This window comes from Paenibacillus nanchangensis (assembly GCF_046543445.1).
Classification (GTDB): Bacteria; Bacillota; Bacilli; order Paenibacillales; family Paenibacillaceae; genus Paenibacillus_AQ; species Paenibacillus_AQ nanchangensis.
Genome location: NZ_JBHOFD010000026.1, coordinates 1 through 57671, shown reverse-complemented (window position 1 = coordinate 57671; position 57671 = coordinate 1). Strand labels below are relative to the sequence as shown.

45 protein-coding genes (1 of these 45 running past the window's edge) are annotated in these 57671 nt (G+C 56.0%); 35 read left to right on the top strand and 10 right to left on the bottom strand.

Annotated features, from left to right (window positions below):
• Nucleotides 1-155, top strand: the 3' portion of a protein-coding gene (locus tag ACE6ED_RS20035; RefSeq protein ID WP_410829102.1) for an aspartyl-phosphate phosphatase Spo0E family protein. Its footprint begins 130 nt before the window's first position; the window shows 155 of its 285 coding nt (coding positions 131-285); the start codon falls outside the window, past its left edge; its stop codon occupies nt 153-155.
• A 272-nt stretch (nt 156-427) separates the two neighbouring features.
• Here ACE6ED_RS20035 and ACE6ED_RS20030 read toward each other — a convergent pair whose 3' ends face one another.
• Complete coding sequence (locus tag ACE6ED_RS20030; protein WP_410829100.1) at nt 428-2500, bottom strand: serine hydrolase; 2073 nt, start codon at nt 2498-2500, stop codon at nt 428-430.
• 277 nt (nt 2501-2777) lie between these two features.
• On the opposite strand from ACE6ED_RS20030, the gene ACE6ED_RS20025 reads away from it, so the two are divergent.
• The 4 genes from ACE6ED_RS20025 (at nt 2778) to ACE6ED_RS20010 (ending at nt 9373) form a co-directional block, all read left to right on the top strand.
• The gene (locus ACE6ED_RS20025) at nt 2778-3287 is read left to right on the top strand and encodes a MarR family winged helix-turn-helix transcriptional regulator (protein WP_410829098.1); all 510 of its coding nucleotides are present in this window, start codon (nt 2778-2780) and stop codon (nt 3285-3287) included.
• The gene (locus ACE6ED_RS20020) at nt 3280-5028 is read left to right on the top strand and encodes an ABC transporter ATP-binding protein (protein ID WP_410829096.1); all 1749 of its coding nucleotides are present in this window, start codon (nt 3280-3282) and stop codon (nt 5026-5028) included. Before ACE6ED_RS20025 ends, ACE6ED_RS20020 begins: the two co-directional genes overlap by 8 nt.
• Entirely contained in the window at nt 5025-6908 is a 1884-nt protein-coding gene (locus ACE6ED_RS20015) for an ABC transporter ATP-binding protein (RefSeq protein WP_410829094.1), read from the top strand. Before ACE6ED_RS20020 ends, ACE6ED_RS20015 begins: the two co-directional genes overlap by 4 nt.
• Before the next feature lie 233 nt (nt 6909-7141).
• Nucleotides 7142-9373, top strand: coding sequence for an MMPL family transporter (locus ACE6ED_RS20010; RefSeq protein WP_410829092.1), 2232 nt, complete (start codon nt 7142-7144; stop codon nt 9371-9373).
• Nucleotides 9374-9485: 112 nt separating this feature from the next.
• Here ACE6ED_RS20010 and ACE6ED_RS20005 read toward each other — a convergent pair whose 3' ends face one another.
• Together ACE6ED_RS20005 and ACE6ED_RS20000 are read right to left on the bottom strand one after the other, a co-directional pair.
• Complete coding sequence (locus tag ACE6ED_RS20005; protein ID WP_410829090.1) at nt 9486-10205, bottom strand: 3-ketoacyl-ACP reductase; 720 nt, start codon at nt 10203-10205, stop codon at nt 9486-9488.
• Between the two features lie 99 nt (nt 10206-10304).
• Nucleotides 10305-11849, bottom strand: coding sequence for an FAD-dependent oxidoreductase (locus tag ACE6ED_RS20000; RefSeq protein WP_410829088.1), 1545 nt, complete (start codon nt 11847-11849; stop codon nt 10305-10307).
• Nucleotides 11850-12043: 194 nt separating this feature from the next.
• Here ACE6ED_RS20000 and ACE6ED_RS19995 point away from each other — a divergent pair, with 194 nt between their 5' ends.
• The 3 genes from ACE6ED_RS19995 to ACE6ED_RS19985 are packed head-to-tail and all read left to right on the top strand — an operon-like array spanning nt 12044 to nt 15634.
• Nucleotides 12044-13453 carry a spore germination protein gene (locus ACE6ED_RS19995; protein ID WP_410829086.1) on the top strand — a complete coding sequence of 470 codons (1410 nt, stop codon included), beginning with the start codon at nt 12044-12046 and terminating at the stop codon, nt 13451-13453.
• Nucleotides 13410-14546 carry a GerAB/ArcD/ProY family transporter gene (locus tag ACE6ED_RS19990; protein WP_410829084.1) on the top strand — a complete coding sequence of 379 codons (1137 nt, stop codon included), beginning with the start codon at nt 13410-13412 and terminating at the stop codon, nt 14544-14546. Before ACE6ED_RS19995 ends, ACE6ED_RS19990 begins: the two co-directional genes overlap by 44 nt.
• Nucleotides 14543-15634, top strand: coding sequence for a Ger(x)C family spore germination protein (locus tag ACE6ED_RS19985; protein WP_410829083.1), 1092 nt, complete (start codon nt 14543-14545; stop codon nt 15632-15634). The genes ACE6ED_RS19990 and ACE6ED_RS19985 overlap by 4 nt, the downstream gene beginning before the upstream one ends.
• On the opposite strand, the gene ACE6ED_RS19980 is transcribed toward ACE6ED_RS19985, so the two are convergent.
• The gene (locus ACE6ED_RS19980) at nt 15627-16766 is read right to left on the bottom strand and encodes a GGDEF domain-containing protein (protein ID WP_410829081.1); all 1140 of its coding nucleotides are present in this window, start codon (nt 16764-16766) and stop codon (nt 15627-15629) included. The genes ACE6ED_RS19985 and ACE6ED_RS19980 overlap by 8 nt on opposite strands.
• 221 nt (nt 16767-16987) lie before the next feature.
• On the opposite strand from ACE6ED_RS19980, the gene ACE6ED_RS19975 reads away from it, so the two are divergent.
• The 12 genes from ACE6ED_RS19975 to ACE6ED_RS19920 all read left to right on the top strand — a co-directional run bounded on the left by ACE6ED_RS19975 (nt 16988) and on the right by ACE6ED_RS19920 (nt 27947).
• A complete protein-coding gene (locus tag ACE6ED_RS19975) occupies nt 16988-17380 on the top strand; it encodes a Fur family transcriptional regulator (RefSeq protein ID WP_410829079.1) in 393 nt (130 codons plus the stop codon).
• Between the two features lie 224 nt (nt 17381-17604).
• The gene (locus tag ACE6ED_RS19970) at nt 17605-18417 is read left to right on the top strand and encodes a uroporphyrinogen-III synthase (protein WP_410829077.1); all 813 of its coding nucleotides are present in this window, start codon (nt 17605-17607) and stop codon (nt 18415-18417) included.
• Between the two features lie 87 nt (nt 18418-18504).
• The gene (locus ACE6ED_RS19965) at nt 18505-19164 is read left to right on the top strand and encodes a ThuA domain-containing protein (protein ID WP_410829075.1); all 660 of its coding nucleotides are present in this window, start codon (nt 18505-18507) and stop codon (nt 19162-19164) included.
• A 63-nt stretch (nt 19165-19227) separates the two neighbouring features.
• Nucleotides 19228-19575: a phasin family protein gene (locus ACE6ED_RS19960; protein ID WP_410829073.1), complete on the top strand. Its 348-nt coding sequence runs from the start codon at nt 19228-19230 to the stop codon at nt 19573-19575.
• Nucleotide 19576: 1 nt separating this feature from the next.
• Complete coding sequence (locus ACE6ED_RS19955; RefSeq protein ID WP_410829071.1) at nt 19577-21247, top strand: ABC1 kinase family protein; 1671 nt, start codon at nt 19577-19579, stop codon at nt 21245-21247.
• A gap of 439 nt (nt 21248-21686) precedes the next feature.
• On the top strand, nt 21687-23216 hold the full coding sequence (locus tag ACE6ED_RS19950) for a DEAD/DEAH box helicase (protein ID WP_410829069.1): 1530 nt from the start codon (nt 21687-21689) through the stop codon (nt 23214-23216).
• Nucleotides 23217-23363: 147 nt separating this feature from the next.
• Nucleotides 23364-24170: a M15 family metallopeptidase gene (locus ACE6ED_RS19945; RefSeq protein ID WP_410829067.1), complete on the top strand. Its 807-nt coding sequence runs from the start codon at nt 23364-23366 to the stop codon at nt 24168-24170.
• Between the two features lie 387 nt (nt 24171-24557).
• Nucleotides 24558-24896, top strand: a complete 339-nt coding sequence (locus tag ACE6ED_RS19940; protein ID WP_410829065.1) for a DUF3243 domain-containing protein — start codon at nt 24558-24560, stop codon at nt 24894-24896.
• 212 nt (nt 24897-25108) lie between these two features.
• Nucleotides 25109-25519, top strand: coding sequence for a YjdF family protein (locus ACE6ED_RS19935; protein WP_410829064.1), 411 nt, complete (start codon nt 25109-25111; stop codon nt 25517-25519).
• A gap of 33 nt (nt 25520-25552) precedes the next feature.
• The gene (locus tag ACE6ED_RS19930) at nt 25553-26029 is read left to right on the top strand and encodes a glutathione peroxidase (RefSeq protein WP_410829062.1); all 477 of its coding nucleotides are present in this window, start codon (nt 25553-25555) and stop codon (nt 26027-26029) included.
• A gap of 41 nt (nt 26030-26070) precedes the next feature.
• Entirely contained in the window at nt 26071-26313 is a 243-nt protein-coding gene (locus ACE6ED_RS19925) for a hypothetical protein (RefSeq protein WP_410829060.1), read from the top strand.
• Nucleotides 26310-27947: a formate--tetrahydrofolate ligase gene (locus tag ACE6ED_RS19920; RefSeq protein ID WP_410829058.1), complete on the top strand. Its 1638-nt coding sequence runs from the start codon at nt 26310-26312 to the stop codon at nt 27945-27947. Before ACE6ED_RS19925 ends, ACE6ED_RS19920 begins: the two co-directional genes overlap by 4 nt.
• Nucleotides 27948-28103: 156 nt before the next feature.
• Here the strand turns inward: ACE6ED_RS19920 and ACE6ED_RS19915 are convergent, their stop codons facing one another.
• Nucleotides 28104-28955 (bottom strand): manganese catalase, encoded by an 852-nt coding sequence (locus ACE6ED_RS19915; protein WP_410829056.1) that lies wholly within the window; start codon nt 28953-28955, stop codon nt 28104-28106.
• A gap of 351 nt (nt 28956-29306) precedes the next feature.
• On the opposite strand from ACE6ED_RS19915, the gene ACE6ED_RS19910 reads away from it, so the two are divergent.
• The 9 genes from ACE6ED_RS19910 (at nt 29307) to ACE6ED_RS19870 (ending at nt 40356) form a co-directional block, all read left to right on the top strand.
• Entirely contained in the window at nt 29307-30671 is a 1365-nt protein-coding gene (locus ACE6ED_RS19910) for an FAD-dependent oxidoreductase (protein WP_410829054.1), read from the top strand.
• Nucleotides 30672-30833: 162 nt separating this feature from the next.
• The gene (locus tag ACE6ED_RS19905; protein WP_410829052.1) at nt 30834-31835 is read left to right on the top strand and encodes an iron-hydroxamate ABC transporter substrate-binding protein; all 1002 of its coding nucleotides are present in this window, start codon (nt 30834-30836) and stop codon (nt 31833-31835) included.
• A 13-nt stretch (nt 31836-31848) separates the two neighbouring features.
• Entirely contained in the window at nt 31849-32874 is a 1026-nt protein-coding gene (locus tag ACE6ED_RS19900) for a FecCD family ABC transporter permease (RefSeq protein ID WP_410829051.1), read from the top strand.
• A 17-nt stretch (nt 32875-32891) separates the two neighbouring features.
• Nucleotides 32892-33902, top strand: coding sequence for a FecCD family ABC transporter permease (locus ACE6ED_RS19895; RefSeq protein ID WP_410829049.1), 1011 nt, complete (start codon nt 32892-32894; stop codon nt 33900-33902).
• A gap of 366 nt (nt 33903-34268) precedes the next feature.
• Entirely contained in the window at nt 34269-35093 is an 825-nt protein-coding gene (locus tag ACE6ED_RS19890) for a formate/nitrite transporter family protein (protein WP_410829047.1), read from the top strand.
• A 375-nt stretch (nt 35094-35468) separates the two neighbouring features.
• Complete coding sequence (locus tag ACE6ED_RS19885) at nt 35469-37553, top strand: molybdopterin-containing oxidoreductase family protein (protein WP_410829045.1); 2085 nt, start codon at nt 35469-35471, stop codon at nt 37551-37553.
• Nucleotides 37554-37723: 170 nt separating this feature from the next.
• Nucleotides 37724-38956, top strand: coding sequence for an MFS transporter (locus ACE6ED_RS19880; RefSeq protein WP_410829043.1), 1233 nt, complete (start codon nt 37724-37726; stop codon nt 38954-38956).
• Nucleotides 38957-39108: 152 nt separating this feature from the next.
• Complete coding sequence (locus ACE6ED_RS19875; protein WP_410829041.1) at nt 39109-39648, top strand: GNAT family N-acetyltransferase; 540 nt, start codon at nt 39109-39111, stop codon at nt 39646-39648.
• A gap of 51 nt (nt 39649-39699) precedes the next feature.
• Nucleotides 39700-40356: an MOSC domain-containing protein gene (locus ACE6ED_RS19870; protein ID WP_410829039.1), complete on the top strand. Its 657-nt coding sequence runs from the start codon at nt 39700-39702 to the stop codon at nt 40354-40356.
• Between the two features lie 186 nt (nt 40357-40542).
• Here ACE6ED_RS19870 and ACE6ED_RS19865 read toward each other — a convergent pair whose 3' ends face one another.
• Nucleotides 40543-41091, bottom strand: a complete 549-nt coding sequence (locus ACE6ED_RS19865) for a GNAT family N-acetyltransferase (protein ID WP_410829037.1) — start codon at nt 41089-41091, stop codon at nt 40543-40545.
• A 170-nt stretch (nt 41092-41261) separates the two neighbouring features.
• Here ACE6ED_RS19865 and ACE6ED_RS19860 point away from each other — a divergent pair, with 170 nt between their 5' ends.
• On the top strand, nt 41262-42986 hold the full coding sequence (locus ACE6ED_RS19860; RefSeq protein ID WP_410829035.1) for a glutamine--tRNA ligase/YqeY domain fusion protein: 1725 nt from the start codon (nt 41262-41264) through the stop codon (nt 42984-42986).
• A gap of 91 nt (nt 42987-43077) precedes the next feature.
• Here the strand turns inward: ACE6ED_RS19860 and ACE6ED_RS19855 are convergent, their stop codons facing one another.
• On the bottom strand, nt 43078-44298 hold the full coding sequence (locus tag ACE6ED_RS19855; protein WP_410829033.1) for an MFS transporter: 1221 nt from the start codon (nt 44296-44298) through the stop codon (nt 43078-43080).
• Between the two features lie 132 nt (nt 44299-44430).
• On the opposite strand from ACE6ED_RS19855, the gene mobA reads away from it, so the two are divergent.
• The gene (gene mobA, locus ACE6ED_RS19850) at nt 44431-45168 is read left to right on the top strand and encodes a molybdenum cofactor guanylyltransferase (protein WP_410829031.1); all 738 of its coding nucleotides are present in this window, start codon (nt 44431-44433) and stop codon (nt 45166-45168) included.
• Between the two features lie 50 nt (nt 45169-45218).
• On the opposite strand, the gene ACE6ED_RS19845 is transcribed toward mobA, so the two are convergent.
• Nucleotides 45219-46754, bottom strand: coding sequence for an aminotransferase-like domain-containing protein (locus tag ACE6ED_RS19845; protein ID WP_410829029.1), 1536 nt, complete (start codon nt 46752-46754; stop codon nt 45219-45221).
• Nucleotides 46755-46948: 194 nt separating this feature from the next.
• Here ACE6ED_RS19845 and ACE6ED_RS19840 point away from each other — a divergent pair, with 194 nt between their 5' ends.
• From ACE6ED_RS19840 to ACE6ED_RS19830, 3 genes are all read left to right on the top strand, one after another.
• The gene (locus tag ACE6ED_RS19840; RefSeq protein ID WP_410829028.1) at nt 46949-47563 is read left to right on the top strand and encodes a LysE/ArgO family amino acid transporter; all 615 of its coding nucleotides are present in this window, start codon (nt 46949-46951) and stop codon (nt 47561-47563) included.
• A 411-nt stretch (nt 47564-47974) separates the two neighbouring features.
• A complete protein-coding gene (locus tag ACE6ED_RS19835) occupies nt 47975-48670 on the top strand; it encodes a TorD/DmsD family molecular chaperone (protein WP_410829026.1) in 696 nt (231 codons plus the stop codon).
• A 377-nt stretch (nt 48671-49047) separates the two neighbouring features.
• Nucleotides 49048-50679 carry a gluconokinase gene (locus tag ACE6ED_RS19830; protein WP_410829024.1) on the top strand — a complete coding sequence of 544 codons (1632 nt, stop codon included), beginning with the start codon at nt 49048-49050 and terminating at the stop codon, nt 50677-50679.
• 234 nt (nt 50680-50913) lie between these two features.
• On the opposite strand, the gene ACE6ED_RS19825 is transcribed toward ACE6ED_RS19830, so the two are convergent.
• Nucleotides 50914-54237 carry an efflux RND transporter permease subunit gene (locus ACE6ED_RS19825; RefSeq protein WP_410829022.1) on the bottom strand — a complete coding sequence of 1108 codons (3324 nt, stop codon included), beginning with the start codon at nt 54235-54237 and terminating at the stop codon, nt 50914-50916.
• 93 nt (nt 54238-54330) lie between these two features.
• Nucleotides 54331-55221, bottom strand: a complete 891-nt coding sequence (locus ACE6ED_RS19820) for a TetR/AcrR family transcriptional regulator (RefSeq protein ID WP_410829020.1) — start codon at nt 55219-55221, stop codon at nt 54331-54333.
• 229 nt (nt 55222-55450) lie between these two features.
• On the opposite strand from ACE6ED_RS19820, the gene cls reads away from it, so the two are divergent.
• Entirely contained in the window at nt 55451-56959 is a 1509-nt protein-coding gene (gene cls, locus ACE6ED_RS19815; protein ID WP_410829019.1) for a cardiolipin synthase, read from the top strand.
• The last annotated feature ends 712 nt before the right edge of the window (nt 56960-57671 follow it).

The following is a 57671-nucleotide window of genomic DNA, read 5'->3' as shown; positions in this document are numbered from 1 at the left end:
ACCGCGCCGTGGTTGAGCTCAGCGAGCGTCTGGATGAGTATATCCTGCTTGCGCAGCACCGGATGATGGGGGATCTGCGCAGCCGGAGAGAGGATCTCTCGTCTGTGGCATCCGCTTCCGGAATGAAGCCGGGCAAGGGCCCATTTACACAATAGAAGGGCGCCCTGCGCTCCGATCCTTACCTAACCGGCCCCTGATTTCCGGCAAGCCCTGCGGCGGCAGCGACAGTAGGGTTATTTTTGTGTGCACATTTGTTGTTACTAACAGGCTCAGGCCGGATCAGCTGTATTTAAATGCCTGTATTGAAATACGAAAAATTGAAATGCACGTTAATAAACACCTTTAGGCCTGTGTGATTGACACGGACATAAAGGTGTTTTGTTTGTGTATTGAAACATGGACTATTAACTAGCGCCCTTTGCAAAATCTAATTTTTTGCTCCCAAAAGTATTACGGGGATCTTTTCGCAAAAAGATGCGATCATTGCGGCGGCTTCCTGGCGAAGCATTGGGCGGGCAGGCTCATAATCAACAGCGTCATCCGCGGCTGCCTTTACTTCAGGACCAAAAAGCTGCATGGCCGCCACAAACTGTACGGCTTCCGAAGCCCAAGGCGCCGGCGGTGTTCCCGTCAACTTAGCCTGTGGCGCCGGGACTGACGTATTGAACTGAATGAATCTCCATAAAATGGCGGCGGCTTCTTGTCTGGTAATGGCGCGGTCTGGCTCAAATCGGCCCCCTGGAACCCCTTTTAGTCCGGCATAGACGACCGCCGATTGAATTTCCCGGGCCAGCTTATGTCCGGCCGCATCTTTGAACGTCACGGGATCATTAGATAGCTGAAACCCGGTGACTTTCATCAGCAGCTGTACAAATTCTCCGCGTGTCATGGCTGCTTCAGGCCTAAAGGCAATTGTATCCGTGTTGCTCAAAAACTGCATGGTGTGCAGCTTTTCAATTGCAGAGGCGTATGGACTATTGGCGGGTACGTCGGAGAAGGGTTGCGGCACAGGCAGCTTTTTCAGGAAACTGTCCGGATAGTTGTAATACATATATTCAATATGACCCTGCTCATCTGCTTTAAAGCCTGCTTTCACCCCCTGTTCATCCTGAAACAACAGCTCTTCCAGCTGATGAAGCTTGTGGGTTCCTTTGGCATCTTTAATAACAAGGGTTCCGTCATCGCCTGCTTTCACTTCCGCGCTAAGCAATGGGACTCTTAAATCCTGGAATTGCCCTTCGAACCTGGCCAAGCTGTTCCTGGATGATTTCATTGGCGCGGCTGTTTTGTGTTGTTCAGGGAAAAACCGATCCATAAATGAGCCGAAAATCTCCATGCGAGGATCGAGTGCTTCACCATTAACAATGACCATCGCACCTACTTTCTGCTCCGGAACCATCCACAGCCAGGAGTGAAAGCCGGGCAGATCACCGCCTTTTCCGATGCCGTTATAACCGTTGTAAAGATTGTTATACATGGCTTCAAAACCATAGGACATCACAGGCAGGTTCTCGTTAATGCCATACTGATAGGCTTCCATCGTGGCTGCTGTTTCTTCCTTCAGAATTCGGGCATCGCCAAGCTTCCCGCCGTTTAACATAGCCAGCATATATTTGGCCATATCACTGCCAGTAGAGAACATGCTGCCGCTGGGGTCGATGTCCGGATAGTTAGGATACACGGCTATTTCTTTACCCGCCGCATCATAGGTTTTTGCAAGATTTTCTTTAACATGCGGCGATAATGCAAAGTCGCTATGTATCATGCCAAGCGGCTTAAATATGTTTTCTTTTACATAAATATTGAAGTCGGTGTTAGCCGTGTTTTCTACGATATACCCTTGGTGCACAAAAGCCAGATTGTCATACCGGTAGGCCTCGCCAGGTTTTAATTTTACGGACGGCAGGTTCTTTTTTACATAAGCTTGGAGAGTGACACCAGGGGTATTACCGGAAAAATCAGTGTAATCATAACCAGTTGTATGGGTCATCAAATTTTTCGCAGTGAGGGGGACGCCAGTTTGATTGGGGATCGCAACACCGTCCATATAAGCGGAAATATCGCGATCTAAATCGATTTTACCCTGCTCGGCAAGCTGCATCATGGCTGTAGTCGTAAACAGCTTGGAGATGGATGCCATTCTAAAAACGGTCGTATCCGGATCGATGGGTGTCTTGGAAGCCATGTCCGAGTAACCATATCCTTTGTTAAGCAGGACTTTTCCATCCTTTACAACCACAAACAATGCGCCCGTCAGTTTCTCTTTAACATCCGCACGGGTAAAATAAGCATCCGCAAAGGCCTCTACGGATTTAGCGGTAATTGGTACAGCGGAGGAGCCTGCTGTCCCTTTCCCGGCAGGGCTTTGGCTTACGGCCTGATTGCTGGCAGGAGCAGCCGCGGCATGTGCGGGCACGCCTGTAGAAGACAAGATCAAACTTGCAATTAAGACACCAGCTGGAATGACCTGACCAGGCCATTTTCTATTTAGTGGTTTCATGTTATTTCCCCTCACCTCACTTATTTGGGTGCATCTTCCATTAGAATTGTATTATGCAGACACTTCCATTAACAACCAACCTTAGACTGGTAGTAGCGGGGACTTAAGTTTGTTTCGCACACTGGGCGGAGGTCCAGGTGGTAACCCAACCTTGGCCTTATCTGTTTCGAATCCGTCATATTTGTAACCGGATACAGCATTTGACAAGGGGATTGGTGCGGAAATATAATTAGGTATCCTAATTAATATAGTGTTTAAATATTAGTGAGTCTAATAAATGAGGAGGCGCCGCATTGGGATAAATAAGGAGAACATTACGGCCAACAAGCTGTATATGGCCCTGCGCCAGCTGCATAAAACGCAGTGGAAGCAGTCAATTGAGGGCAATAAGCCCAGCGAGATGACGCTGATGCTCTGTATCGCCAAACGGACCGAGCAGGGCAAGGAAGGACTCAAGGTGTCGGAAATCAGCCGCTTTCTCAGCTTAACTCCGCCGACGGTCACCCAGCATATCAACAGTCTGGAAGGAAAGGGAATGGTGGAACGCACTTCCGACCCTACCGACCGGCGAGTGGTCAGGGTCAGACTAACGGATAAAGGTGTGGCACTGACGGAGCGGGCCAAGGCGTATATGGATTCGGTTTTTGCCGAGCTGATCCAGTATCTTGGCGAAGAAGAGAGCGAACAACTTGCAGAGCTGATCCTGAAGGTCAAACGGTTTGTTCAGGAACATCCGCCGCTGGAGCTCGACAGGTTAGAAATGAACGGAGATGAGAAGCTTGATTAAATTATTTAAACAGCTGAAGCCATACAGTATGGCGATCATAGCGGTTCTTATCCTTGTATTTTTTCAGTCGATGGGGGATCTTTATCTGCCGACGCTGATGTCGGATATCGTGGACAAAGGCATTGTACAAGGAGATCAGAATTATATCTGGAAGATTGGCGGCTTCATGCTGCTCGTGGCCGGGCTTGGCGCTTTGTGTTCTGTGGGCGCGAGCTATTTGTCCTCCAAGGTCGCTGCAGGCTTCGGCAAAAACCTGCGTTCCCGCATGTTCAATCATGTGGAGAATTTTACGCTGAACGAATTTGACCGGGTAGGCACGGCTTCACTGATTACCCGGACGACAAATGATATTACACAGGTTCAGGTGGTTCTGACGATGATGCTGCGCATGATGGTCGGCGCGCCGATGATGATGATCGGCGGGATTATTATGGCCGTATCCGAGAACGCCAAGCTGTCTCTGATTCTTGTGGTGGTCATTCCGGTGCTGGTTGCCGTGATTGCAATCATCGGGGCCAAAGGGCTGCCGCTGTTCAAGGCGATTCAGGTTAAGCTCGACAAACTGAATCTCGTGCTGCGCGAGCACCTGACCGGCATTCGCGTTATCCGGTCCTTTAACCGGACCGAACATGAGACGAAGCGTTTCAATGCTGCGAACCGGGATTTGACCGATACGGCGATCCGCGTGAATAAAATTATGGCGTCGCTTATGCCGCTGATGATGCTTGTGATGAACTTTTCCATGATCGCAATCCTCTATTTCGGCTCCATCCGGATCGACAACAACGAGCTTGAGGTCGGGTCGCTGATGGCATTTATTCAATACGCGATGCAGATTATGTTTTCGCTTATCATGGTGTCGATGATGTTTGTACTTATCCCCCGCGCCTCCGCTTCAGCCGTACGGATTAATGAAGTGCTGGATATGCAGCCGGAGATCAAGGATCCGGAAAATCTGGCAGATGAACGCTCCAAGCGCGGCAGCAAGGATGGAATGCGCGGTTATATCGAGTTCGATAACGTCTCGTTCTCCTATCCAGGTGCTGAGAATCCCGCATTGTCGGATATTTCGTTCAGCGCGAAGCCCGGCGAGGTCACGGCGATTATCGGCGGCACCGGGTCGGGCAAATCGACGCTGCTCAGCCTGATTACGCGCTTTTATGAGGCCGATGGGGGCAGCATCCGGGTCGACGGTGTCGACATCCGGGAGATGACTCAGGAAACGCTGCGGTCCAAGATCGGCTACGTTCCGCAAAAAGCGGTGTTGTTCTCGGGAACGATCAACGAAAATATCCGCTATGGCAAAGAAGACGCGACTGACGAAGAGATCCGCCATGCGGCCGAGGTAGCCCAGGCGGCGGACTTTATATCAAAGATGGAGAACGGTTATGAGGCCCGGATTGCTCAGGGCGGCAGCAACGTTTCCGGCGGCCAGAAGCAGCGCCTGTCCATTGCACGCGCGCTTGTCCGCAGACCGGAGATTTATTTGTTCGACGACAGCTTTTCTGCACTGGATTTCAAAACCGACGCCAAGCTGCGTGCCGCTTTGAAGAAAGAAACGACCGAATCGACCGTCTTGATTGTAGCCCAGCGGGTAAGCACCGTTATGGATGCGGATCGCATCATTGTGCTGGACGACGGCGCTGTCGCCGGCATGGGCACGCACCGCGAGCTGCTGGAGCACAGTGAGGTTTACCGTGAAATTGTGTCTTCGCAGCTGTCAGAGGAGGAAATTGCATGAGCCAGGAAACCAACAAACCGGCTCCGGGCCGGAAAGGACATGGACCGGGAATGGGACCGGGCGCCGGAATGATGCCGGTGCAGAAAGCCAAGGACTTCAAAGGCACACTGCGCCGCCTGATCCGGTACCTGCGTCCGCAGATGCCCAAGCTGATCATCGTTTTGGCAACGGCGATCCTGAGCACGGTCTTTAATATTTTCAGCCCGAAGGTAATGGGTAAAGCAACAACCAAGCTGTTTGAAGGCATCGTTGCAAAAATGCAGGGCGTTCCGGACGCCGCCATTGATTTTGGCTATATCAACGACATACTGCTGCTTCTGGGCGGGTTATACCTGTTCAGCTCGCTGTTCGCTTACATCCAACAGTATGTGATGTCGGGTGTGGCCCAAAATGTGGTTTACAATATGCGTGAGCAGATCAACGGGAAGCTGGAGCGTCTGCCGCTGAAATATTTTGATTCCCGGACGCACGGAGAAATCCTCAGCCGGGCGACCAATGATGTGGACAATATCAGCACGACGCTACAGCAGAGCTTGACGCAGCTGATAACGTCGATCGTGACGATCGTCGGTGTCGTCGTGATGATGCTTACGATCAGCCCGTGGCTGACGCTGATTACGATCATTACGCTGCCGCTCAGCTTTATCGTGATTATGGGGATTACCAAGCGGTCGCAAAAACATTTTATCGGGCAGCAGGCATCGCTGGGACAGCTGAACGGCCACGTCGAGGAAATGTACACCGGACACCGGATTATCAAGGCGTTTGGCCGGGAACGGAAATCCCTTGAGGCGTTTGACGAGGTAAACGAGAAGCTGTACGATTCGGGCTGGCGCGCGCAGTTCCTGTCCGGCACGATCATGCCGCTGATGATGTTTATCGGGAACCTGGGTTATGTGCTTGTCTGTGTGGTCGGCGGGATTTTCGTCACCAAAGGAAGAATCGATGTCGGGGACATTCAGGCGTTTATCCAGTATTCGCGCCAGTTCACGATGCCAATCACGCAAACGGCCAACATTGCGAACATTATCCAGTCGACGATCGCTTCGGCCGAGCGGGTCTTCGAGCTGCTTGACGAAGAAGAGGAAGTGCCGGAGACGGAACGTTCCGCCGCTGGCGGGCTGGCGCGCAAAGGCGAAGTGGAGTTCAGCCATGTGAAGTTTGGCTACAGCGAAGATGCGATCCTGATTCAGGATATGAATATCCAGGCCAAGCCGGGTCAGACCGTAGCTATCGTTGGACCAACCGGAGCTGGCAAAACGACACTCATCAACCTGCTTATGCGCTTCTACGAGCTGAACGGCGGCGAAATCCGCATCGACGGCGTCAATATCGCAGATATGAAACGCAGTGAACTCCGCAGCCTGTTCGGCATGGTGCTGCAGGACACCTGGTTGTTCAACGGCACCATTCGTGAAAATATCGCTTACGGACGCGAAGGAGCGACGGAAACGGACGTTGTCCGGGCCGCCAAAGCGGCGCATGCCGATCATTTTATCCGGACACTGCCGCAGGGATACGATACCATCCTGAATGAGGAAGCCTCCAATATTTCGCAGGGGCAAAAGCAGCTGCTTACCATCGCCCGGGCCATCTTGGCCGATCCGGCCATTCTTATTCTAGACGAGGCTACAAGCAGCGTCGATACCCGGACGGAGGTTCAGATCCAGAAAGCGATGAACACCTTGATGGAAGGACGAACCAGCTTTGTGATCGCCCACCGCTTGTCGACCATCCGCGATGCGGACCTGATTCTCGTAATGAATCAAGGCAGTGTCATCGAGCAGGGGACGCATGCCGAGCTGCTGGAGCGGGGCGGCTTCTACGCCGACCTCTACAACAGCCAGTTTGCCGAAGAAGGACTGGAGCCGGTCAGCTGATTTTATCGTTTTGATGGCGAAATCCGATTGCGTGAAATGGTTAGATAAGTTTCGGCGTTTGCCAACAGCGGCCGGCCAAGGAGGATTCCTTGCGCCGGCCTGTTTTTTGCGGCGGGATTACGAAATTTGCGGCAGTGCTGGCCGCTTGCGTTCCCGCAAACGTGAGAGTAAGATGAATATACAAAAAATGACCCGTCGTTCATTTTGGGTCCGAGGAGGCAGAGAACAATACGATGAAGGGTTTCGGGAAAGGAATTACAGGGCCAAAAGGCAGATGGGTCACCCTGCTCGTCTGGATAGCGGTGGCCGCTGTCCTGAGTATGGTATGGCCTCAAGTGAATTCCCGGGTGATCAACAATGCCGCCAATTTACCGGATGATGCTTTGTCGGTGCAGGCGGCCAAAATGGCGGAGCAGGAGTTTCCGGGCGGCAGCGGCGTGCCCGCACTGCTTGTCTGGCATCGTGAAGGCGGGTTGACGGACGCCGATCTTCAAAGTGTGGTCAAGGCTTACGGCTCATTTGAGGAGAAGCCGCTGCCGCATCAGGTCTTTGTGCCTCCTTTCGGCAAAATGGGGCCCGGAGCGCTTCCCGCGCTGAAGCAGTCGCTGTCGGAGGACGGCAGCACCCTGGTCACGCCGGTGCTGTTCGATAAAGCGGCCGACAGCAGCAAACTGAAGGAGGCGGCGGACAAGCTGAAGGAAGAGGTGCAGACCGTTACGGGCAGCGACCCTTCCGCCGAAGCGGTTGACGGCGGCAGCCTCAGCCTGCGTCTGACCGGTCCGGTCGGCATCTCGATTGACGCAAGCGGCCTGTTCAAGAATGCGGATGTATCGCTGCTGATCGCAACCGTTATTCTCGTGCTCGCCTTCCTGCTTGCGATTTACCGGTCACCGATATTGGCGCTGATTCCGCTGGTAGCCGTAGGCTTCGCGTACGGGGTAACCAGCCCGATTTTGGGCAGGATGGCCGAAACCGGCTGGATTACGGTCGACTCGCAGGCCGTCTCCATCATGACGGTGCTGCTGTTCGGTGCGGGAACCGACTACTGTCTGTTCCTGATCTCGCGGTTCCGTCAGGTGCTGAGGGTAGAGGAGCATAAAGGCAAGGCGCTGCTGAAAGCGATCAGCGATGCGTCGGGCGCCATTGCGATGAGCGGCTTCACCGTAGTTCTGGCGCTGTTCGCGCTGCTGCTCGCCCGCTACGGGGCCTATCACCGCTTTGCGGTACCCTTCAGCCTGTCGATTTTCATCATGGGAATCGCCAGCCTGACCTTGGTGCCCGCGCTGCTGGCTATCCTGGGAAGAACCTCCTTTTTCCCCTTTATTCCGCGGACACCGGAGATGGAAGCGCAGCGGGCCGCAGCCAAAGGCAAGCCGGTACCCCGGCGGAAAAAGGCCGCAGGGCAGGGAAAAATCGGACGGCTGGTTGTTTCCCGTCCCTGGCTGGTCGTCTGCGTAACCCTGGTGCTCCTGGGAACGGCGGCTTCCTTTACGCCGCAAATCAAGTTCACGTATGATCTGCTTTCCTCCTTCCCGGAGAAGATGGAATCCCGGCAGGGCTTTGCGCTGATCGGAGAGCAGTTTTCGCCCGGCGAGCTGGCTCCGGCCAAGCTGATGATCGACACGGAAGGCAAGGCGGACGGCGCGGATCTGAAATCGGTGCTGGGCAGCCTCTCCTATGTGGATGCCGTATCGGACGCGCAGGCTGGAGCGCAGAACCCGAATATTTTGGGTTTTGATATTGAATTTAATACCAATCCTTACGGACGGGAAGCCATGAGTCATATTCCGGCACTGCGGGCGACGGCCGGGCAGGCCTTGACCGATGTGGGAGTGGGCTCGCCGGAAGGCAAGGTGTGGATCAGCGGACAGACCGCGACTCAGTACGATACAAAAGAGATTCAGGAGCAGGACGACAAACTGATCATGCCGGTTGTCATCGGGATGATTACGCTGCTGCTGCTGATCTATCTCCGTTCGATAACGGCCACGGTTTATCTGGTCGGAACGGTGATTTTGTCCTACTTTTCGGCGCTTGGCATCGGTTGGCTTGTGATTCATCATATCCTCGGCGCGGACGCGATACAGGGCGCAATTCCGCTGTATTCCTTTGTATTCCTGGTTGCGCTTGGCGAGGACTACAATATCTTTATGATTTCGAGCATTTGGAAAAAAAGCAAAACAAAGCCGCTGAAGGAGGCCATCGCCGAAGGGGTATCCGAAACGGGGTCAGTCATCACTTCGGCCGGTCTGATCCTGGCCGGAACGTTCGCGGTACTGGCGACGCTGCCGATTCAGGTGCTGGTGCAGTTTGGCCTGATTACGGCGCTTGGCGTGCTGATCGATACATTTGTCGTCCGGCCGTTCCTCGTTCCGGCCATCACGGCGCTGTTTGGCCAGCATGCCTTCTGGCCGGGACGGAAACCCCAGCCGCAGGCGGATAAGGCGCTGGAATCAAACGGATAACACGTTTCATCTTTGAATAGCATGCAAAAACGCCGGCCGCTCCCGGGAGGGAGCAGCCGGCGTTTTTGTCATACCCATCTAGGATACTCAGCTACGATGGGCGAAGGGCAGTTTACTGCGGATTGGTGGTCCAAATGCCTGCCGTCTTCAGGAACACGCGGTCCGGCAGCTTCAAAGCGGCCAGCGTCAGCTCGGCAACGTCCTCCGGCTGCATCATCCGGTCTTCGTCGCCGATCGGCAGTCCGGCTTTTTCGGCCAGTCCGGTTGCAACTGTGCTTGGCGTCAGCGCAACGACGCGGATGTTGCTCTTGCGCACCTCCTGCGCCAGCGCTTCGGTCAGCCCCATTAGAGCAAACTTGGATGCGCAGTAGGCCGAGCCGGTGGCGAAGCCGCGTTCTCCCGCCGTGGACGAGATGTTCACGATGTTGCCGCTCTGGCGTTCCACCATGGCTGGCAATGCTGCGCGGGTCACGTAATAGGTGCCAAACAGATTGATCTGCATATGGCGTTCCCAATCCGCCGGGTCCATCTCCAGCAGGGTGCCAAACTGGGCAATGCCCGCATTGTTGATCAGCGCGTCAAAGGCTCCCAGCTCGTTCTGGATCGCTGCCACCGCCCGTTCCGCCTCCTCGCGTACGGAGATGTCCGCCGCGGCAACGCTGACTTTCACGCCGTAAGCTTCTTCAAGTCCCGCTTTCAGTGCTTCCAGATCAGCCGCCGTCCGGGAGATCAGTCCCAGGTTGGCCCCTTCCTTTGCCAGCGCAAACGCCAGCGCCTTGCCGATCCCTTTACCTGCGCCTGTGATGACCGCCGTTTTGCCTTTCAAATCCATGAAAATTACCCTCCCAAAGGTTAATTGCCACCATCCTGGCTAATGTCATTCGTCCATATTATACCTTATGGCATGGCGGATTGGCTAAGCGTCCGGCGTTCAGGGATTGAGACGGGAAAGCGGACGGGTAGCCGGTCCTTCGATCACATCGCCATCATAGGAAAAACGCGACCCGTGGCACGGGCAGTCCCAGGTGCGTTCGCCCGCATTCCATTCGCATTCACAGCCCATATGGGTGCAGGTCCGGTCGACCAGATGCAGGCCGCCTTCCGTGTCCCGGTAAGCGCCGACACGTTTGCCGTCGTGGCGGATTACGGCGCCTTCATCCGGCCCGAGCTCATCCGCCTTTTTATGCACGATTTCCACTTTGCCGGCAATCAGCTCTTTGGCGACATTTGCGTTTTCGGACACGATATTCTTAAGTCCGGGGTTGGCTTTAAAGCGCGAAGGACGATACAGCTCCGAATAAGGGTTATCCCGGCGCAGAATCTGATCGGTGATCATACGCGCCGCCAGCGTTGAGTTTGTCATGCCCCATTTTGCAAAGCCTGTGGCGATGTAGATTTCTTCGTCTTCGCTGCGGCGGCCAATGTAAGGAAGCATGTCCATCGTAATGAGGTCCTGGGCGGACCAGCGGTAGGGGATCGAACGAATTCCCAGCAGTTCACCGGCGAACAGTTCGAGGTTCTCATAGTGCTTGATCGTACAAATGCCTTGTCCGGTCTTGTGGCCTTCGCCGCCGACGAGGACAAGACGCCGGCCTTTCCAATCCACCGCCCGCAGTGACCGGCCCGGGCTGCCGGCGCTGTAATACATGCCGCCTTCGTAGACGGTCTCCGGTTCAACAGCCAGCACGTAAGAACGGTCCGCATGGAGACGCGCAAAGAACATGGAGCCTCCATCGTAAAAAGGAAAATGCGATGCCGAAACGGCGTGTTTGCAGCGGATCTTGTGTCCGCCGCTCTCTGTCGAGAGCACCAGACCGCCGTCTTTTTCGACGTCTTCGCCGATCATCGTATGCTCGTAAACCGTCCCGCCCATCTCCAAAAATGCGGAGAGCATCCCCTGAAGATACTGCAGCGGATGGAAGCGGGCCTGGTCCGGAAGCGTAATAGCGCCCTGCGCGCCCAGCGGCAGCGGGACGGAATCATGCCACACGCCGCCAATGCCAAGCTTCTCATACGCTTTGAATTCTTTTTCCAACTGGCGAAGCGTCTTATCGTCGCCTTTATCCGCATACAGGATCGCATCGTCGCGGACCATACCGCTTGATTCGGTAACCCCAAGCCGCTCCGCCGTCTCCACCATCCACTCTAACGCTTCATGGTTAGACCGATAATACAGCCCTGCATTTTCTTCCCCAAAATGGCTGATAAAGTCGTCATAGATCATGCCGTGCTGCGCTGTGATTTTGGCGGTGGTGAAGCCGGTGGTTCCGTTCAGAATTTCACCTGCTTCCAGAATAACGACCTTGAAGCCTTCTTTGGCGAGCAAATAAGCTGCGGTAATTCCCGTAATGCCTCCGCCCACTACTGCAACATCGGTAACCAGGTCCCCGGACAGCTTGGGAAATGAAGGCAGCTTGGTTGTGTCCTGCCACATCGAAACGGGAAACTGCGGCAGATGCTGCGATAATGTCTCCATACACGATCCCTCCACATTAGTGTAGTCATTTCATTTATTACCACTGCGCCCCAATTAGAAACTAGGCAATCTGATTCCTGGTTAGGGACCGCTCTCGGGAAGTGACGGCAAAGAGTTTGCCGGAATGTATCAAATGCATGAAAAAACGCCAAAATAAGCCAGCATCGCATAACGGAACGGCAGGAGGTACATCTGTGGCGGATAAAGCGGATAAAGCTGGCAAAGCGGACAAAGCGGACAAAGCGCAAAAAGAGGAAAGTAAAGGAGTATCCCTGGACTGGCTGAAACACCAGCTTGAGGGGTTTTCGGATAAAGTCGCAAAGACGCTGAAAGCTCCGGCGGGCGATTGCGAGCTCCTGTTCGTCAGAAGCCTTTGCGACTCCGTGGTTATCAGCCGTGATGTTGTCGTGCCATTTTATGAAGTTAAGGATCTGAGCGAGTATCAGGATTATATCGCTTCATTTCCCGGCTCCAGCCAGCCCAAATCGGACCAAGATGCATTGAGCGGCCTGTTGGACGGATATGTTTTTCTAAACATTCTGGGAGAATCCTACTTATTCGAAGCCTATAAGGCGCAGAACAGCAGCGTGAAGGAGACGCTGACGGAGAGTGTTGTCCAGGGACCCTCTGATGCGTTGACAGAAAACCTTCAGGTCAATCTGAATCTGGTCCGAAGACGTTATCCTACTCCCAAGCTCAAAATTGAGATGGTCACTATCGGCAAAACTTCAAAAACGAAGTCGGCGATCATTTATGATGAAGAACGCGTGAATCCTGATGTTCTGGACGAGTTGAAGAAAAAAGTGGACAAAATTGAAGCCGATATGATGCAGTCGATGGGGCAGCTGGAAAAAGAGGTGAGCGATGAGCATTTCCGCATCTTCCCGAAAACAGTGGTTACGGAGCGGCCTGACCGCGTTGTCTACAATTTAGCGCGGGGCAAAGTCGCTGTTCTGATGGATACGACAGGGTTTGCCCTGGTGCTGCCGACGGTGTTCACCGACTTTTTTGCAGCGATGGACGACCGCTACCAGCTTCCGCTGGTCGGCCGTTTCCTGAAGCTGATGCGCTACCTGGGGCTGGTGATGACACTGCTGATTCCCGCGCTGTATGTGGCGTTCACCTCGTATAACCCCGAGATTATGCGCATCCAAATCGCACTTCTGGTCGCGGGGAGCAGGGCTACGGTTCCGTATCCCTCGTTTGTGGAGGTGCTGCTGATGCTGCTGATGATGGAGTTCCTGACGGAGGCGAGTCTTCGGCTGCCCAAAGCGATCGGCCCGACGGCCACGACGGTAGGCGGCCTGATTCTTGGACAAGCCGCAACCCAGGCGGGACTGGTAGGTAACATTATGATCATTTTGGTTTCGGCGGTAGCCATTTCCAACTTTTTGATTCCGCTGAATATGATGAGCTTCGCCGTGCGTGTCGTGAAATACGCGTTCATTTTCCTTGCGGCGCTGTTTGGGCTTTTTGGAGTGGCGATTGGAGTGGTGGGGCTGATTATGTATTTATGCAATCTGCGCAGCTTTGGCCAGCCCTATATGAAGGTATTCCCGCTTGACCAGTTGGGACCTGCCAAGCGGGGTGGCGGCAATGGTTAAAAGCCGGTATTTCTATTACCTTTTTCTCATGAACAATCTGATTAATGTGATCAACTTTGTTCCCCGGGAGCTGATTCAGCGCCGTTTCGACGGAGCGCTGATGTCCATCGTCATAGCGGTGCCGGTGGGCTGTCTTACCGTGTATTTTTTCTCCCTGATGATGAGCAAATTTCCGGAGAAGACGATTCCTGATATTTTCCATGCGGGGCTGCCGAAGCCGGTGTCTGTGCCGCTGCTGTTTTTTCTGCTGTCCCTCTGGTATATCGTCGGTCTGATCACGCTCATTTCCTTTGTCGACATCACGCTGCGTTACATCAGTCCCGATGTTAATCCCTATATGGTAATGGGCGGCTTTCTTGTGGTTGTGCTCTTCTGCTGTCTGTTTGACAGCGTATCGCTGCTCTACGGTATTGAAGTGATTCTGTGGATGACTGTCCCTATGATCGTATATATGATCAGCAAAACTTTGGCCAGCCCGAATTTCAGCTGGGACGCTGTGCTTCAGACGTTCACCCACTTGTGGAAGGTTCCTCATCTCCAGGCATTATCGGCGGCCACGTTTGCCTTCAGCGGTTATGCTAATCTAGCTGTCTATAATAAAGTGCTGCAGGGCTTTCGGCCAAGACGAATCTGGATTTTAGCGATAGAGGGACTGATTGCGCTGCTGCTGACACTGCTGGTGCCGATCGGCATTCATGGTACCGTGGCGGTGGATCGCCATGCCTATCCCTGGTTTTCCGTCGCCGATAGTATCCGGATCGAAACCTTCCTGATCGAACGGATGCTGTATGTGTTTTATTTGGCCTACCTGGTTCTCTCAATGGGGAGCGTCATTATTCACTGGCATGTATGCCAGCAGCTGCTGAAGCAGGTCCATCCGTCGATGCCGCGCCTGTCGGAGACCAAACCCCGGATGGTCAACGGCGTCATTACAGGCGTATTTGCAGTGCTCGCGCTGATCAGTATGAGACTGGACCCCTATGACGCCAACCGGCTGGCGGAATGGTTTTTGAATGCCCGCTGGCTGGGAGAGCTGTTCCTGCTTGTGTTTTTATATTACTGTGTCAGAAAGCTGCGGAGGCGGGAAGGATGAAAAAATTACTGCTGCTGCTTACGCTGTGCCTTGCGGTTACAGGCTGCAATTTAAAAGATATCGACCGGCGTATGTTCGTCGTAGCCATCGGAGTGGATGCCGGAGAGAAGCCGGGCAGCTTTAAAATCAGTCTGAAGGCGGCGATCCCGCAGGGCGAGGCAAGTAAGGCGGATGAAAAAATGCAGATTTTGACGGAGGAGTCCGAAACGATCTCGGAAGCGCTGAGACGGATGAAGTCCAGGGTGGATAAGGAACTGGATTATGTCCACTGCAAGACGATTATTATCGGGGAAAAGCTGGCACGCACAGGCATCCGTCAGGTGGTCGACTGGGCGGTCCGGCGCCGGGACATTCAGTTGATCCTGAACTATGCTGTAGGCAGGCCTAACGCCTTAAAGGCGCTGGAACTGAAACCTGTTTCCGAACGCATTCCATCCAACGCCTTGATTATGGCCATGAGCCGCCAGGGGACGGAATCGCCGTTTATCGTCAGTGTGTATTCTTATCAGGTGATGCGGGATATGCATGAACAGGGTGAGGATCCGATTATGCCGATTATCGAGGCGGAGAGCGAAACCGACTTCCGGATCGAAAAGGCGGCGGTGTTTGATAAAGATAAAATGAAGCTGGAGCTTTCTCCCGAGGAGACCCGTCTCTATAATATGCTGCATATGAAGAATATCAAAACAAACCTCTCCGCTCCCTACGAAGGGGGGAAATACGAGTATTACACGGAAAACTCCTCCGTCAGCTATAAAATTCATACGCCGGCAGGGAGTAAACCTTATATCCGGTATAAAATAAAAATCACGGGTATTCTGGAGGAAGTCAGCACCGACGAAAAAATAACGCACGCTTTTCTCAGCGAACTGTCCAAAGCCGGCAAAAAAGACCTGGAAGAGAAAATCAACAAGCTGTTAGTGAAGGTCCGTGACTCCGGCCTGGACCCTTTCGGGTGGGGGCTGCGTTACGGTTCGCGCCACTGGAACAATGCTGATGAGATGAAAATATGGGAGGAGCTGTACCCCCGGCTTGAATTTAAGCCGGAGCCCCGGGTTGATATCAAATACTCGGGGATGATCAATTAACTGCCCGGGTACTGCGGACCCGGGGAATTGGCGGAGTGCCAGAGACCCGGTTCCGGCCGGCATGCTTGGCCTCGTACAGCGCCTGGTCAGCCAACTGGACAAGCTGCAGCCCGTCCGGCTCGTCCAGGCATTCAGGATAAGCTGCCGCGCCGATGGAGAGCGTTAACTGGATTTTTTGTCCTCCCGGAAGGGTAAACCGCTCCCGTTCAACCGCGGCGCGGATCCGCTCGGCCGCCTTTAGCGCAGCCTCCAGCCTGCAATCAGGGAGCAGAACCGTAAATTCCTCTCCTCCGTTGCGCGACACGGTGTCGTAAGACCGGGCCAGTGCGCGCAGCCGCCGGGCGAGCTGTTTCAGAACGGCGTCGCCGCCAGGATGTCCATACGTATCGTTAATCCGCTTGAAATGATCGATATCCAGAACAAGCAGAGAGACGCTGCGGCCAAGCCGACCGGCGCGGTTCATCTCCTTATCCAGGTGGCGGTGGAATTGGCGCAGATTGTTTAGTCCGGTTAGATAGTCGGTGGAAGCCCCCTCCTCCAGTTGAACGAACAGCTCGTTTGAACGCTGGATATGCTCGGCCAAATAATACACGGACAAACCGGCGGCGATAGAGATGGCGAACTGCAGCGGGAAGAAGGCCATGACCTCCCTGACACCGCCGAGGTTAAAGACCAGAACGGCAAAAGTCAGCGCCATACTCGCCAGGTTCATAAACGTCACTTTTCGCAGACGGGACCAAGGCGCGATGGATAGAAGGCTGCTGCATACCCCGCACAGCAGCAGTCCGCTTGCGGCCGCCAAGGAGGAAGAGTCCATACCATACAGAATCAATCTCCCGATGGAGATCAGCAGTGCCGAAATCAGCCCGGGCAGCCAGCCGATGTAGGCAGAGACCGTGACGATCGTTAAATGCCGCAGATTGGCGTATGACCCGTGGCCGACCGGGAAGGAATAATACATCAAAATCAGTCCAAACAGCCCGAACAGCAGACCGCTGTTGATGCTCACCGCTGCGGTGACCGGACGGTTGTGGAGGGCCAGCCGGCGGGACAAGATTCCGGAGAAGAAGATAAACGTCACCAATATACAAAAGTTAGCAAATAAGCTGTGCAGCATTGCTGGCGTATTCATTCCAGTGTCTCATAACCCTTCAAACGAAAATGGCGCCCCGGAGGCCGCTTTATAATTATAATTGTTATATCGGTAAAGTTGCCGAAAAAGAAAGAATTTTATCGAATTTTATAAAGAAAACCAGCAAAAGCTGCGGCTGGATTTCCCAGGCGTTGACTAGACTTGACCAATAACTCCAGAAGATTTATACTTGATCTAATAATAAAAAAGGGATGAGCGATATGAGAAACTTAAATTTGACCGCTCAGCGCCAGGCCGTTTACGAGATCGTCCGCCAGTCCCACGACCACCCGACCGCGGCGGACGTGATGAACCGTTTGGTGGAGCAAGGCCAGAATCTTGCTTATGGAACCGTATATAATTCGCTCCGTTACCTGACGGAAAAAGAGTTGATCCGGGAACTGAAGCTTGGCGAGGCCGCCAGCCGTTATGATGCACGCATGGACGATCACCAGCATATTCTGTGCGAGGTGTGCGGAGCTGTCGACGAAGTGATGACCCAGGTGCCGGAGGATTGGATGGAAAGTGTCGGGAAAGAAACCGGATACCGCATTAATCACGCCCATGTCGTGTTTGGAGGCGTCTGCCCGGCTTGTCAAAATGCTCGTAAATAACCGCAGCCATCACGGCTCGACCAGGAACAATATGAATGGCCGTATTAACCGGTAACCGCTCTTTAGATAGGGCGGTTTTTTTGCTGTTCAGGAACAGTGCTATCAGGGAAGATAAGCGCAGGGCCCTGCATTTCCCGGACGGGGTTTTCTTTCTCTACCGCAGCAAGTATACTGAGAGGCAACAAAAGCTCCCTTCGAAATAGGGAAGTAAGGAGTGGACGCATATGGCGGATCGATTGAAAGGCCTCAGAATTGCTTTAGCCGGCCCGCGCAAGGCCGAGGAAATGGCCGGTATGGTGACAAAAATGGGCGGAGTTCCGGTCCTTCGGCCGGCACAGGGGACAGTGTTCCTTGACGATGATGAGCTGCGCAGAGGGCTGCTGGATTGGCTGGATGCGCCGCCGGATTGGGCAATTCTGACAACAGGCATGGGTCTTGATGCGCTGTTTGCGATGGCGGAAACGCTGGATGGCGAGGAACGGCTGAAGGACGCTTTGTCCCGCTCGAAGATCGCCGCCCGCGGTTACAAGACAGTTAATGCGCTGAAAAAACGGGGGCTCACCCCGGATGTCCGCGATGACGACGGCAGCACGTCAGGCCTGATCCGCCGGCTGGAGCCTTACGATTTCGAGGGGAAATCTGTCGTGCTGCAGCTGCATGGCGACCCTGCCCCGCGCCTGACGGAATGGCTGGGCAAAGCTGGGGCACAGACACGGCAGATTTTGCCGTACCGGCATGTTCCGCCCGCCGACGAAGATCTTGACGCGCTGCTGACGGATATCACGGAAGGCGGAGTGGACGCCGTAGCGTTTACCAGTGCGCCGCAGTTCCGCTTCCTGATTGGCCGCGCGCGTGCAGCAGGACGGCTTGAGCAGCTGCTGGCAGCGCTAGAAGGGCCGGTGCTGGCGGTTGCGGTCGGACGGATCACGGCGGATGCGCTTGTGGAGGAAGGCGTCAAGCGGATCATTGTGCCTGAACAGGAACGGATGGGCGGAATGTTTCTGGAGCTTGGACGTTACCTGGAATCCCGCGGCTGAGGCAGTCCCAAACGGAATGGACATTGCCCGGGCTTTTCCTTAGAATATAGAAAAGTGCGCTGCGGACAAAATGATGAAGGAGGACTTATGGAGAAGAGAAAATGCCTGCTGCTGGGTGAATACACCCATCCCCGGTTTCATCCGCTTCAGGGTGTGGACCAGAAAATCGGCAGCATTCTAAATGATTTGATGACCGTTCAATGCTCCGAGAATAAAAAGCTGCTGCTCAGCGAACACATCGGCGGCTACGATCTGTGCATCGCTTATAACGAAATGTGGAACGAAAGTGTTTCTCCGCAGCAGACGGCGGGTCTGCTCAGCTATGTCAGCGGAGGCGGCGGATTGATCATCTTGCATATCGGTATTTCGCTCGGCAACCGGTATGAGCTGAGCCAGCTGATCGGCGCGAAGTTCAAGGGGCATCCCCCTTACGGACCGCTCAACTTCCGTGTCAATGAGCATGATATAACGGAAGGGATCGAGCCGTTTGTACTGGATGAAGAACCTTACCGGTTCGAATTTGACCCTTTTACCGAAAAGACGGTGCTGCTGGAATACGAAGCCGACGGGGAATGGCTGCCCGCAGCCTGGTGTCACAGCTATGGGCTCGGGCGTGTCGTGTACCTGATGCCGGGTCATCATGAACCGACCTTTACGCATCCGGTGTTCCGGACGCTGCTGCTGCAGGCCGCCAAGTGGGCATCCCGCATTCCGGAGGAACAGACCGGGCTGGGGCTTTCTTTTTGAATTATCCCGGCGATCCTGTATACTTTAACCATCCGTTACGATGAACCTTGGGAGGAAATGACCATGAGCGATTTGTTTAAAAAAGCAATCTCTTTAGGATTAGGCCTCACCATTGTCAGCAAGGAGAAGGTGGAGAAGGCGGTCGACGAGCTGGTGAAGCGCGGGGAACTGGCGCCATCCGAATCAAGAGCGCTGGTGGACCGGCTGATTGAGCGCGGGGAAGAGGAACGCGGGGTATTCAAGAATGCGGTCCAAGAACAGGTGCAGCGTGTCCTGAAGGAGCTGCAGGTTCCGTCCAAGCAGGATGTTGAAGCACTGGAGGCGCGAATCGCCGTACTGGAGCGCCGTCTGGCCGAGCTGGAGGGAATTTCCGAGCTCGAAGGCACGCAGCCGGACACGCGTACGGATTAAGATGGCTGTTCGGATCAGGCACGCCGGACGTTACCGGGCAATCGCCATGGCGCTTATGCGTCATGGCTTCGGGTTTATGGTGGAAGAATTGGGTCTTTCCAAGCTGCTGTCGCTCCCGCGCCGGCTGATGACCCAGGAGCCGCATGGAAGTCTGACGACCGGGGAGCGGCTTCGCCGGGTAATTGAGGACCTGGGCCCGACCTTTGTGAAGCTCGGGCAGCTTGCAAGCACCCGGTCCGACCTGATCCCGGAAGCTATTATCCGGGAGCTCATCAAGCTTCAGGACCATGTGCCGCCGTTTCCGTCCGAGACGGCGAAAACGATTGTAGAGCAGGAAATGGACCGCCCGATCAAGGCGGTATTCTCTTTTTTCGAGGACCAGCCGATGGCTGCCGCCTCAATCGGACAGGTGCACCGGGGCAAGCTGACCGACGGCACATTGGTTGCGGTGAAGATCCAGCGCCCGGGCGTGGTCCGGATGATGACCCGGGACCTGGAGATTCTGCGCGATCTCTGCGCGCTGGCCGAGAAACGGCTGGAGTGGGCGCGGCAATACGGGTTGGTGCGGGTGGCCGAGGAGGTCTCCCGGGCGCTTTTGGACGAGCTGGACTATAGCCATGAGGCCCGAAGCGCTGAGAAAATCGCCCAGCAGTTCACGAAGGACGATAATATCCAAATCCCGGCAATTTTTTGGGAGTGCACCTCCACAAAGGTGCTGACGATGGAATACGTAGAGGGAACGACGCTCAACCGGACGGATCAGCTGGCAAAAGAGGGGCATGACCTGAAGCAGATTGCCCAGCGGTTTGTCGACGCGATGCTGCAGCAGGTGTTTATCGACGGTTTCTTTCACGCCGATCCGCATCCGGGCAACGTGCTGCTGACCCCGGACGGGAAGCTTGCCCTCATCGACTTCGGTATGGTGGGCCGGCTCAGCGAGGAGATGAAAGACGGGCTGGCGGCGCTGGTCATCGCGCTGATGCGGAAGAATACCGATTCCATGGTCCGCGCCATCCTGCGCCTCGGCATCGTGCCGGAGGATGTGGACCGCGGGGCGCTGCATGCCGACATGGACCGCCTCCGGGATGAATACTACAACGTGCCGTTCAGCCAGGTCAGCATCGGCAAAGCGCTAAACGATCTGTTCGCCGTCGCGCGGCGCCACCGGCTGCTTGTACCGCCGGATCTGGCGATGCTGGGGAAAACGATGCTTACGCTGGAAGGCGTCGTCAGCGCGCTGGATCCCGGAATCAGCATCGTCCAGCTGGCCGAGCCTTTTGGCCGCCGCCTGCTTAAAGAACGCTTCAGTCCGGACCGTGTCCGGCGCAAGCTCTGGAGCGGAGCGGCCGATTTGGCCGAAAGTCTGGTGGAGCTTCCCGGACAGGCCAGACAGCTGTCTTCGGTCATCAGCAAAGGCAAGCTGAAGGTGGAGGTTGGCCTGCCGGAGCTGCAAAATCTGGTCGGCAAGCTGAACCGGATCGGCAACCGTCTGTCTTTTAGTATCGTGCTGCTCGCCTTTAGCATTATTATGGTCGGGCTAATTATCGGTTCGGCGCTGCGCGGCGATTCCTCCGTGCTGTGGAACTTCCCCGCCGTGGAGATCGGCGGCGTGCTGGCAGTGCTGATGTTCTTATGGCTGTTGTATTCGATTTTCAAATCCGGACGCTTTTAGCGCTATATTCCTTTATGCAGTGCGAAAACCGCCGTGCCTGCTCCGTACATAACAGGCTTTATAAGCCGGGAGCTCCTGCTGGAGGCGGCCGCTAGCCGTTGCGGGCGGCCTGTAACGGGCGTTTGTTCCAGGTGCGGCAGTCCGGGCGCTTGGCCGCTGATTGGCCGCCGGCTGCCCGCCGATGGGCGGCGGATCCATTTATTGATAGGAACGAGTAGGGGCGGAGGGACTCCCGGCATGAGTTCCCTCCGCCCTTGTTCCGCTCACCGCCCAGCGTACAAGGACCGCAAAGGGAAACCGCGGTTTTCAGACTGCACAAAGGTCATAAAGGGCGCACTGCTATAACGGCGGTCATCGGGCGCTAGTTTTACGCAGGAACGGGTAAAATGAAAGAAACCACACTAATGAACCAAACTACAGGAAATGAGAGGTGAGGAAGTTGCCGGGATTTAGAGAACTGGGAGTTTCCGAATTATTGACAGGCGCGCTGCGCCAGCAAGGGATTGTGACACCCACTCCGGTGCAGACGGAAGCCATTCCGCCGTTGACCGAAGGGAGAGACGTGATCGCTAGAGCGAAGACGGGAACCGGTAAAACGCTGGCGTTTTTGCTTCCCATATTGGATAAAATCAGGCCTGACCGGCCGTTCCCCCAAGCTTTGATTATGGCGCCGACGCGCGAGCTGGCGCTGCAGATCACCGAAGAAGCCCGCAAGCTGGCGGGCGCTACCGGCGCCAAAATCCTGGCGGTTTACGGAGGCCAGGACGTGGAGAAGCAGCTGCGCAAGCTCGAAGGCGGCCGGCAGCTGATTATCGGGACGCCGGGGCGGCTGCTCGACCATCTGAGACGCGGGACGCTGGAACTTGGCGGCGTAACGACGCTGGTGCTGGACGAAGCGGACCAGATGCTGCATATGGGCTTCCTGGAGGAAGTGGAGTCGCTTATTTTGGCGGTGCCGACCCGGCGGCAGACGATGCTTTTTTCGGCGACGATGCCGGATCCGATCAAACGGCTTGCGGCCAACTACATGAAGCAGCCGCTTGACATCGTGATCCGCAGCAGCTCTCCGATTCCGCTGGACAATATCCGGCAGCAGGTGATCGAATGCACCGACCGGCACAAGGAGCAGGCGCTGAAAGCGCTGCTCGACCGGGACCGGCCTTACCTGGCGATTATTTTCTGCCGGACCAAGCGGCGGGTGTCGAAGCTGAACGAAGCGCTGCGCGAAGCGGGTTATGACTGCGACGAGCTGCACGGCGATCTGTCCCAGAACAAGCGGGAGCAGGTCATGAAGACGTTCCGCGACGCCAAGCTGCAGCTGCTTGTGGCGACGGATGTGGCCGCCCGGGGGCTGGATGTCGAAGGCGTTACGCATGTGTTTAACTACGACATGCCGCTGGATGTCGACAGCTATATCCACCGGATCGGCCGTACGGGCCGGGCGGGAGGCAAAGGCAGAGCGATTACGTTCGCTTCGCCGCGGGACCGCGCCGGGCTTGAGATGATCGAGCGCGGCACTTCCCAGCGGCTGGAGCGCCGACGCTTCGTGAATGACGCCGGGGGCGGGGACTTCCTGCCGGTCGGCCCGGGCCAGGGGCAGGGCGGCGGCGCCGGCGGCAAGGCGAAAGGCCGCCCGGCAAGGGAGGCCAAGCCGGGCGCGCGCACGGGCCGCGGCGAAGGCCGGTCCGGCGCCGGCGGGTCCCGCAGCGGCGGATCCCGGGGCGGTGACGCCGCCGGGCGGGGCGGGCGCGCAGCCGGAAGCGGCGGCCGCGGAGACGGCGCACGCGCGGACGGCAGCCGGCGCGAGAACGGCCCGGCAGCTGCGGCAGCCGGACGCCGGGACCGCCCGGCTCAGGGCGCCCGGCGGGACGGCAGGCCGGCCGCGGGCGGACGTCCGGGCGGCGACCGGCGCGGAGGCGGCGGTGCACCCGGCGGGCGCAAGGGCAGAAGCAGCGGCCGGGGAAGATAAGGCCGCCGCTTTGCGGGCCGCCGTTAAGACATCGGCGGCCTGGCAAAAGGGAATTTGTTCCTGGACGGAACTTTTGGCAGGCCCGGTCAGTCTATAAACTGTGATACGGGGTGCTGCCCGCAAGACGAAGAATTACAGGAGGACCGCATGTCAAAAAAAATCATGATTATCGTACTGCTTGTGTTGATTGTGGCGGCCGGCTGGGCGTTCGGCAAATACGCCTCGCCTTCCAAAACCGCCGGCGGAAACGGCTCAAAAGCCCAGGCTCCGCTTGAGGCGCAGCCGCCCGCTCCGACGCCGGGCCCTGAGACTGCTTCGCCAGCTCCTTCGGCCGGAGGACAGGCAAGAGCGGAAATGCCGGATGACCCGGAGAGCATTACCGCCCTGATCAACAAAGAGTACGGGCTGCCGGATCACTACAGACCCGATGATCTGGTCTACCCTGACGTGCGTTTCCTGTTCAAAGAAAAGATCGAGAAGCGGATGATGCGCAAAGAGGCGGCGGAAGCCCTGGAGCAGCTGTTTGCGGCGGCTGAAGCTGACGGCATTCGTCTGGCCGGCGTGTCGGCTTTCCGTTCCGCGGAAACGCAGCAAGGCCTGTACAACCTTTATGTCGAACGTGACGGCGAGGAGAAGGCCAAGACGTACAGCGCCCTGCCGGGCTACAGCGAGCATCAGACCGGGCTTGCGATCGATGTGTCAGGCAGCGACGGGTCCTGCGCGGCCGAAAGCTGTTTTGCGGGAACACCCGAAGCGAAGTGGCTTGAGCAGCATGCGGCCGATTTTGGATACATTATCCGCTTCCCGGAAGGCAAGGAAGACATCACGGGATATATGTATGAGCCATGGCATATCCGGTATGTCGGCAAAGAGATTGCCCGTGTCGTCACGGAGCAGGGAATCACTTTGGAAGAGTATTACAACGCGGTTCCGGTCTCCAAGCCGGGGCAGTAGGCTGGATAAAGAGTGCAGCAGGCCAAAGGTCCGCCAGGCGAAGCGCGCAGCGGGCGAAACGGGCAGCAGAGAGCCAGGACGCCAGCAGATCCGAAACGCATAGCAAGCGAAACGCTCAAGTAGACGCAAATGATGCGGAATGACGCTTAATACAGCATCAGAAGATGCATATAAGGCGCTGAGATCCTCAAAAAACAGACAAGCAGTCCCCTATCCGTCCGGCCAGGACAGGATGCGGGACTGTTTTCTTTTTGCCATCCGCGGGGAGGCTCGATTGTGCCGTATGATTCAGCTTATGCCAGGCCCGGTTAAGAGACACTAACCGCCTTGAACGAGGACTGGAGCCATCCGGATCCCGGCGGACATGAAGAAGGAGGCGTATATCTTATGTCAGAACATAATCATGTCGTTAGCAAAGACGGAGACGTGGCCATGGACAAGGTGAACGAGGCGCTGGAGCGGATTGATCCCGAACGTAAAGAGGAGATTTTGTCCGACTTTGAGTCGTTCCGCGACTATTTAGGGAAGCGCATTCAGCTTGCGCAAAAAATCGGCTTGACCGAGGAGCAGCTGGCGACCGCCGCGGAGAAGGTGGCGGACTATTTGGCTAAGCATGAGGAGCCCCGCAACAGTGAAGAAAAGCTGCTGCTGGAGCTGTGGAAGGCGGGGACGCCGGAACAGCGTCATTCCCTCGCCCATATGATGATCCGTATGGTACAGTCTTAAATTTTTCGCAAAAAAGGGTATATTTATTGATCGGCGCTTGCCCGCCGCTTTTGCCAGACGGTTTGCATTCCGCCCGCTTTTCGATATGATGGATACGGAGTGAAAAAACACGGTCCGGTCGGTAGTCCGGGCGCGCGGGGTAGCAGCCGCGTCAGTAACCTTCCCCCCTCGGGATGTCCATCGCTCCGAAATAACATAGAGGGGGAATACCGGTGAAATTAACGGTATTTTACGAAGACCCGTTCTGGGTCGGCATTGTGGAACGGGAGAATGACGGCCAGGTTCAAGCGGGACGTTATGTATTCGGAAGCGAACCGTCGCTGCAGGAGATCTGGGAGTTTGTAGGCCGGGAGCTGCCCCGGGTGGCCGATTCGCTCGGCCGCGCCGTGGAGCTGGACAAAACGTCCCGGCTTGCGGGCAACCCGAAACGCAGAGCCCGGGAAGCCGCCAAAGAATCCAGAGGCCGGGGCGTAGGAACGGCCAGCCAGCGGGCAATCCAGCAGGAGCTGGAGCAGCGCAAGCTGCAGTCCCGCGCCGAGTCCAAAACCCGGCGGGAAGAACGGGCAGCGTACAAACGCGAGGTCGCCCGGCAGAAGGCGAAAGCCAAACACCGGGGACGGTAGGCGGTCAGGCTAAGCAAAAGGAGGGAAGCGCCGATGTCCATTTACAGTTTTGCGGGAATCACGCCATCAGGCAAAGAGGTTCCTTTCCGGGAATATGAAGGCAAGGTGCTGCTTATCGTGAATACGGCCAGCCAGTGCGGCCTGACGCCCCAATATGGGGAGCTGCAGAAGCTGCATGAGGATTATGCTGACCGGGGACTGGCCGTGCTGGCCTTCCCATGCAACCAGTTCGGCGGACAGGAGCCGGGCTCCAGCGAGGAAGCGGAAAGTTTTTGCCAGCTGAATTACGGCGTCACTTTTCCGGTCTTCGCGAAAACGGATGTCAACGGGCCGGACGCTCACCTGCTGTTCCGATATCTGAAAGGGCAGCAGCCGGGCGAAGGCGAAAGCAGCGATATCCAATGGAATTTCACCAAGTTTCTGGTGGACCGCAGCGGAAACGTTACTGCGCGGTTTGAACCACGCGAATCGCCGGACGCTATGCGGGCGGCGATCGAAGGGCTGCTGTAACCCTGGCATGTAACCTAGGCGAAAGCAGTGCCCTGTTCTTTTTGAAAGGCTCCGAAAGGGGCCTTTTTCTTTTTTTTGAAGACCCCCTGAAGATGCGTTTAATGCGGCTGGGCGGCTTTAATCCTGGCGGTTTTCCTGCCGGAATTCCGGGCCATGCACAAAATATTCGCTTGACGGAGGTTCAGGACACGGTATCCTTTGAAGAGACGCATGATAAAACGGCAGCGGGCTTAGGCCGCGCAAAGCGATCAGCAAGTACCCGGGAGGTTGCAATCGAAGCATGAAAAAGATTACGGAAGTGGCCGCGAAAGCGGGAATCGACGAAAAGCATCTGGAGCTGTACGGCAATTACAAAAGCAAGCTGTCTCCCTCGCTATGGGAGGAGGAATTGAGGTATAAGCCCGACGGCCGGCTGGTGCTGGTAACGGCAGTAAATCCGACGCCTGCCGGAGAAGGCAAAACATTAACCACGATCGGATTGACCCAGGCGCTGAATGCGGCCGGCGTTCAAGCCGTCGCCGCTCTTCGTGAGCCGTCGCTTGGACCGTGCCTTGGAATGAAGGGCGGCGCCACCGGGGGCGGAAAAGCGCAAATTGTGCCCGCCGATGATATCAATCTGCATTTTACCGGCGATATTCATGCCGTTACATCGGCTCATAACCTGCTGTCCGCGATGATTGACAATCACTTGTTTCAGGGCAATGCGCTGGATATCGACCCGCAGCGGATTGTATGGAAACGGGTGCTGGATATGAACGACCGGAGCCTGCGCAGCATTGTAACCGGGCTAGGTGACGGCAACGGGACGGTCCGGGAGAGCGGGTTTCAGATCACGACCGCGTCCGAGATTATGGCGGTGCTCTGTCTGTGCGAAGGCCTGGACGATCTGAAAAAGCGGATCGGGCGGATTCTGATCGGCTTCACCCGCTCCGGCGAGCCGGTGACCGCCAGCCAATTAAATGCGGTTGAGGCAATGGCCGTCCTGCTGAAAGACGCCGTCAAGCCTAACCTTGTTCAGACGCTGGAAGGAACTCCGGTTATTGTGCATGGAGGCCCGTTCGCGAATATTGCGCATGGCTGCAGCAGCGTGCTGGGTACGCGTTATGCGCTGAAGCTGGGCGATATCGCGGTGACGGAAGCGGGCTTCGGCGTTGATCTTGGAGCCGAAAAATTTATGGATATCAAATGCAGACAGGCGGGGCTGGCTCCGGACGCAGCCGTTCTTGTTGTCACCGTCAAGGCGATGAAATACAACGGCGGCGCTACCAAAGATGAGCTGTACCTGCCCAACCGTTCCGCACTGCTGGCGGGACTTTCAAATCTGGAGCGGCATATCGAAAACCTGGGCAAGTTTGGGATTCCGGTGCTGGTGGCGGTCAATCATTTTGAGGGGGACAGCGCGTCGGAGATCAACGACATCATGGAGGTCTGCCGCCGGCTTGGTGTACCGGCCGCGGTATCCAAAGTATGGGCGGAAGGCGGACAGGGAGGACTTGAGCTCGCCGAAGCGCTGCTGAAGCTGCTTAACGGGACAGAACGCCCTGCATTTGCCCCGCTGTATGACGACGGGCTGGATCTGCCGGCCAAAATCGGAAAGATTGTCTCCGAAATTTACCGGGGCGCAGGCGTTGCTTTTTCTCCCGCTGCCAAGCGGACGCTTGCCTATATCGAGAAAAGGGGACTGCATGGTCTTCAAGTCTGTATGGCCAAAACGCCGTATTCCTTCTCCGACCAGCCAAGATTGCTGGGCGCGCCGGAAGGCTTTACGCTGCAGGTCCGGGACATCACGCTGTCGCTGGGTGCGGGTTTTGCCGTCATTATCACAGGCAGCATGGTCACGATGCCTGGTCTGCCCGCCCATCCTGCTGCGGAAAAATTGAGCGTGGATCAGGACGGAATTATTCACGGGCTGGTATAAACCGGCGCGAAGATTACCATACTCTCCGTAGGCGTTTAGTCGCTGGCGGGGAGTATTTATTTAGGCTGCGGTTTGACTTCTATGTACGCCAGCGAGGCAAAAAAGTGCCGGACGGCACTTTTTTTGCCTCGCCTCGTCTGGGGGCAGCTTCGCTGATCAGCGCTTGGTTCCAGGGTTGGCAAGCGCCGGCTCTGCACCTGGCCGGGAATGCACAAAATCCGGCGCGGGAGACAATACCGGCTTGCCGCCGGTTGCGGCAGGGTTATCGACATATTGGAAGTTGCCGAGTCCATCTGATGCGGGACCTTCCGCCCAAGCTCCTTCGGCGCTTTCCGTGCCTTGGGAGAAGTTCATGAACTGATGCGCCACCTCCTGCTTTTCCAGTTCCCTCGGGAAAGAGGCGGGGACGATTTTGCCTTCGAGCTCCTCCAGTTCCGCAATCGCGGCCATCCACTGATTCTGGTGCATCGTATCCCGAGCAATCAGGAACGACAGCATGTCGCGTATTCCAGGGTCAGTCGTCTGTTCATACAGGCGGACGACCTGCAGCCGTCCCTGCGATTCTGCAGCGAGGTTCATTCGGAAATCAGCCAGCAGGTTGCCGCTTGCAATCATGTAACGGGAATTCCAAGGGTAACCCGCAGCGTCAGACGGTGTAGCACCCAGACCTGATACGATCACATGCTGCGGATTCATTCCGCCGAGCGCGGCTCCGATAACCGGGTCCTTGGCGGCTTCCTCCAATTGATCTACTGGAGCCCCATCAAGGAGCTGTGCGATCATCGTTGACAGCATTTCGACATGGCCGATTTCCTCAGTGCCGATATCCAGCAGCATGTCTTTATATTTTCCCTCAACTCTGCAGTTCCAGCCTTGGAACAAATACTGCATCATCACGGTCATCTCTCCAAATTGTCCGCCGAGAACCTCCTGGAGTTTACGGGCGAAAACCGGATCGGGCATGGAAGGCTTCGCTTTATACTGCAACTCTTTGATGTGTGCAAACATCCGTCCTACCTCCATTTTATCGGTTTGGTTTGGGATCTACTGGATTAATTATTCAAGGAAAGGGTGGCCACCCTGACTTTTATATACCCTGGGGTTGGAGAAATAATCATAATTTGAAGTATCGGCATTTAGCCAAAGACGCTATTTCCCAGCGATAAATCCGGACGGACAGGAGATAATAAGCCGAGAAAAAAAGGGCAGCGAATTTATTTTAAATTGTGAACAATTTGGAAACGTCGCGGAAAACTCTTGTAATGTGATAAAAATCACAATATAATCAATGCATAAAGTGAAATTTATCACAATAACACACGGACCTATTCCGTAACTCCCGAAGGAGGCACAATAATCATGAAAGTAGCAGTCATTGGATGTACTCATGCCGGAACAGCCGCCATTGTAAATACCGCTCAGCTATACCCTGAAGCCGAGATTACTGTTTACGAACGTAACGATAACATTTCCTTTTTGTCCTGCGGCATCGCCCTTTATGTGGGCGGCGTAATCAAAGATCCGCAAGGATTGTTTTATTCCTCGCCGGAGAAGCTTGCTTCGCTTGGGGTAAAAACGAAAATGGGTCACGAGGTCATCTCGGTGGATACAGCGCGCAAGACGCTGCGTGCCCGCGATCTGGAAACCGGCCGGGAATTTGACGACAGCTATGATAAGCTCATTGTGACAACAGGTTCCTGGCCGGTGATGCCTAAGCTGGAAGGAATCGACCTGGATGGGGTTCTGCTGGCCAAAAACTTCCAACATTCGAATACCATAATCGAACGTGCGAAATCAGCGGACCGGATTGTTGTAGTAGGCGCAGGTTATATCGGCATCGAACTCGTCGAAGCCTTCCAAATGAACGGCAAACAAGTTACGCTAATCGATGGCGAAGACCGGGTGCTCAGCAAATATCTTGACGCCGAATTTACCGGACCGGTTGAAGAATCGCTGCAGCGCCGCGGAATTAAACTTGCGCTTGGTGAAAAAGTCAGCGCGTTTGCCGGTGCAAACGGAACAGTAAACAAGGTCATTACCAGCAAGGGTGAATATGACTGCGATCTCGTCATTTTGTGCATCGGATTCCGGCCGAATACCGATTTGCTCAAAGGGCAGGTGGATATGCTGCCAAACGGAGCGATTCTGGTCGACAACTATATGCAGACTAGCCGGCCTGACGTGTTCGCCGCTGGTGACAGCTGTGCGGTCCGTTACAATCCGACGGGAAAAGCGGCTTACATTCCGCTTGCGACCAATGCGGTACGGATGGGTACACTGGTTGCCCGGAACCTGGCCGGCCCAACCATTCCTTATATGGGCACCCAAGGCACATCGGGCATCAAAATCTACGACGACAATATCGCCGCCACCGGACTGACGGAAGAAGCGGCAAAGGCGGAAGGCATTGACGCGGAAGCAGTGTTTATTACGGATAACTACCGCCCCGAATTTATGCCAACGCATGAGCAAGTCCAGTTGAAGGTCGTGTTCGAACGCGGCAGCCGCCGGATTTTGGGAGCCCAGATCATGTCGGAAATGGACTTGACGCAGTCGATCAATACGGTATCCGTCTGCATCCAAAACCGGATGACGGTTGACCAGCTGGCCTTTATCGACTTCTTCTTCCAGCCGCATTACAACAAGCCTTGGAACTTCCTCAATACAGCCGGGCTTCAGGCTCTTCCCGCAACCGTGCAGCGTAAAGAACTGCAGCACGTTTAAATATCAGCCAGCCGCAGCACCTGCAGAGTACCGCAGGCGCTGCGTTTTTTTGTGTTTTGAAAAAAAAGGGGATTGACAAAAAGTGGGCAGGAGATAAGATAGAAACTATGATAATGAGAATCATTATCAAATATACATGTCCAAAAAGGAGCACAAGATATCATGCGAAAGACATTTGGCCTTCCTCTGCTCATTCTGTTATTACTTCTAGCAACCGCCTGCGGGAACGGAGCCAACGGAGGAAATGGGGCGGACGGCAAAATTGCTGCGGGCGCCGCAACCGCCGGCCCGGCTGAAACTGGGGGAGCCGGGGCGGCTCCAAGCGCGCAGCCCGAGCCAGATTCATCCGGCGGCAAAACCATAACCTATAACTCCGAAAGCGGACCGGTCGAGGTGCCTGCCAACCCGCAGCGGGTCATCGTGTTATCCTCCTTTGCCGGTGATGTCGTATCCTTAGGCGTTCCTCTAGTGGGCGTAGACAGCTGGAGCAAGAAAAACCCCCGTCTGGAGGAGAAGCTGCAGGGTGTGGAGGAAGTGTCGGACGAGGACATTGAAAAAATTATCGAATTGCAGCCGGATCTTATCCTAGGCCTGTCGTCAATTAAAAATGTGGATAAGCTAAAGCAAATTGCTCCCACAGTAACCTATACATACGCCAAGGTCGATTATTTGACACAGCATCTGGAAATCGGCAAATTGCTGAACAAGGAGCAGGAAGCCCAGGCATGGATCGATGATTTCAAAGCCCGCGCCAAGAAAGCGGGCGATGAAATCAAGGCGAAGATCGGGGACAAGACGGTGTCGGTAATCGAAAACGACGCGAAACAATTTTACGTGTTCGGCGACAACTGGGGACGCGGCACCGAAATCCTATATCAAGAGATGGGACTAAAAATGCCGGACAAGGTAAAGGAGATGACCTCCAAAGAGGGCTGGTATGCGCTGTCGACAGAGCTGCTGCCGGAATACATGGGTGACTATGTCGTGTTCAGTAAGACGCCTGATGTAGACAGTTCCTTTGAACGTACGGAGACGTGGAAGAACATTCCGGCGGTAAAAAACAATCAGGTGTATACAGCCAATGCACGCTCGTTCTACTTCAATGATGCCCTTACGCTGGAATACCAGCTCGAATTCTTCATTGAGAGCTTCCTGAACAAGTAAGGCGGAAGACGAGATGAAAGCGGAGGCAACGATTGACAAAACACTTGGCGGGCGGCCTTTGGGCGGCATGCTGGTTACATCTATTTTGGTCCTGCTTGCGGCACTGGCTGCGTCGCTGGCGTTCGGGGCAAAGGAAGTGACGCTTCACGAGCTGTGGATGGCGATGTCAACGTCCGTCGGCGGGGGAGATACCGTTACCCTGATCCGCGATATCCGGCTGCCCCGGATTGCGGCGGCTCTTCTGGTTGGAGCCGCGCTGTCGGTATCGGGTGCAATCATGCAGGGGGTTACCCGGAATCCGCTGGCCGATCCGGGCCTGCTCGGCGTCACCTCCGGCGCCAATGCAGCACTTGCCTGCACGCTTGCGATTGTGCCTTCTATCGGTTACATGGGCATATTTGCGGCCTGCTTTGCGGGCGCGGCGGCGGGCGCATTGCTTGCTTTTGGACTGGGGGCGGCAACCGGCAGCGGGCTGTCGAGCATGCAGCTGGTGTTATCCGGCGCAGCTGTTTCGGCCCTGCTGTCGGCTATTGCGGAAGGTGTGGCACTCCATTTTAAGCTGTCTAAAGATGTATCGATGTGGACTTCGGGAGGACTGATTGGCGCGTCATGGGAACAGGTGCGGATGACTACGCCTGTCATTTTGGCGGCACTGGCCGTTGCGCTGCTGCTGTCCCGGCCGCTGACACTTCTGAGTCTGAATGAAGAAGCTTCGGTGGGGCTCGGGGTCCGTACGATAAAGGTCAAGGCCGCCTTGTACGGGCTGGCCGTTGTACTTACCGGAGCAGCCGTCGCGCTGGCAGGGAATCTGGCGTTTCTTGGACTGATGATTCCGCATATCGTCCGCAGGTTTGCAGGCAACGACTACCGTATCGTGGTTCCGCTGTCCGCTGTCGGCGGCGCCGCGCTTATGCTGCTGGCCGACCTGCTCGGACGGACGCTGAACCTCCCGTATGAAGTGCCGGTTGCGGCGATTGTGGCGATGATGGGCCTGCCGTTTTTTCTGCTAATTGTGCGTAAAGGGGCGAAACCTCTATGAGCGGTGGCTTCAGTCCGATGCGGAAACAAAGGCTCACGGTGCTTAGTCTGCTTCTGCTGATTCTTATTACCATAACGGTGGGGATTGGGACCGGGGATGCGGGTGTCCGGATCAACCGGGTTATCCCGGTTCTGCTGGGAGAAGGCAGCTTTAAGGAAGAACTGGTACTGTTTTCGATCCGCCTTCCGCGAATGGTGATTACCCTGCTGGCAGGGATGGCGCTTGCTTTGTCGGGCACGATTCTGCAGTCGATCACGCGCAACGCGCTGGCTGATCCCGGCTTGATCGGGATTAATGCCGGCGCAGGCCTGGCGGTCGCCGTATTTTTTTTGTACGTCCCGGTACAAGCGGAGGCGTACGCCTATCTGATGCCTACCGTTGGTTTTCTCGGCGGACTTGCCGCCGCCGCAATGATATGCTGGGCGGGTTACAGCCGGACGGAAGGGCTGAATCCGGCTAAGATGGTTCTGGTCGGCATCGGTGTTTCGCTGGCGCTGGCCGGCACGATGATTGTGATTGTAACTTCGGCGGACCGAACCCAATTTGACGTGATTGCGCAGTGGCTTGCCGGGAACATCTGGGGGACGGCATGGCCGTATGCCGCAGCGCTGCTGCCTTGGCTGCTGGTCTTGTTCCCTTATGTTCTGTATAAGTCGAACGCCTTGAACCTGCTCGCCTTAAGCGAGGAGGTAACACTGGGTGCGGGCGTTGCCGTGCGGAAGGACCGTCCCGCCCTTCTGCTCGCCGCTGTGGCGCTTGCCGCTTCCGCGGTCTCGGTGACGGGCGGCATCGCCTTTGTCGGCCTGATGGCGCCGCATATCGCCAAGGCGCTGAGCGGACCGCGCCATCAGGCGCATTTGCCGGTCGCCATGCTCCTTGGCGGCTGGCTGCTGCTGGCGGCGGACATGGCCGGCCGCCAATTGGCTGATCCCGCCGGCATTCCCGCGGGCGTGATGGTCTCGTTGATTGGCGCCCCGTATTTTGCTTTCCTGCTGCTTAAGAACAGGAAAGCAGCCGCCAAAGGATAGATCACCGCTAGGGAATAGACGCCACCTCCAAGAAACAGACGCAGCAGCAGGGAATAGACACTAGCTAAAGGAACACCAACACCAAGCGATAGATGCCAGCCAAAGTCCGTACGCAAGGCCGCTTTCCGTAACAGGGAAGCGGCTTTTTTGTCTGCTGACGGAACTAAACTTCCAGCGGGTGATACTCACTGCACTGACTGCGGCTAACCACGGCCCACGACGAATTGGAAATTTGACATGTCAGTGAAAATTTTCACTTAATGCTTTCTCAAGGTGATATTTCTCACGTAAATGGCCACCTTCAGAAGTTACAATGGGCATAAAGGGTTAAAAGAACAAATTTTAAGTAACTAAGGGGATAGAGTGATGGCTTATAACAAACCGCAGCAAATCGCCGAAGTGACGGTGGAGAACGGCATCAAGAAGGCGCATAATCCGCTTTCGACGGTGCTTACGCTCGGGTTTCTAGGTGGAGCTTTTATCGCACTTGGGTTCTTGCTTGATATCCGCGTAATTGCTGGTGCGCCGGAGGAGTGGGGGTCCATCGCGAACTTCATTGGAGCGGCGGTGTTCCCGGTAGGTCTGATTTTGGTGCTGCTTGCAGGCGGCGAGCTGCTGACAGGCAACATGATGGCAGTGCCGCTGGCGTTTATGAACCGCAAAATATCGATTGGCGAGGTTATCAAAAACCTGGTGCTGATTACGCTCAGCAATCTGGCGGGCGCGCTGTTTGTGGCTTATTTCTTCGGCCACGTGGTTGGCCTTACGGCGGACGGCGTTTATCTGGATAAAGTGGTGGAGATGGCGGGACATAAGCTGGAGGCTGATTTCTTTCCGGCCTTTGTCTCGGGGATCGGCTGTAACTGGCTGGTGGCACTAGCGGTATGGCTGTCCTACGGCGCCGATAACTTCAGCGGCAAAATTCTAGGCATCTGGTTCCCGACCATGGCGTTTGTTGCCATCGGCTTTCAGCACGTTGTCGCAAATATGTTCCTGATTCCGGCGGCTATCTTTGAAGGCCATTATTCCTGGTCGGAATATGCAATGAACTTCATTCCGGTCTGGCTGGGCAACCTGACGGGCGGAGCTTTGTTTGTAGCTGGAGCGTACTGGAACGCTTACCTCCGGAAAAGCGATGTGCCTGCTGCCGCTCCGGGCAGCAAGGTGGCCGGCCTCAAGAAACACGCCTGAGACCAATAATGACATATGGCTTGACCAGGGCCAATCTGGTCATGTAAAAACACTTCCCCGGAACCTCTGCATCCAGCGGCTCCGGGGAAGTGTTTTTTTGGGTTTGCCTATGTAAGCCTCCCGGCAAAAAAACAAATTCGCCGCTAACGTTCGATTCGGGGGAACGAAATCGAACAGGCGGCGAATTTAAAAAGGGAGTGTTTCATACTTCTACTTACCCTGGAAGGCGCCTGGTGAATCAAATAGACTGGAAATCATTTGTAGCGCAGGGCTTTGCTGCTTTACTGCACAAGTAGCCGCCCTTACAATAGAACGGGTAGGGCCCGGCGGTATGCGCCGTGCCGGCTTCGCAAGGGAAGAGGAGGAGGTAATCGCATGAGAGACCAGGATAACGGGGTGTTTCCCGCAGTATGTCCGCTGGACTGCCCGGATACATGCGGACTGTTAATCCATAAAAAAGAAGGCAAAATCGTAAAGGTGGAAGGCAACCCTGAGCATCCGATCACCCGGGGAGCGATCTGCAACAAGGTCAGGAATATGGCGGAACGGGTACATCATCCCGAGCGGCTGCTGTACCCGATGAAGCGTACCGGCCGCAAAGGCGAAGGGAAATTCGAACGGATAAGCTGGGAGGAGGCAATCGGGGAAATCGCGGACCGGTTCCGGAAGCTGTCCGGCGAGTTCGGACCTGAAAGCATTTTGCCTTACAGCTTTTATGGAAATATGGGGATTCTCAGCGTAGAGGGGATGGACCGGCGTTTCTTTAACGCGCTTGGGGCAAGCCGGCTGGAGCAGACGATCTGCAACTCCGCGGGGACGACCGGCTGGAAATACACCATGGGTTTTAACGGCGGGGTCAGTCCTGAAGATACGGTGCACGCCGATGTAATCATTGTGTGGGGCGGAAATATCGTCAGCACGAATATGCACCAGGTGATGCTTGCGGAGCAGGCGCGCAAACGCGGAGCGCGGATTGTCGTGATCGACGTCCATCAGAACCGTACAGCCCGCTGGGGCGACTGGTTCATTCAGCCTTATCCGGGCACAGATACGGCGCTGGCGCTGGGGATGATGCATATTCTGTTCCGCGACGGGTTAACGGATGAAGCATTCCTGCAAAAGTATACGGTAGGACATGAGGAGCTGCGCGCACATGCGGCCGCCTACACACCGGAGCGGGTGTCCGCGATAACCGGGGTGCCTGCCGATGAGATTGAGCGGCTTGCACGCATGTACGGCGAAGCGAAGACGTCGTACATTCATATCGGAAACGGGCTGCAGCATCATGACAACGGCGGAATGAATGTCCGGAGCATCTCCTGCCTGCCTGCTCTCACAGGGCAGTGGATAAAACAGGGGGGCGGAGCGCATCGTTCAAACAGCGGTTATGGAGCCATGAATTCCAGAGCGCTGGAACGCCCCGATATCCGGCCAAACCCGCGCGCCCGCAGCATCAACATGAACCGGATCGCCGAAGCGCTGGAAATGCGGGACCAGCCGGTAAAAGGGCTTTTTGTCTACTGCAGCAATCCCGTTGTAGTGGCGCCCGATGCTGACCGTGTCCAGGCTGGCTTCGCCCGGGAGGATTTGTTCACCGTAGTGCACGACCTGTTTATGACCGATACGGCTCGTTACGCTGACATTGTGCTGCCCGCCGCGGCTTCGTTTGAACAGACAGATCTGTACGCTTCGTACTGGCATCATTACATACAGCTGCAGGAACCGGTGCTGCGTGCGCCCGGGGAATGCAAAGGCAACAAGGAGCTGTTCTCCCTGCTGGGGCAGGCGATGGGCTTCGATCCGGAAATCTTTGGGCAAAATGAAGAGGATATGATCCGCGAAGCGCTGGATTATCCGCGTAATCCGTATCTCCGGGGCGTCACGCTCGAGCGGCTCCGCGCGGAGCAGCATGTGAAGCTGGATATGACGCCGCAGGCGGCATTTCTGGATAATCTTCCAACGCCATCCGGCAAAATCGAACTGTATTCAAGCACGATGGCGGCCGCCGGATTGCCGCCTCTGCCCGAGTATGTCCCGCTTGCCGAGGGCTATGACGGTCTGCGGCGCCCGGCATCGGACGATCCGTACCCCCTGATGTTCTTGTCCCCGCCGAACCACAATTTCCTGAACTCGAGTTTCGCCAATTCGGAGAAACACCAGCGGCTGGAAAAAGAGCCGATTCTGCAGATTCACCCGGCTGATGCCGAGGCCCGCGGAATTGCCGGCGGTGAAGAGGTGGAGGTGTTTAATGGCCGGGGACGTCTGCAACTTAAGGCAGAGCTGACGGACAAAGTGCTGCCTGGCACAGTTATCAGCCAAGGACTGTGGTGGGAAGGCGGCGCAGGCAGGAGCCGGCGGAGCAATGTGCTGACGTCCGACCGTCTGAGCGATATGGGAAAAGGCGCGACGTTTTTTTCTACTACAGTCCAGGTTCGCTTGCCGGAGGATTTACCGGTATAACAGGTAGCAGTTAAGTTAGCTGCACCGTAGGAGCCTTTGAGTTCCATTGATCGCGGAATTATTTGCCGGTATAAAGCGTCAGTGCGTCGATGAACAGGCTTGCCCAATTTCCTGCCTATGCGAGATACTGAAAAGATTGAGACTATACGTTACAGGAGTATCTGCATATCATGAGGTTTTTGGACAATTACCCGAAAGAAATTAAAGTATTTTTGCTGGCAAGCCTGATTAATGCAACGGGCAGCGCGCTGATGTGGCCGCTTGTTACGATGTACGTGTTCGACGAGCTCGGCCGGAGTATGAAGGACGCCGGGCTGGTCATTCTGATTCAATCCATGGGCGGCATTGCAGGACAGCTGCTTGGCGGGTCGCTTTACCACAAGGTAGGGGTCAACCGGCTGATTGTGGGCGCACTTGCTTTGAATGCGCTGAGCTTGTTCGCCCTGCCGGCGGCGAGCAGCAACTGGTATGTATTCATGGTGGCGATGGGCCTGTTTGGATTGTTTAATGCGCTGTCGATGCCGGCGATTCAGGCATTTATCGGCTTCCGTTTTTCGGCGCGCCGGAGCGAGCTGTTCAACATTATTTATGTGGCCAACAACATCGGCGTGGCGATCGGGACAGCGTTAAGCGGCTTTCTGGCCGATATTTCCTACATGCTTAGCTTCCTGCTTAATGGGGTAACGTCCGCGGTGTTCGCCGGATTTTTTTTCGTTTACCTGCGGCGGATCGGCACAGCCGAACCGGAGGGGAACGGCGGGCAGACGGTGCCGGCTGGGGCGGCGGATGGAGCGCGGACCTCTCCTGCTTGGGGACTCCTTGGCAATACGCGGCTGTATCTGTACATGGCCCTCGGCTCCATGTTTATTCTGATCGGCAACTCTATCTGGAATACCGGCGTGTCACCATTCATCATCTCAGAAGGCTGGCCCAAAAAATTATACGGGTTTCTGTGGACGCTGAACGGCATCCTGATCTTTGCGGCCCAGCCGCTGGTCAGCTTGATCAAACGCTGGTTCGCCGGCACATCAACTGCGCAGATGACGGCCAGCGCTGTATTTTACATGTCCGGATATGTGGTGATACTGCTCCTGCCCACTTACCCCGGCCTGCTGCTGGCAATGCTGCTTACGACACTGGGCGAAATGCTGATTTCACCGGCGATGCCTGCGTTTATCTCGGATCATGCTTCCCGGCATGCGCCGTTTTACCTTGGCTTGACGGGCGGGATCGGGGCTGTCGGCCGGGTGCTGGGCCCCTATTTCATGGGCAGCCTGTACGATGGGGGCGGCCTGCTTCCCACCGCCTGGCTGGCGGCGGGGATGGCGCTGTTGTCCGTCGGATTTTTTGCCGTGCATGCGGCGTTTAACCGGAACAGAGCTCAGGAACCGGGAACGGTGTAAGCCGGCCGGAACGAGACGCGTATATACCATGAACAAGAGCGCGGGACGCTGCAGCAGAGTGAGACGCCGCAGCGGCGGATGCGCGCTTCCTCCGGTGCCAGGCAGGGCTATTGCCGGGGATAACGCGTCATGAACGGAGAAGGATGCTATAAATGGATAACAAGCGGAAAGTGGGAGTGAACATGCGGCAGGAGAAGGAGCTGGCACTGACGATACGAATGTCGGAAATGAAGGACGTGCGGGAGCTGATTGAATTGGACCGGATCGTCTGGACCGAAGATACGGCCCCTGCCCCGCTCGTATGGCAGTCCTGCGAGGACTATCTGCTGCATGCTCCTCCAGGCTCCCAGCTTGTGGCGGCGGGTGAAGAACGGTTGTACGGGTATATCGGATTCCGCTGTCCAAGCGGACTGGAGAGCAACCAGCATGTTTATGAGGTTCATATCGCCATACATCCGGAGTTCAGACATCTCGGCATCGGGATGAAGCTTATGGAGGCGGTGAAGGAGCTGGCGGCGCGGCGGGGCATCCGGAAACTGCGGGTCCGGGTGTTGTCCAGCAACGAACGGGCGCTTGCCTTTTACCGGAAGTGCGGTTATCGGGAGGAAGGGCGGCTGAAGGAGGAGTTTTTCCTTGCCGGTCGTTATGTGGATGATGTGTTTATGGGCCTGATGCTGGATGAGCAGCCATAAACGATGAACCGGGTGCGGCAAAGATGATAAAGATTCCAGGAGGGATGAAGGATGTTGGAAGGCCATATCGTATCGCTTAATATTGGCAAACCGGTAACGGTCGAGTACAAGGGACGGCCGCTGGAGACGGGGATTTACAAACGCTCCGCGGACGGCCCGCTGCAGCTCAGCACACTGGGCTTTGAGGGAGACGGACAGGCGGATCTGGTCAATCACGGAGGGCCCGACAAAGCGGTATGCCTGTATCCCTCCGAGCATTATCCCTATTGGGAGACGCAGCTGGGACGGAAGCTGGACCCTGCCGCTTTCGGCGAAAATATCACATCCGCCGGGCTCCTGGAGACGGAAGTGCGGATTGGAGACATTTATGCGGTCGGCACGGCGGAGCTTCAGGTCAGCCAGCCGCGTTATCCGTGTTTTAAGCTGTCGCAAAAGCATGGCCCGGCTGATATGCCTGCCCAAGTGCTGAAGACCGGCTTCAGCGGGTTCTACTTCCGGGTGCTGCGCGAAGGGGTTATCGCTCCAGGCGATACGCTTCGCCTTCTGGAACAAGGCCCCCAGGAAGCTGCAGTTGCCTACGTCCTGCATATGATGCAGTCGGGCCGGGAAGACCGGGGGGGGCTGCAGACACTGGCGGCGCTGGAGTCCCTGGCTTCGGGCATCCGGGCCAAGTTCCAGGGATGGCTGGAGAATATTGGCGCCGAGTGATATAAGGAGAGCCCTGTCCAAAGACGGACAGGGCTCTCCTGCTTGCTTGGGCGCATGGGATCAACTCCGCGGCCTTCAAGCCGCCGGACCGGGGGGATAGGCGCGTGTCCGCGGCGAACCCGGGTGCGAATTCTGCGGCGGGACAGTTGACACGGCAGCCGGACCGCCGTGCGGGCCTCGTTCCATTTATCCGAGCAGCCGCCACTCCCGGCGCAGCATGCCGTAGACGGCATGGTTGACATACCCGTCGGGCAGCTTTTCGGCCTCCCGGACGACACCCTCCAGCACAAAACCGAGCCGTTCCGGAATGGCCCGGCTGGACTTATTGCCGGTGGCACAGCGGATTTCGACCCTATTCAGCTCCAGCGCCAGCAGGGCGTAATCCACGAATACCCGGCAGGCGCTGCTCATATAGCCGTTGCCTTCATAACCTTCACCCAGCCAGTAGCCGATGCCGACAGAGCGGTTATGCCAATCGATTTCGTGGTAGCCGATGATGCCGGCAATTCGCTCCCGGACCCAGAGCGCCGAGGTGAAGCCCCCGTTGTCGCAGCCCTGTTTTTGGGCATTTTTGATGAATGCGGCGATATGGGATTCGTCGGTCACCCCGTCGACCCAAGGCAGCCACTTCCGCAGCCGGTCGCGTGAACGTTCAACAAGATCATAGAGGGGAGCGGCGTGCTCCCGTGCGAGCGGCTTCAGCGCCAGTTCGTCGTCGATGACATGAGTAAACAAAACGCGGGCCTCCTTCAACAGCTGGAAATATGAGTTCGGACAAGCAATAGCTCCGTTCTAAATCCTACTCAATCCCTTGCCGGAAGTCAAAGCCTGAGTGTGCGCCGGGGTGCGGCTTCGTTTATTGTGTTCAATGGGGATAACAGGTATATTTATTAACAAACACTTGAATGGAAAGGTTGATACCTGTGGAGAAACCAAGCACTCCCTCCAATTTCATCAAAAATATCATTACCGAAGATCTTCGTACGGGAGCGGTCCAGGAGGTTGTCACCCGTTTTCCGCCGGAGCCGAACGGTTATTTACATATCGGACATGCCAAGGCGATCTGGATCAACTTCACGCTGGCCGATGAATTCGGCGGACGGACGCACCTGCGATTTGACGATACGAACCCGCTCAAGGAAGATACGGAATACGTAAATTCCATTAAAGAAGATGTAAAGTGGCTGGGTTATGAGTGGGAGGAACTGCGGTTTGCCTCCGACTATTTTGCAGAAATGTACGAACGGGCCGAGCTGCTGATCCGCAAAGGCAAAGCGTATGTGGACGATCTGTCCGCCGACCAAATCCGCGAGCTGCGCGGAACGCTGACCGAACCGGGGAAAAACAGCCCGTACCGTGAGCGCAGTGTGGAAGAAAACCTGGATTTGTTCCGCCGGATGCGGGCGGGCGAATTCAGTGACGGCGAAAAGGTGCTCCGGGCCAAAATTGACATGGCTTCGCCGAACATCAACCTGCGCGATCCGGTCATTTACCGCATAGCTCATGCGCATCACCATAACACGGGGGACCAATGGTGCATTTATCCGATGTATACTTTTGCCCATCCCTTGGAGGATGCGATTGAAGGCGTCACGCATTCGCTTTGTTCTCTGGAGTTCGAAGACCAGCGTCCATTCTACGATTGGGTGATCGCGGAATGCGAGATGCCGGCTGTGCCGCATCAATATGAATTTGGCCGGCTTAACCTGGCGCAGACAGTAACAAGTAAACGCAAGCTGAAGCTGCTTGTTGATGAAGGGCATGTTGACGGCTGGGATGATCCGCGGATGCCAACCCTTTCCGGTCTGCGCCGCAGAGGATATACGCCGGAAGCGATCCGGAATTTTGTATTCGAAACCGGGATTTCCAAAAGCCAGGGGCTTGTTGATTTACAGATGCTGGAGCACTTTATCCGCGAGGACCTGAAGCTTAAGGCTCCGCGCACTATGGCTGTTTTGCGCCCGCTGAAGGTGGTTATCACCAATTATCCGGAAGGGCAGACGGAGTGGCTGGAGGCTGAGAACAACAGCGAAAACGAGGAGATGGGCAGCCGTCAAATCCCGTTTTCCCGAGAGATATATATTGAGCGTGACGATTTTATGGAGAACCCGCCGAGCAAATACTTCCGGCTGTTCCCCGGCAACGAAGTGCGGCTGAAGCATGCATATTTCATCAAATGCAACGAAGTCATCAAGGATGAGAACGGCGAAGTGATTGAGCTGCGCTGTACGTATGATCCGGAAACCAAAAGCGGCACCGGCTTCACGGGACGGAAAGTGAAAGGAACGCTGCACTGGGTGGAAGCAAGCCAGGCCGTGCCGGCCGAATTCCGGCTGTATGAGCCGCTGATCCTTGACGCGGCCGCCGATGAAGACGCGGCCGTTGAGGGGATGGACGGAGCCGAAAACAAACCGGAGCAGACGTTCCTGGATCAGTTGAACCCGAACTCGATCGAGATTTTGCACGGTTTTGTTGAGCCGGGACTGAAGGACGCGCAGCCGCAGGACAAGTTCCAGTTCTTCCGCCATGGATATTTCAACGTGGACAGCCGGTATTCGAAGCCGGGCGAGCCGGTCTTCAATCTGATCGTATCGCTTAAGAGTTCTTATCAGCCGCCAAAACAAGGGTAGGCTGTAGATTGGGGGCCGTCAGCAGGCACCCGCGATAAGCAAACAGGCTTGACCCCTAGCGGGTCAAGCCTGTTTTTGCCTGGTCGAAGAGTTAAGGTTCCATTTCGTCATGTTCGCTTGGTTCGCTTGAAGGATGGTAACCGCCGCGGACAACGAACAGCCACATGAACCCGAAGCCAAGCGACCCCATGAAGGAGAGAAACACGCCGAACTTATACATGCTTTGCGCGCCCAGGTTCTGGAACAGCCACCCGCCGAGCAGACCGCCCACAATGCCCGCGATGCCGCTCCAGGTCAGCGTATACAACGCTTGTCCCGAAGAACGGTATTGACGGGGAACGAACAGCATCGTAAGCTGGGTACCCACGTAAAAATAACCGCCGAACGTCAGGCTGTGCAGCACCTGAATCAGCGCCACCTGAAGCGGACTGGTCGCTTCCGACATCAGCCACCAGCGGAGGGCGAACAGCAGGCTGACCAGCCCGAGCCAGCCGACCATCACTGAGATTTTGCGCCGCAGCAGCCGGTCGCAGAGCAGAAATACCGCCGCTTCCAAAATGGACGACAGGAAGACCGCGAGGCCAATCATTTCCTTCGAGCCGCCCATGTCGCTGATATAAAGCGTCATAAAAGTGCTGTTCATCGCGTTCGGAACGGCCACAAGAATGCCGAAAAAAATAAAGCAGAGGAACAGCGGGTTCATAATAATCGAGCCAAATCCCTTAAAAGGCGCGGGCGCCGTTCCTACCCCATGCTGCGGCTTCGGCAGAAGAAGCAGCGCGGAAATCGTGAGCGCCAGCAGCACAGTGAACAGATAGGGCAGCGCGGGGATTCCCAGCCGCCCGATCAGCGGCCCGGCCGCGATGGCGGTAAATGCCCAGCCGAGCGAACCCCAAAGCCGGAACGAGCCGAACCGGTGTGCGGTCCCGTCGATATAACCCAAAATCATCGTGTTGCTCTGGGCGAACAGCGGTGTCTGAAAGAAAAAAAACAACAGCATCGTAATATAAATCATCTCAAAGGAACCTGCCCGAAAGACGAGCTGGGAAAAAATCAGCGTTCCGATCAGCATAAAAAGCATAACCTTGCGGATATTCTGCGACCGGTCGGCCCAGATGCCCCAAAACGGATTGGCAAACAAAGAGACAAAGGGGCCGATCGACATCAGCGTCCCGATCTCCAGCTTGTTCATCCCGACATCCTGCAGGTATAGTTGAAAGAAGCTGGTGAAGATTACAATGGTGCCGTAAATAAAGAAGTTAAACCATTTCAGCGAGGTGTAGGTTGGCTGTTTCTCCGTATAGTCCTGCAAAATGGGTATTCCCCCCCAAAAATATGCCTAAACCGGCTGCAGGGCCGGTCCAATAATTGAACGCTTTCCTTCACTGTAACACGTGTTGAAAAGGGATACAAACTCCCATCGTCAAAAAAAGGGGGCGAAGAGATGAACATTACAGGAATTATTTTGGCTGGAGGCCAGTCCCGGAGGATGGGACGGGATAAGGCGCTGCTTGAAATCGGGGGTGTTCCGGTCGTGTCGAGAGTGGCCGCGGAGCTCTCCCGGGTGGCCGGGCGGATCGCCGTTATCTCTTCCCGGGAAGAGGATTACCGGTTTCTTGGTGTTCCGGTCATTCCCGATCCTGAAGCGTTTGCGGGGAGGGGACCGCTTGCCGGCATCCGCGCCGGCCTGGCCTGGGCGGGCACCGAATGGTGTGTGGTCTGCGCCTGCGATCTGCCGTTTGCTTCGGCGGAGACCATCCGCGTTCTGCTCAAGGCTGTTGCGGCGGATGAAGATTGGAGGGGGAGGGCTGCAGCATCTTCCAACAAAGCTTTCGGAAAAGCTATCGGACAAGCCTCTGAGCAAATCCCCCCTATGCTGCCTTCCGTACTGGCAGCCATTCCCGTCGCGCCCGGCGGGCGGGCCCAGCCGCTGCTGGCTGTATACCACCGGTCGCTGCTCCCCAGTATTGACGCGGAGCTGGAGGCCGGCCGCTCCAGAGTGATGGGCTGGCTGGAACAGGTGCCGGCGGTTTATGTGCCGCTGGAAGAAGCCGCAGGATCTCGTCATGGCGCTGGCGACCCTCTGCTTAACATGAACAGCCCGGAGGACTATGAACGGGCCCGGCTGCTGTCCGGCGGGCAGGAGAACGGGAAAAACAGTCCGCCGGAAGGCAACGGCTAGAGGTGCGGGGCGACCCGCCGCAGACCCGGCGTTAGGAGGCGGCTGTTGTTTCACCCGCCGTGCTTTTGGTTCAGCCGCCGGATCAGGGAAGCAAGCGCGGGCAATCCCCGCTGCATTTCCGCAGCGGATGCATAAGCGTAAGATAACCGCAGGTGCCGGCCGTCTCCCCGTTCATATAAATCCCCGGTGTTCAGCAGCAGCCCCTCCCTAAGCGCTTCGTTAAACAATTTTGCTGGCGGGAGCGGTCTGCGCAGGGTAAGCCAGATATAAAATCCCCCGCCTGGACGGTTCCAGTCGGCCAGTTCCCTAAAATGAGTGTTCAGCAGGCTCAGGCAGCTTTCCCTTCTTGCCCGCAGCTGCCCGCGGAGCGTGCTGCAGTGACGCTCGTGGTGCCCGTCTTCCAGCCATTTTGCCGCTACAAGCTGGGAGAGGGAAGCCGCGCCGTAATCCGCCTGCATTTTAATATCCGCCAGCCGCCGGACTACGGGTTCTGGCCCCGCCACCCATCCGATTCGCAACCCGGGACTAACGGCCTTGGACAGACTGCCGAGATAAAGAACACGCCCTTCCGTATCCATAGCTTTGATTGGAGGAGGGGATGGAGCGTCCAGCCACAAATCGTGATACGCTCCGTCCTCCAGAATCGGCAGACCGGTTCGTGCCGCTGTCTCAATCAATCTCCGCCGTCTCTCCGCATCCATCAGTGTACCGGTCGGATTGTGAAAAGAAGGAATGGTATACAGCATCGCTGCGCGGCTATCCCGGCAGCGGCGTTCCGCCTCTTCGGGCAGCAATCCTCCCTCGTCCATAGAAAGACCTGAAAATTTAATGCCCGCCGATTGGAACGCATGAATGGAGTACAGGTAGGAGGGTTTCTCAACCAGTACAGTAGAGTTCCGCGGCAGCAGTCCAAGCGCCACAAGCTGCAGTCCCTGAATCGCCCCCGACACAACCAGAATGCCGCCGGGTGAGACATGGACGCCTCTATCCCGCAAATAAGCGCTAAGCGCCGTCCGCAGACGAAGATTTCCCAACGGTTCTTCATACGACAGGGAAAGCGGCTGTTGGGACAGCTCCGACAAAATGCTCTGCAGCGCCTGCTGCGGAAGCAGTTCCGGAGCGGGCTCCCCTGTGCCGAGCCGGATCAAACCTTCCTCGAACTCCAGCCGGTTGATCGCCTGAACCGCGGGAAGGTTCGGGTAATGGCTGCCTTCCTCAACGTAGTCATTCCAGGTTCGGGGAGAAAATGGCGTCTGCTCCCGATCCGCTAAGGCAACCCGTGTTCCTCCGCCCCGGTTCCCCTGCACGAGACCTTCCGCGGCAAGCCGGCCGAGCGCGGTAACTACCGTGCTGCGGTTTACGCCCAGACGGGCGGCCAGTTCACGCTGGGAAGGCAGCCGCGTGCCCGGCGGCCATTCTCCGTTAACGATTTTCCCGCGCAGCTCCTGGTAGATTTGCATGTACAGGAGAGCGGCGGAATCACTGGCTCCGCTGCCTGGCCGCTCCGGCTCGCTGGGTATTTCGGGGAGCAGGGGCGGCTCCCTTCCATCGTTTTTTTTCGGATAGGCATCGGAATTCACATTCATTTCCCTGCTTTCTTAGGCCCGGTACTCGGCATGATTTACCGGTTATTATATCACGATGCGTGGAAGGGAAACCGGGAGCGGCGTTTGGTTGGTTGGATGGGCGGCCATTTGGATGGTTACAGCTGAAGCGGAGTGAGGGTATGATCGTATCCGCGGCTGTTTAGAAAATCATACAAAAAGGAGGGGGACCTGCATTGTTGGAGGCTGTTTTGCATGGCGTTATCTTGGCGTTTGGTCTGATTTTGCCCCTTGGCGTACAAAATATTTTTGTGTTTAACCAGGGGGCGCTGCAGCGCAGATTTACCGGGGCGGTTCCGGTGATTGTGACCGCCGCGCTGTGCGACACCCTGCTTATATTCGCGGCGGTCGGCGGCGTATCGCTGGTGGTGCTGTCCGTCTCTTGGGTGAGCACGGTTATTTATACGGCGGGTTTCTTTTTTCTGGCTTATATGGGGTGGCAGATTTGGACGTCGGTGCCTAAAGCCGAAGGGCCGCAGGCACTTCCGGTGAGCAGGCAAATTGGTTATGCCATCTCCGTATCGCTGTTGAACCCGCACGCGCTGCTGGATACGGTTGGGGTAATCGGCACCAGTTCACTGAAGTACCCGGTTGGAGAACGCTGGGCTTTTGCTGCAGCTGCGGCTGCCGTCTCCTGGCTCTGGTTCGCCGGACTGGCTGGAGCCGGCCGGCTGGCGGGACGAGCCGATCCCGGCGGAAAAGCCCTGCGGCTGCTAAACCGCGTCTCGGCGCTGATCGTATGGGGATTAGCCGGATGGATGGGGATAGAAGGGCTGCAGCGGTACCTGTAATGCCGGTGATAAGACAATAAATATGGAATAGGCAAGTCACACTTCTCCAATAATGGAAGTATGGAGGGAGTGGCTTGTTTGCATTTTTGACGAACCGCAATAAGCTTCGTTGGACGAATAAGACATGTAAACGCATTAAATATGGCATAAATGCGACAAATCAAGCGAAAGGACATAAAATGCTCACCAAAAGCGTTTTCAAGAACCGATATAATAAAAGTGTAGATACACGATCCCCCTAAATTCGTGTGTCGGGTATATAGAAGGGGCCATGTTCACCAGTGAATGGCGGAGATGGCCCATCCGAATCACTTTGCGATCACACTCATTTAGCGGACAGAATACCCGGGCTGACCTGCCGCAAACCTTGCGGACACAGCCTTTGAGGTGAAACCAAGGAGGAAATTACAAATGACCATGCCTACTGTTCCCGCCCTTGTCGTCCCGGAAGCGTTCAGCCGCTGGCTGGAATGCCGCGGTCTTATATATCAGCTGTTAACTGATTTTCTTGGAGGCAAGCCGAAGCTGTCGCTTGTTGCCCAGTGGAGCCAGAGCAGCAACATCGGCGTCGCCGCCGAGATGACGGCCGGAGGCCGTGAACTGAAACGTTATTTGTGCAGCCAGAAACCGGAGGATATCCCCGGGATCTGCAAGCGGGAGACCGCCGAATATGAAAGACTGATGCAGGGCGGCGGTGCCCGCGCGTTTGTCCCTCGTGAAGCGGCGAGCCTTGGGCGGGAGAAGGAATTCTGCAACGTTCTGTCGGACGTGTATGCTTCGGCTGGCATCGTATTCAAGAAATGCGGCACGGAAGCCGACGACCATATTGCTATCGAGCTGGAATTTATGGCCGTGCTGCACGAACGGATGCTGTACAACAGCTATACGGTGCGAAGCGCGATGGAACTGCTGGAGATTCAGGAGAAATTCCTGCAAGAGCACCTGCTCCGGTGGGTGCCTGAGTTCTGCCGCATGCTGAACGGTGCTACCGAAAGCCCGCTGTATTTGGGGTTATCCCACATGCTTGAAGAATTCCTTCCATACGATTTAAGCATGCTCCAGGCTTGGAAATCGTCGCTGGAGAGCAGCGCTGCCTCAATGCTGTAGAGAGAAAGAACCGCTGCATCATAGATGTGCCGGTCACCGATTGACCACAGGATACCTGCGTAGTAGAGCGGGTATCTTTTTTTTGTCCTTGCTGCGGGTATAGTTTTGTCTTGTGGGCGAAGGGTATAAGGGGAGATTGCAGCTGCTGCAGAAAAAAGCGATAGGGGGGCCGGCTGCTTGAAACCAGGAGTGTGCCGGTTAATGATGATTACGTCTGCGGCCAGACGGACGTATGAAAGAACCGGTTGCCTGAAGAAGGGCTTCCGTTTCGGCGGGAGCTAACTTTTAGGAACGGCTTCCGTTTGTATGCGGAAAGGCTGGTTTTCGGGAACGGCATCGGCCTGTGTATAATGGTATCAATGAAAGGAGGAGGGCGTGTGGGCTTTTTTATCGGATTGGATATCGGTACAACAAGCACCAAAGTGTTTATCTATGATGAACAGGGAGGAATCCGGGGCGGCGGCAAAGCCGGGTATTCGCTTCTTGTTCCGGAACCCGGCAGAGCCGAGCAGCGGCCGGAGGATATTCTCGCCGCGGTGGTGGAGGCTTTTCGCAAAGCAATGCAGGACGGCGGAGTAAAGTCTTCCGAGATCGAGGCGGTGGGCGTAAGCGCCGCAATGCACAGCTTGATGGCGGTCGACCGGGACGGCCAGCCGCTGACTTCGCTGCTGACCTGGGCGGACAACCGGAGCGCGCCGCAGATCGCCGAACTGAAGCAAAAAGGGCTCGACCGGGAGCTGTATGCGCTGACCGGCACACCGGTACATCCGATGTCGCCGCTCGGCAAACTGATCTGGTGGAAGGAACAGCAGCCTGGGCTGTTTACGGAGCCGGTCCGTTTTATCTCGATCAAGGAGTATGTATTACATGAATTTTTTGGCGTCTATGCACTCGATACATCGGTGGCTTCGGCGACGGGGCTATTACATATCTCGGGCAAAGACTGGTGTCCCGAAGCGTTGGAGCTGGCGGGTGTGCGCAGAGAATCGCTTGGCGAACTAATGCCGGTAACGGCGGTGCTGCGGGGCATGAAGCCGGAGATGGCCGAAGCCTGCGGCCTCTCTGCCGATACCCCGTGGGTGGTTGGCGCAAGCGACGGCGCGCTGGCTAACATCGGGTCGGGCGCGGCGGGATTAGAGCGGACAGCGGTAACCATCGGCACCAGCGGCGCGGTGCGGCGGTTCGTCTCCCGGCCGCTCACGGATCCTGAAGGCAGAACCTTTTGTTATGCGTTCGACAGCGACCGCTGGCTGATTGGCGGACCAACCAACAACGGCGGTATGGCCCTCCGGTGGTTCACCGAAAAATTTGTGGAAGCCGATGAAGCGGCCGAGACCCGCCGTCCCGAGGGGCCTCCCGCCGGAAGAGGCCGGAGGCAGTACAGAGACCGGCTGCGTGTACCGGGGCCGGGCAAACGGGCATTAACTACGATCGACAAAAACAACAAACTCCAGGAATTGATCCGTATGGCCATGAATGTACCGCCGGGCGCGGACGGTCTGTTGTTCCTGCCCTATTTAAGCGGGGAACGGGCGCCTTATTGGAATTCGGACGCAAGAGGGGTATTTGCCGGTGCGGCTCTGCACCACGGACGTCCGCATTTTGCACGGGCGGTGCTTGAAGGCGTGCTGTACGCGGTGAACAGCGTTGCCGAAGTGCTCAGCGAGCTGGCCGGACCAACCGGCAGCCTGCTCGCATCGGGCGGATTCGCCGGTTCCCCGGAGTGGACGGCACTGCTGGCTGACATCGCGGATGTCAACGTGGAGGTGCCGGACACCTACGAAGCTTCGGCTTACGGGGCGGCGGTTATGGCGATGGTAGGAATGGGGGCATTGCGTTCTCCGCAGGATGCCCCGCTTAAAGCGGAGCTGCTGCGCGTCCATCGTCCCGAGCCTGCCCGCGCCGCCGTCTACGGGGAAATGTACGGACTGTTTAAGGAGCTGTACGGCAGAATGGAGCCCGTATTTCCGGCTTTAGCCGCTATTCAGTCCCGATCGGCGGACAAGTAAGCGGTTTGTAAATCCGCGTTATCGGCTGAACTTAAGAAGCACAGGTAACGGAGCTGCTGCAGCGGCGGATTGGAGCTTGCGGCCCGCTGTTATATTTGGGGCTGACCTATAATACAAAGGAGCCGTCCAGGTGGACGGCTCCTTCTCTATACAGCTTCCTTGCTAAACTCTAAATAGTTGCCCTGCTGCACTCTTATCAAGAGCACCTTATTGAAATTTGAACTTGAACCCCTCTTACTCCTCCACCCGTTTGCGGCGGAACTTCATCAGGAACTCATAAACTACAGGCACAACCACCAGCGTAAGCAGAGTGGAACTGATGAGGCCGCCGATAACGGTCACGCCCAGACCTTTGGAGATGATGCCTGCACTGCTCTCCAGGCCGGTTACGAGCGGCAGAAGCGCGCCAATGGTCGCCAGCGCCGTCATCAAAATCGGCCGCAGACGGGTCGCTCCGGCTTCCAGCAGCGCTTCCCGTGTCGATAATCCTTCGTTTTCCTTGTGGATTACACGGTCGATCAAAACGATGGCGTTGGTAACGACGATCCCGATCAGCATCAGAAGCCCCATCAGCGCCGAAACGTTCAGCGTCTCGCCCGCAAGCAGCAGGGCGACGAGTGCGCCGATGGCGATAAACGGCAGCGAGAACAGGATGGCAAATGGCGCAAGGCCGCCGCCGAACGTAACGACGAGAACAAAATACACGATCGCCACAGCGGCGCCCATTGCGATGAACAGCTGTCCGAAGGTCTCGTTAATCTGCTCGGTCACGCCGCCAAAAGTGACGGTTACGCCGTCCGGCAGATCCATGGCCTCCACCTGGTCGCGGATGCCGGCCGAAGCACTGTTGATATCACTGGACAAAATTTCAGCAGTTACACTAACCGTCATTTTGCCGTCCATTCTGGTAATGGAGTCCGGCGTGGTTCCCTGCTCGACCTTCGCCACTTCGCCAATCGGCACTTCCATGCCCAGCGGCGAAGTCAGGGTTGCCTGTTCCATCTCTTCAATGCTCTTATACGTCTGGGTGTCCGCTTCGATGTAGACATTGTAATTCTTGCCGTCCACCGCAACTTCAGTCAGCACGGGACGCGTGCCGGCAGGAGCCAGCTTCATGGCGATTTGCCCCGCGGTTAAGCCCAGGCTGCTGAGCTTTTGCTGGTCCGCGACAATCGTATACTGCTGATAGGATTCGGAAATGCTGGTTTCTCCGTCTTGGAACGCTTCGGGTTCCGCTTCGACAAAACCGAGAATTTGATCGGCTACGGGTTTGATCTGCTCCAGCGAGTCGCCGAACACATTTACGGTCAGCGTGCTGCCGCCCATGCCTCCGCCCATCATGGCGGACATGTCACCCCAGGTCCCGTCCGGAACCGTCTCGGTCAAGCCTTCAACCAGCTGCTCCTTAACTGTTTCAAAATCAGGCGTATCCGGATCATATTCCACATAGAACAGGCCGGAGCTGCCGCCGCCGCCCATGCCCATCGGACCGCTGCCGCCGATGGAATACTGCATGTTTTTGACATGGGATTGAGCCAAAATATATTTTTCAGCCTGCAAGCCCAGTTCTCCAACGTCTTCGAAGGTCTGGCCTGCATTCGGCGTGAAGGTGAGCGTGACGTTTTTCTCTTCCTGCTCGGGAAGGAAGCTGACGCCAATCGGTTTGATCAGGAATAGGCTTCCCGCCAGCAAAAGGATGGCGGCGCCAAATGTAATCAGTTTGTGCGAAAGACACCAGTTCAAAATGCGCTGATATCCGCCGGCGAGACGGCCGGGTTTTTCCGCATCCGTATGGCCTTTTTTCAGTCCGTTGCGGAACAGCGAATGCGCAAGCGCCGGCACAAGCGTGATCGCGACCAGCAGGGAAGCCAGCAGCGCAAACACCATCGTCAAAGCAAACGGCAGGAACAGCTCGCCGACCATACCGCTTACGAAGGCCAGCGGCAGGAATACCGCGATGGTAACGATCGTCGAAGACAGGATCGGCACAAACATTTCCCGCGTTGCGGCGCTGATCAGTTCTTTGCCTTTCAGCTTTTCGCCCCTCAGCGACATCCGCCGGTAAATATTTTCGATTACGACAATCGAGTCGTCGACCACCCGGCCGATCGCGACGGTCATCGCGCCCAGCGTCATCATGTTCAGCGTGATATCCATCTGGCGCAGCGCCAGAACGGCGATGAGCAGGGACAGCGGAATCGAGATAATCGAGATGATAGTCGAACGGATGTTACGCAGGAACAAAAGAATGATAATAACTGCAAACAAGGCGCCGAATACGGCTTTGGACAACATCGTATGCACGGAATCTTCAATCGGCTTGCCTTGGTCAAGCATAACCGTCAGTTCCAGCCCGTCATACTGCTTGGCCAGAGATTCGGCTTCGTCCTTGACGGCGTTGACGACTTCAACTGTGTTGGCGTCGTTGGCTTTGACAATCTGCACGCTGATCGATTCTTTGCCGTTGGTACGGGAGATGGACTCCGCCTTCCCGTTGAACTCGATTGCGGCAACCTCGCTCAGTTTCACGGTCGGCAGACCGCCCGCGGCCGCCTGGCCGCCTGCACCTGCTGCGCCGCCCGCATTCGCGCCAGCATTGCCCGCGGCAGCGCTGCTTCCAGCGCCTGCGCCTGGAGTACTGGCAGTGCCAGCACCGCCGCCAGCCGCTCCGGCGGCACCCGCCGCACCCGCGCCAGCGGCTCCGGCTGCATCAGGCGCACCCGCGCCCGGCATCGCGCTCATGCCCGCACCGGCACCGCCCGCACCGGCACCTGCACCGCCGCCAGCTGCTCCGGCGGCACCTGCACCGCCCGGCATAACCGGGATGGTGAGATTTTTCAGGTCATCAAGCGTAGTGATATTGCCGTCAACCACAACGGCCTTTTGCGATTTATCCATCTCGAACAATCCAAGCGGCGCCCGCAGCGAAGAGCCTTGGACGATGCCCTTGACGGTGTTCTCGTTGAGTCCGTACTGAGCCAGCTTGGCCTGATCGAATTTCAGCGTTACTTCACTGACGTATTGTCCCGCAACCTGTACGGAGGCAACGCCTTCCAGGTCTTCAAGGGCGGGGCGGATATCGTTTTCGGCAATCCGGGTCAGCTCTTCCAGGTTTTTCGAGTTTGAGTTCGAAAGGCTGAGCGTAAGAACCGGAAGCGAGCTCATACTGAAGCGGGCGATCCGGGGCTTCTGCGCCCCTTCCGGCAGCTCGGCTTCGTTCAGAGCCTCCCGGACGGCAGCTGTAGCGTTGTCCAGGTTGGTGCCGTAATTGAACTCGACGGTTACGTTCGACGCGTTCTCCATCGAAGAGGAAGTGATCGTCTTGACCCCGTCGACGTTGCGGAGGCGCTGTTCAATCGGCTTGCTGACCTCATTGACTACACCCTCCGGTGCTGCACCCGGATAGACGGTCGTGATGTTTAAGAACGGAATGCTGATATTCGGCAGCGTCTCCTGCTTCATCGTCACGCCGCTGTACAGACCGGCGAACACGGTGATGATCGTCAGCAGCCAGATGGCAAATTTGTTTTTGAGCGAGAATTGGATCAGGCTCTTCATAGGTAGGTTTCTGCTCCTTTCATTATGGCGCAAATTACGGTTCACTCTTATCCGGCATGTCTCTGTGTTTTATAAGCTTGCTGCAGGCAGCCTTCACTCCTGAAACCGCACCAGATGCTTAAACTCCGCCAAAAGCGAATCCAGCTCCGGCACCGATTCCAGATTATGAAGCATGCCTGTAATGATGGCTTTCCTCGGGTAAGGGACAAGCAGCTCGCCCTCCAGAATGGAGAGGGATTCGAACGCTTCTTCCACCCGTTTAGACGCCTCCGCCAGTTCGCCCAGCCGGGTCTTCATTTCTTTTACAAGCTGCAGCGGGCTCCGGGGAGATTCCGCAATACTGCCGCCAATCCACCGCTCCAATGCCTGCTTCGATAGCAAAGGAGCCGGGCGGTCCGACAGCAGTCCTGCTGTCACGATGTCCATGTGCTCCACTAGATGATCGGCCATCCGGGATAATGGAATCAGTGCATCGGGATGAAAAAGAAGACGGAGGTAAGAATTAAGCATCCCGTGAACCACCAGCACCAGATCGCCGGTATAAGGGGTGATTCCAGGCCCGTACAGCGCCTTCATCTTGGCTTCAAACCACTGGATCAGGGCACCGTTGGTATCCTTCATCCAGTCAGGCAGCCCCGTCATTCCGCTTTCGGCGGCGTCTTGAATTTGTCGCTTCAAAAACTCCCTCAGCTCATACACATGGTGGAGAAGGATTTCAACCTGATTGCGAAGCTTCTCCCGCTCCGGCTTGTTGTTCTCCTGTTCTTCGCGGACAAGCGGGTCGCGGATTTGAAGAAGGCAATAGAGCTGCAGCTGCTGCACCAGTTCTTCCTTCGATTTGAAATACAAATACAGACTCCCCTTGGACATACCGCACAGTTCGGCAAGCTCCTGCATGGAGGTTGCCGAAGCGCCTTTGACGGCGAACAGCTGCATGGCCGTGGCGAGAATTTGTTGTTTTTTATCCGCTGATTTATCGGCCATACCGGACCGTCCCTCCTTTCTGACCGATCGGTTCTTGAATTGACTCTATAGTCAAACTGATTATAGTACAGTTCCCGGGCGCAATACAAATTTCACTCCAAAAAGGTTACAGTTTTGTCTTAATATCACCGAAACGGGACAGGGGCGTAGGAAGGGACAGGTTTCTGAGGTAATATATTAGGGCAAGGACAACAGAGATTTGAGCAAAGAGAAAGAGACGGGGGAGTCTATGAGAAGAGGGTTGCAGTCGATCATCATTATTGGAGCGCTGCTGGCGTTCTATTATTTTGGCTTTGGATTGTTTGGCCATCTGGGCGGAACGATTCTGAGTATATTTTCCACGCTGACGGTGGTATCGATCGGCCTCGCGATCTTTATGGAGAACCGGAATCCAACCGCCACGGTAGCCTGGATTCTGCTGCTGGCGCTAATTCCGGTAGTCGGCCTCGTTTTTTATTTCCTATTTGGCCAAAATGTGTTCAAACGCCGCAAGTATGATAAAAAAGCGCTGCGCGACCAGATGGCGTACGAACGGATCGAAAACGATGCGCTGCGGATGCATCAGGATTGGTCGGGTTATGACGCGGACCGCCGCAAGCTGCTGGACTTGTCTCAGAAGCTGGCCCGTACGCCGATTTCGTTTACCTCGGAGACACGGATTTTGACCAACGGGGAAGAGACATTCGGGACTCTGCTGCTGGAGCTGCGCCAGGCCGAGCATCATATCCATATGGAATATTATATCTTCCGGGCCGACGATATCGGGACACGCATCCAGCAAATTCTGATTGAAAAGGCGAAGGCGGGGGTCAAAGTCCGGTTTATGTACGACGCGGTGGGCAGCATGCAGCTGTCCAAGTCGTTTTTGCAGGAGATGAGCGATGCGGGCGTGCAGGTGGCGGCCTACGGCAATTCGACTTCGTTTTTTTCCAGCCGGGTCAATTACCGCAATCACCGCAAAATCGTTGTTATCGACGGCGACGTCGGGTTTATGGGCGGACTTAATGTCGGGGACGAATACCTCAGCCGGAACAAAACCTACGGGTTCTGGAGAGATACGCACATGCTGGTGCGGGGGGAGGCCGTCCGGACGATGCAGATTATTTTTCTGCAGGACTGGATGCATACGACCGGGGAAAAAATTCTGGAGCAGGAGTACCTGTCGCCCAAGCTGCGGTATGTCGCGGGAGACGGGGCGGTACAGATTATCGCCAGCGGGCCGGATAACGAGCGCCGGGCGCTGAAAAACATCTTTTTTTCAATGATCACATCGGCCAAGGAATCGGTCTGGCTCGCCACGCCGTATTTCATTCCCGACGAGGATATTCTGACGGCCCTGCGCGTTGCCGCGTTGTCTGGCCTGGACGTCCGGCTGCTGTTCCCGGCGAAGCCCGATAAATGGCTGCCGTTTCTCGCTTCGCACTCCTATTTTCCGGTTATGCTGGAGGCGGGCGTAAAAATTTATGAATACGAAAAAGGTTTTATCCACTCGAAGCTGCTGATTATAGACGGCGAAGTGGGGACGATCGGGACCGCAAATATGGATATGCGGAGCTTCCATCTGAATTTTGAGGTGAACGCGCTGCTCATCCAGACGGAAAGCGTCAAACGGATGGTCGCCGACTTTGAACGCGATTTGCTGTCCGCCAGTTCGATTGAGCATGAGACCTTTATGAACAAAAGGCTGTTCAAACGGTTTATGGAATCGCTGGCCCGGCTGCTGTCTCCGCTGCTGTAGGGCAGGCCGGAGCCGCCGCTGCTTCAGGAGCCTAATAACTCAACTTTCGCAGAGCGAAAATCAGCTAAGCTCCAGACCTGGCGCGGATTTAACCGCATTGAAGTAATCGTCTTGAAAAAATAGAAAAACACCGCATCGCCCGCGGCGAACGCACCGCCCGGCGTGCTATTTTATTTACGGCGCGATGAAGTTAACACCCTACACTGGGCGGTTGCCTTGGCACAACTCATAGAACGGCTGAACGAAATTGCGACTCAGGTTGGGAAGAAATGCTTCACCCTAATTCAATGTCAACTCCAGCACTGGATCTCCGGTTTGCCCAGTGATCTCAAGGCGTATCTGCCGATCTTAGGCTGCTGCCGATCTCAGGCTGCGCCGCCGGTCTCAGGCTGCAAAAGTTGAGTTAATAGAAGCAGTGGCGGACCAAAACTTGATAAACAATGTCTTCGACTGCCGCTGTTGTCGTTGAACGAACTGGAACGAATCCTCCCCAGTGACACACCTGCGGCGGTTTACCACCGAATGCGATACCGAGGTCTTTCCGGACCCAGAGGACGTTATTTCTGAAATTCCTGGGCTTTTGGGTTGCCTTGCGGACTCCAGATCCGTTATTCGTGCCGAAAACATCCAAACGATGGAATTTCCGCGTAAATAAGTGAATCTGAGTCCGTCTCTTGGCTAAAACACGGAAAAATCAGCAGATAAGGTCCTC

Coding starts and splice junctions, on each gene's coding strand:
- ACE6ED_RS20030 (WP_410829100.1), bottom strand. CDS start 2,500: ATGAAACCACTAAATAGAAAATGGCCTGGTCAGGTCATTCCAGCTGGT.
- ACE6ED_RS20025 (WP_410829098.1), top strand. CDS start 2,778: ATGAGGAGGCGCCGCATTGGGATAAATAAGGAGAACATTACGGCCAAC.
- ACE6ED_RS20015 (WP_410829094.1), top strand. CDS start 5,025: ATGAGCCAGGAAACCAACAAACCGGCTCCGGGCCGGAAAGGACATGGA.
- ACE6ED_RS20010 (WP_410829092.1), top strand. CDS start 7,142: ATGAAGGGTTTCGGGAAAGGAATTACAGGGCCAAAAGGCAGATGGGTC.
- ACE6ED_RS20005 (WP_410829090.1), bottom strand. CDS start 10,205: ATGGATTTGAAAGGCAAAACGGCGGTCATCACAGGCGCAGGTAAAGGG.
- ACE6ED_RS20000 (WP_410829088.1), bottom strand. CDS start 11,849: ATGGAGACATTATCGCAGCATCTGCCGCAGTTTCCCGTTTCGATGTGG.
- ACE6ED_RS19985 (WP_410829083.1), top strand. CDS start 14,543: ATGAAAAAATTACTGCTGCTGCTTACGCTGTGCCTTGCGGTTACAGGC.
- ACE6ED_RS19980 (WP_410829081.1), bottom strand. CDS start 16,766: ATGAATACGCCAGCAATGCTGCACAGCTTATTTGCTAACTTTTGTATA.
- ACE6ED_RS19975 (WP_410829079.1), top strand. CDS start 16,988: ATGAGAAACTTAAATTTGACCGCTCAGCGCCAGGCCGTTTACGAGATC.
- ACE6ED_RS19970 (WP_410829077.1), top strand. CDS start 17,605: ATGGCGGATCGATTGAAAGGCCTCAGAATTGCTTTAGCCGGCCCGCGC.
- ACE6ED_RS19965 (WP_410829075.1), top strand. CDS start 18,505: ATGGAGAAGAGAAAATGCCTGCTGCTGGGTGAATACACCCATCCCCGG.
- ACE6ED_RS19960 (WP_410829073.1), top strand. CDS start 19,228: ATGAGCGATTTGTTTAAAAAAGCAATCTCTTTAGGATTAGGCCTCACC.
- ACE6ED_RS19955 (WP_410829071.1), top strand. CDS start 19,577: ATGGCTGTTCGGATCAGGCACGCCGGACGTTACCGGGCAATCGCCATG.
- ACE6ED_RS19945 (WP_410829067.1), top strand. CDS start 23,364: ATGTCAAAAAAAATCATGATTATCGTACTGCTTGTGTTGATTGTGGCG.
- ACE6ED_RS19940 (WP_410829065.1), top strand. CDS start 24,558: ATGTCAGAACATAATCATGTCGTTAGCAAAGACGGAGACGTGGCCATG.
- ACE6ED_RS19930 (WP_410829062.1), top strand. CDS start 25,553: ATGTCCATTTACAGTTTTGCGGGAATCACGCCATCAGGCAAAGAGGTT.
- ACE6ED_RS19920 (WP_410829058.1), top strand. CDS start 26,310: ATGAAAAAGATTACGGAAGTGGCCGCGAAAGCGGGAATCGACGAAAAG.
- ACE6ED_RS19915 (WP_410829056.1), bottom strand. CDS start 28,955: ATGTTTGCACACATCAAAGAGTTGCAGTATAAAGCGAAGCCTTCCATG.
- ACE6ED_RS19910 (WP_410829054.1), top strand. CDS start 29,307: ATGAAAGTAGCAGTCATTGGATGTACTCATGCCGGAACAGCCGCCATT.
- ACE6ED_RS19905 (WP_410829052.1), top strand. CDS start 30,834: ATGCGAAAGACATTTGGCCTTCCTCTGCTCATTCTGTTATTACTTCTA.
- ACE6ED_RS19900 (WP_410829051.1), top strand. CDS start 31,849: ATGAAAGCGGAGGCAACGATTGACAAAACACTTGGCGGGCGGCCTTTG.
- ACE6ED_RS19895 (WP_410829049.1), top strand. CDS start 32,892: ATGCGGAAACAAAGGCTCACGGTGCTTAGTCTGCTTCTGCTGATTCTT.
- ACE6ED_RS19890 (WP_410829047.1), top strand. CDS start 34,269: ATGGCTTATAACAAACCGCAGCAAATCGCCGAAGTGACGGTGGAGAAC.
- ACE6ED_RS19885 (WP_410829045.1), top strand. CDS start 35,469: ATGAGAGACCAGGATAACGGGGTGTTTCCCGCAGTATGTCCGCTGGAC.
- ACE6ED_RS19880 (WP_410829043.1), top strand. CDS start 37,724: ATGAGGTTTTTGGACAATTACCCGAAAGAAATTAAAGTATTTTTGCTG.
- ACE6ED_RS19875 (WP_410829041.1), top strand. CDS start 39,109: ATGGATAACAAGCGGAAAGTGGGAGTGAACATGCGGCAGGAGAAGGAG.
- ACE6ED_RS19870 (WP_410829039.1), top strand. CDS start 39,700: ATGTTGGAAGGCCATATCGTATCGCTTAATATTGGCAAACCGGTAACG.
- ACE6ED_RS19860 (WP_410829035.1), top strand. CDS start 41,262: ATGGAAAGGTTGATACCTGTGGAGAAACCAAGCACTCCCTCCAATTTC.
- mobA (WP_410829031.1), top strand. CDS start 44,431: ATGAACATTACAGGAATTATTTTGGCTGGAGGCCAGTCCCGGAGGATG.
- ACE6ED_RS19845 (WP_410829029.1), bottom strand. CDS start 46,754: ATGAATGTGAATTCCGATGCCTATCCGAAAAAAAACGATGGAAGGGAG.
- ACE6ED_RS19835 (WP_410829026.1), top strand. CDS start 47,975: ATGACCATGCCTACTGTTCCCGCCCTTGTCGTCCCGGAAGCGTTCAGC.
- ACE6ED_RS19825 (WP_410829022.1), bottom strand. CDS start 54,237: ATGAAGAGCCTGATCCAATTCTCGCTCAAAAACAAATTTGCCATCTGG.
- ACE6ED_RS19820 (WP_410829020.1), bottom strand. CDS start 55,221: ATGGCCGATAAATCAGCGGATAAAAAACAACAAATTCTCGCCACGGCC.
- cls (WP_410829019.1), top strand. CDS start 55,451: ATGAGAAGAGGGTTGCAGTCGATCATCATTATTGGAGCGCTGCTGGCG.